50 protein-coding genes and 2 other RNA genes (2 of these 52 cut by a window edge) are annotated in these 57,671 nt (G+C 43.8%); 32 read left to right on the forward strand and 20 right to left on the reverse strand.

All coding sequences use genetic code 11. The annotated features are described in order from the left end of the window. Together KTR07_RS02495 and KTR07_RS02500 are read right to left on the reverse strand one after the other, a co-directional pair. Positions 1 to 1,436: the 5' portion of an alkaline phosphatase family protein gene (locus KTR07_RS02495; protein ID WP_008764529.1), read on the reverse strand. Its footprint begins 139 nt before the window's first position; 1,436 of the gene's 1,575 nt are visible here — the first part of the coding sequence; its start codon is at positions 1,434 to 1,436; the stop codon falls past the left edge of the window. Then, positions 1,436 to 2,623 carry a DUF4105 domain-containing protein gene (locus KTR07_RS02500; RefSeq protein WP_048696828.1) on the reverse strand — a complete coding sequence of 396 codons (1,188 nt, stop codon included), beginning with the start codon at positions 2,621 to 2,623 and terminating at the stop codon, positions 1,436 to 1,438. Before KTR07_RS02500 ends, KTR07_RS02495 begins: the two co-directional genes overlap by 1 nt. 421 nt (positions 2,624 to 3,044) lie before the next feature. On the opposite strand from KTR07_RS02500, the gene KTR07_RS02505 reads away from it, so the two are divergent. The 15 genes from KTR07_RS02505 to KTR07_RS02575 all read left to right on the forward strand — a co-directional run bounded on the left by KTR07_RS02505 (position 3,045) and on the right by KTR07_RS02575 (position 19,096). After that, on the forward strand, positions 3,045 to 3,776 hold the full coding sequence (locus KTR07_RS02505) for a type III pantothenate kinase (RefSeq protein WP_008760036.1): 732 nt from the start codon (positions 3,045 to 3,047) through the stop codon (positions 3,774 to 3,776). Continuing rightward, a complete protein-coding gene (locus tag KTR07_RS02510) occupies positions 3,763 to 5,058 on the forward strand; it encodes an outer membrane protein transport protein (RefSeq protein WP_048696825.1) in 1,296 nt (431 codons plus the stop codon). Before KTR07_RS02505 ends, KTR07_RS02510 begins: the two co-directional genes overlap by 14 nt. Positions 5,059 to 5,115: 57 nt before the next feature. After that, the gene (locus KTR07_RS02515; RefSeq protein WP_008760038.1) at positions 5,116 to 6,441 is read left to right on the forward strand and encodes a hypothetical protein; all 1,326 of its coding nucleotides are present in this window, start codon (positions 5,116 to 5,118) and stop codon (positions 6,439 to 6,441) included. Between the two features lie 5 nt (positions 6,442 to 6,446). Continuing rightward, complete coding sequence (lptC, locus tag KTR07_RS02520; protein ID WP_016268333.1) at positions 6,447 to 7,100, forward strand: LPS export ABC transporter periplasmic protein LptC; 654 nt, start codon at positions 6,447 to 6,449, stop codon at positions 7,098 to 7,100. Positions 7,101 to 7,103: 3 nt separating this feature from the next. Beyond that, positions 7,104 to 8,360, forward strand: a complete 1,257-nt coding sequence (locus KTR07_RS02525; RefSeq protein ID WP_008760040.1) for a hemolysin family protein — start codon at positions 7,104 to 7,106, stop codon at positions 8,358 to 8,360. Positions 8,361 to 8,479: 119 nt separating this feature from the next. After that, positions 8,480 to 10,618, forward strand: coding sequence for a peptidylprolyl isomerase (locus KTR07_RS02530; protein ID WP_008760041.1), 2,139 nt, complete (start codon positions 8,480 to 8,482; stop codon positions 10,616 to 10,618). Between the two features lie 141 nt (positions 10,619 to 10,759). After that, a complete protein-coding gene (gene rlmN / locus KTR07_RS02535) occupies positions 10,760 to 11,794 on the forward strand; it encodes a 23S rRNA (adenine(2503)-C(2))-methyltransferase RlmN (protein ID WP_165938095.1) in 1,035 nt (344 codons plus the stop codon). Positions 11,795 to 11,811: 17 nt separating this feature from the next. Then, positions 11,812 to 12,849, forward strand: coding sequence for a DUF4837 family protein (locus KTR07_RS02540; protein ID WP_048696819.1), 1,038 nt, complete (start codon positions 11,812 to 11,814; stop codon positions 12,847 to 12,849). A 4-nt stretch (positions 12,850 to 12,853) separates the two neighbouring features. Continuing rightward, entirely contained in the window at positions 12,854 to 13,948 is a 1,095-nt protein-coding gene (pdxA, locus tag KTR07_RS02545; protein ID WP_008760044.1) for a 4-hydroxythreonine-4-phosphate dehydrogenase PdxA, read from the forward strand. A 123-nt stretch (positions 13,949 to 14,071) separates the two neighbouring features. Continuing rightward, positions 14,072 to 15,313 carry a sigma-54-dependent Fis family transcriptional regulator gene (locus KTR07_RS02550; protein WP_008760045.1) on the forward strand — a complete coding sequence of 414 codons (1,242 nt, stop codon included), beginning with the start codon at positions 14,072 to 14,074 and terminating at the stop codon, positions 15,311 to 15,313. After that, a complete protein-coding gene (gene lptE / locus KTR07_RS02555) occupies positions 15,300 to 15,827 on the forward strand; it encodes an LptE family protein (RefSeq protein ID WP_008760046.1) in 528 nt (175 codons plus the stop codon). The genes KTR07_RS02550 and lptE overlap by 14 nt, the downstream gene beginning before the upstream one ends. A 4-nt stretch (positions 15,828 to 15,831) precedes the next feature. Continuing rightward, positions 15,832 to 16,626, forward strand: a complete 795-nt coding sequence (locus KTR07_RS02560) for a hypothetical protein (RefSeq protein ID WP_011109226.1) — start codon at positions 15,832 to 15,834, stop codon at positions 16,624 to 16,626. A 6-nt stretch (positions 16,627 to 16,632) separates the two neighbouring features. After that, on the forward strand, positions 16,633 to 17,028 hold the full coding sequence (secG, locus tag KTR07_RS02565; RefSeq protein WP_048696816.1) for a preprotein translocase subunit SecG: 396 nt from the start codon (positions 16,633 to 16,635) through the stop codon (positions 17,026 to 17,028). A 290-nt stretch (positions 17,029 to 17,318) separates the two neighbouring features. Beyond that, positions 17,319 to 18,707 (forward strand): MFS transporter, encoded by a 1,389-nt coding sequence (locus KTR07_RS02570; protein ID WP_011109228.1) that lies wholly within the window; start codon positions 17,319 to 17,321, stop codon positions 18,705 to 18,707. A 44-nt stretch (positions 18,708 to 18,751) separates the two neighbouring features. Continuing rightward, positions 18,752 to 19,096, forward strand: a complete 345-nt coding sequence (locus tag KTR07_RS02575) for a PqqD family protein (RefSeq protein WP_008764539.1) — start codon at positions 18,752 to 18,754, stop codon at positions 19,094 to 19,096. A gap of 93 nt (positions 19,097 to 19,189) precedes the next feature. On the opposite strand, the gene KTR07_RS02580 is transcribed toward KTR07_RS02575, so the two are convergent. The 4 genes from KTR07_RS02580 to KTR07_RS02595 form a co-directional block, all read right to left on the reverse strand. Next, complete coding sequence (locus KTR07_RS02580; protein WP_008764541.1) at positions 19,190 to 19,471, reverse strand: hypothetical protein; 282 nt, start codon at positions 19,469 to 19,471, stop codon at positions 19,190 to 19,192. 21 nt (positions 19,472 to 19,492) lie between these two features. Then, complete coding sequence (locus KTR07_RS02585) at positions 19,493 to 20,557, reverse strand: DUF4831 family protein (RefSeq protein WP_117981139.1); 1,065 nt, start codon at positions 20,555 to 20,557, stop codon at positions 19,493 to 19,495. Positions 20,558 to 20,630: 73 nt separating this feature from the next. After that, positions 20,631 to 22,142 carry an NAD(P)H-hydrate dehydratase gene (locus KTR07_RS02590; RefSeq protein ID WP_117981140.1) on the reverse strand — a complete coding sequence of 504 codons (1,512 nt, stop codon included), beginning with the start codon at positions 22,140 to 22,142 and terminating at the stop codon, positions 20,631 to 20,633. Between the two features lie 530 nt (positions 22,143 to 22,672). Then, positions 22,673 to 23,506: a hypothetical protein gene (locus tag KTR07_RS02595; protein WP_117981141.1), complete on the reverse strand. Its 834-nt coding sequence runs from the start codon at positions 23,504 to 23,506 to the stop codon at positions 22,673 to 22,675. A 272-nt stretch (positions 23,507 to 23,778) separates the two neighbouring features. Here KTR07_RS02595 and KTR07_RS02600 point away from each other — a divergent pair, with 272 nt between their 5' ends. The 8 genes from KTR07_RS02600 (at position 23,779) to KTR07_RS02635 (ending at position 30,309) form a co-directional block, all read left to right on the forward strand. Then, the gene (locus tag KTR07_RS02600; protein ID WP_008760053.1) at positions 23,779 to 24,003 is read left to right on the forward strand and encodes a winged helix-turn-helix domain-containing protein; all 225 of its coding nucleotides are present in this window, start codon (positions 23,779 to 23,781) and stop codon (positions 24,001 to 24,003) included. 193 nt (positions 24,004 to 24,196) lie between these two features. Then, positions 24,197 to 25,741 (forward strand): peptide MFS transporter, encoded by a 1,545-nt coding sequence (locus KTR07_RS02605; protein ID WP_117981142.1) that lies wholly within the window; start codon positions 24,197 to 24,199, stop codon positions 25,739 to 25,741. Between the two features lie 41 nt (positions 25,742 to 25,782). Beyond that, positions 25,783 to 26,319 carry a hypoxanthine phosphoribosyltransferase gene (gene hpt, locus KTR07_RS02610; RefSeq protein ID WP_008760055.1) on the forward strand — a complete coding sequence of 179 codons (537 nt, stop codon included), beginning with the start codon at positions 25,783 to 25,785 and terminating at the stop codon, positions 26,317 to 26,319. A 33-nt stretch (positions 26,320 to 26,352) separates the two neighbouring features. Beyond that, a complete protein-coding gene (locus tag KTR07_RS02615) occupies positions 26,353 to 26,922 on the forward strand; it encodes an adenylate kinase (protein WP_117981143.1) in 570 nt (189 codons plus the stop codon). 12 nt (positions 26,923 to 26,934) lie between these two features. Continuing rightward, on the forward strand, positions 26,935 to 28,101 hold the full coding sequence (gene obgE, locus KTR07_RS02620; protein ID WP_011109231.1) for a GTPase ObgE: 1,167 nt from the start codon (positions 26,935 to 26,937) through the stop codon (positions 28,099 to 28,101). Next, positions 28,098 to 28,910 carry a peptidoglycan editing factor PgeF gene (gene pgeF / locus KTR07_RS02625; RefSeq protein ID WP_117981144.1) on the forward strand — a complete coding sequence of 271 codons (813 nt, stop codon included), beginning with the start codon at positions 28,098 to 28,100 and terminating at the stop codon, positions 28,908 to 28,910. The genes obgE and pgeF overlap by 4 nt, the downstream gene beginning before the upstream one ends. Before the next feature lie 83 nt (positions 28,911 to 28,993). Next, a complete protein-coding gene (locus KTR07_RS02630) occupies positions 28,994 to 29,659 on the forward strand; it encodes a B3/4 domain-containing protein (RefSeq protein ID WP_008760059.1) in 666 nt (221 codons plus the stop codon). Positions 29,660 to 29,670: 11 nt separating this feature from the next. After that, the gene (locus tag KTR07_RS02635; RefSeq protein WP_008760060.1) at positions 29,671 to 30,309 is read left to right on the forward strand and encodes a M23 family metallopeptidase; all 639 of its coding nucleotides are present in this window, start codon (positions 29,671 to 29,673) and stop codon (positions 30,307 to 30,309) included. Positions 30,310 to 30,574: 265 nt separating this feature from the next. Here the strand turns inward: KTR07_RS02635 and KTR07_RS02640 are convergent, their stop codons facing one another. Continuing rightward, complete coding sequence (locus KTR07_RS02640; RefSeq protein WP_011109236.1) at positions 30,575 to 32,215, reverse strand: beta-N-acetylhexosaminidase; 1,641 nt, start codon at positions 32,213 to 32,215, stop codon at positions 30,575 to 30,577. A 205-nt stretch (positions 32,216 to 32,420) separates the two neighbouring features. Here KTR07_RS02640 and KTR07_RS02645 point away from each other — a divergent pair, with 205 nt between their 5' ends. Then, the gene (locus tag KTR07_RS02645) at positions 32,421 to 34,634 is read left to right on the forward strand and encodes a beta-N-acetylglucosaminidase (protein ID WP_011109237.1); all 2,214 of its coding nucleotides are present in this window, start codon (positions 32,421 to 32,423) and stop codon (positions 34,632 to 34,634) included. A 94-nt stretch (positions 34,635 to 34,728) separates the two neighbouring features. On the opposite strand, the gene KTR07_RS02650 is transcribed toward KTR07_RS02645, so the two are convergent. Beyond that, positions 34,729 to 35,616: an AraC family transcriptional regulator gene (locus KTR07_RS02650; protein WP_011109238.1), complete on the reverse strand. Its 888-nt coding sequence runs from the start codon at positions 35,614 to 35,616 to the stop codon at positions 34,729 to 34,731. Between the two features lie 162 nt (positions 35,617 to 35,778). On the opposite strand from KTR07_RS02650, the gene KTR07_RS02655 reads away from it, so the two are divergent. Together KTR07_RS02655 and KTR07_RS02660 are read left to right on the forward strand one after the other, a co-directional pair. After that, positions 35,779 to 37,161, forward strand: a complete 1,383-nt coding sequence (locus KTR07_RS02655; RefSeq protein ID WP_011109239.1) for a sugar porter family MFS transporter — start codon at positions 35,779 to 35,781, stop codon at positions 37,159 to 37,161. Positions 37,162 to 37,182: 21 nt separating this feature from the next. Beyond that, positions 37,183 to 40,464 carry a DUF5107 domain-containing protein gene (locus tag KTR07_RS02660; RefSeq protein WP_011109240.1) on the forward strand — a complete coding sequence of 1,094 codons (3,282 nt, stop codon included), beginning with the start codon at positions 37,183 to 37,185 and terminating at the stop codon, positions 40,462 to 40,464. 72 nt (positions 40,465 to 40,536) lie between these two features. Here the strand turns inward: KTR07_RS02660 and KTR07_RS02665 are convergent, their stop codons facing one another. Both KTR07_RS02665 and KTR07_RS02670 read right to left on the reverse strand, forming a co-directional pair. Next, positions 40,537 to 41,688, reverse strand: coding sequence for a lactonase family protein (locus KTR07_RS02665; RefSeq protein WP_011109241.1), 1,152 nt, complete (start codon positions 41,686 to 41,688; stop codon positions 40,537 to 40,539). 197 nt (positions 41,689 to 41,885) lie between these two features. After that, positions 41,886 to 42,326 carry a DUF6078 family protein gene (locus KTR07_RS02670; RefSeq protein WP_008760067.1) on the reverse strand — a complete coding sequence of 147 codons (441 nt, stop codon included), beginning with the start codon at positions 42,324 to 42,326 and terminating at the stop codon, positions 41,886 to 41,888. A 321-nt stretch (positions 42,327 to 42,647) separates the two neighbouring features. Here KTR07_RS02670 and ssrA (KTR07_RS02675) point away from each other — a divergent pair. Further along, positions 42,648 to 43,044: a transfer-messenger RNA gene (gene ssrA, locus KTR07_RS02675) on the forward strand. A gap of 210 nt (positions 43,045 to 43,254) precedes the next feature. Then, positions 43,255 to 43,652: a transfer-messenger RNA gene (ssrA, locus tag KTR07_RS02680) on the forward strand. Positions 43,653 to 43,755: 103 nt separating this feature from the next. Here ssrA (KTR07_RS02680) and KTR07_RS02685 read toward each other — a convergent pair. The 8 genes from KTR07_RS02685 to KTR07_RS02720 all read right to left on the reverse strand — a co-directional run bounded on the left by KTR07_RS02685 (position 43,756) and on the right by KTR07_RS02720 (position 52,144). Continuing rightward, entirely contained in the window at positions 43,756 to 45,645 is a 1,890-nt protein-coding gene (locus KTR07_RS02685; protein WP_005680235.1) for a WG repeat-containing protein, read from the reverse strand. 18 nt (positions 45,646 to 45,663) lie between these two features. After that, positions 45,664 to 46,278 (reverse strand): hypothetical protein, encoded by a 615-nt coding sequence (locus KTR07_RS02690; protein WP_005680236.1) that lies wholly within the window; start codon positions 46,276 to 46,278, stop codon positions 45,664 to 45,666. 37 nt (positions 46,279 to 46,315) lie between these two features. Beyond that, positions 46,316 to 46,495, reverse strand: a complete 180-nt coding sequence (locus tag KTR07_RS02695; RefSeq protein WP_005680237.1) for a hypothetical protein — start codon at positions 46,493 to 46,495, stop codon at positions 46,316 to 46,318. Positions 46,496 to 46,522: 27 nt separating this feature from the next. Then, the gene (locus KTR07_RS02700; RefSeq protein WP_005680238.1) at positions 46,523 to 47,647 is read right to left on the reverse strand and encodes a GIY-YIG nuclease family protein; all 1,125 of its coding nucleotides are present in this window, start codon (positions 47,645 to 47,647) and stop codon (positions 46,523 to 46,525) included. Between the two features lie 323 nt (positions 47,648 to 47,970). Then, on the reverse strand, positions 47,971 to 49,317 hold the full coding sequence (gene mobV / locus KTR07_RS02705) for a MobV family relaxase (RefSeq protein ID WP_005680240.1): 1,347 nt from the start codon (positions 49,315 to 49,317) through the stop codon (positions 47,971 to 47,973). Between the two features lie 184 nt (positions 49,318 to 49,501). Further along, a complete protein-coding gene (locus KTR07_RS02710) occupies positions 49,502 to 50,470 on the reverse strand; it encodes a toprim domain-containing protein (RefSeq protein WP_005680241.1) in 969 nt (322 codons plus the stop codon). Positions 50,471 to 50,756: 286 nt separating this feature from the next. Then, positions 50,757 to 51,824, reverse strand: a complete 1,068-nt coding sequence (locus tag KTR07_RS02715) for an AAA family ATPase (RefSeq protein WP_005680242.1) — start codon at positions 51,822 to 51,824, stop codon at positions 50,757 to 50,759. Positions 51,825 to 51,835: 11 nt separating this feature from the next. Then, positions 51,836 to 52,144: a DUF3853 family protein gene (locus KTR07_RS02720; protein WP_005680243.1), complete on the reverse strand. Its 309-nt coding sequence runs from the start codon at positions 52,142 to 52,144 to the stop codon at positions 51,836 to 51,838. 6 nt (positions 52,145 to 52,150) lie between these two features. Here KTR07_RS02720 and KTR07_RS02725 point away from each other — a divergent pair, with 6 nt between their 5' ends. Beyond that, complete coding sequence (locus KTR07_RS02725; protein WP_005680244.1) at positions 52,151 to 52,327, forward strand: hypothetical protein; 177 nt, start codon at positions 52,151 to 52,153, stop codon at positions 52,325 to 52,327. Between the two features lie 38 nt (positions 52,328 to 52,365). Here the strand turns inward: KTR07_RS02725 and KTR07_RS02730 are convergent, their stop codons facing one another. Both KTR07_RS02730 and KTR07_RS02735 read right to left on the reverse strand, forming a co-directional pair. Further along, complete coding sequence (locus KTR07_RS02730; RefSeq protein ID WP_005680245.1) at positions 52,366 to 53,391, reverse strand: hypothetical protein; 1,026 nt, start codon at positions 53,389 to 53,391, stop codon at positions 52,366 to 52,368. 2 nt (positions 53,392 to 53,393) lie between these two features. Next, the gene (locus KTR07_RS02735; protein ID WP_005680247.1) at positions 53,394 to 54,686 is read right to left on the reverse strand and encodes a site-specific integrase; all 1,293 of its coding nucleotides are present in this window, start codon (positions 54,684 to 54,686) and stop codon (positions 53,394 to 53,396) included. Between the two features lie 487 nt (positions 54,687 to 55,173). Between KTR07_RS02735 and KTR07_RS02740 the strand changes: the two genes are divergently transcribed. From KTR07_RS02740 to KTR07_RS02750, 3 genes are all read left to right on the forward strand, one after another. Then, positions 55,174 to 55,725, forward strand: coding sequence for an RNA polymerase sigma-70 factor (locus tag KTR07_RS02740; RefSeq protein ID WP_008760068.1), 552 nt, complete (start codon positions 55,174 to 55,176; stop codon positions 55,723 to 55,725). A gap of 46 nt (positions 55,726 to 55,771) precedes the next feature. Next, positions 55,772 to 56,758: a FecR family protein gene (locus KTR07_RS02745; RefSeq protein WP_032813904.1), complete on the forward strand. Its 987-nt coding sequence runs from the start codon at positions 55,772 to 55,774 to the stop codon at positions 56,756 to 56,758. 167 nt (positions 56,759 to 56,925) lie between these two features. After that, on the forward strand, positions 56,926 to 57,671 hold the beginning of the coding sequence (locus KTR07_RS02750; RefSeq protein ID WP_117981145.1) for a TonB-dependent receptor. The gene runs 2,575 nt beyond the window's last position; 746 of the gene's 3,321 nt are visible here — the first part of the coding sequence; the start codon lies at positions 56,926 to 56,928; the stop codon falls past the right edge of the window.

Here is a 57,671-nt window from a genome sequence, read left to right on the forward strand (position 1 = left end):
ATCAGCGGTGCGGGGATATAGGAATGACGTACCACCTTGTTCTCGTTGCCGTTTTCGCTGACGATAGTCCATCCCGGCAACACGTCGATCACGAGGTCGCCGGAACGCTTGCGGTGATAGCCGTTGCGTATTCTGTATATTTCCGGAGTCCATGAACCCAGGAGAAGTCGGTGGGCGGAATATGCCTCATTTACTCCGCTGAACTGCATCAGGAAGTCGGCAGACTTTTCCTGCACTTCTGTCAGGTTCAGTTGCTTTTGTTCCAGTAACTTGTGGTTCAGATAGATTTGCTGGTCGTGATAGGCTTCTACATATTTTCCTTCACCGTAAGTGGCCATCAGAAACATGTTCAGCAAGGCGGTGCAGCGGTTGAGGTGAAACTCTCCGGTCGGTATTTTGTACAGTCCCGAATCCGTCGATTCGCTGTCCGTATATCCGGTGGAAGTGACGAAGATAAGCACATTCTGCAAGCCTACTTTCTTGTCGAGCAGGTCAAGCAGGTTGGCGATGCTGCGGTCGAGGCGTACATAAGTGTCCTGTATTTCCATGGCACACTCTTGTACGGACTTGTGCGCATAGTTGCCTGCATAATAAGTAAGTGCCAATAAGTCAGTAATGTCATCCATGCCGACCGAACCTTTGCCGATTGCTTCTTCTGCGAGGGCATTTACTTCATCGTTGACGAACGGGCTGGTGATGAAACGGCGGAACTTATTGTTGCGGTCGTCGTCAAATTTATATTTGAACACTACGTCCCGCCAATCTGGCAGGAAAGTGTACATACCACGTGGGAAAACCGGTTCCCATGTGACGCTGGAGATGCGGGAGTCGATGGCCTGACGGTCGTTATATTGGCTTGCCCACCAGGGGAATTCGCCATAATAGGTCGTTCCGCTCCATTTTCCGGTCGTGGGATTGATCCAGAACGCTCCGTTTCCTGCATGTCCGGCAGCGAAAATGGCTGCGTCGCAGAAAGGGGCGATGGCGTATACGATACCTTTGCCTTGTGTCGCTATTTTCAGTTCGTCGGCAATGGTAGAGGTTAATAATTTGGTAGGGGCACAGGTCTGATCGGTGTAATAACCCATGAAGGCCGCATCGTCCGTACTGTTGACAGGGCGTAGGGTGGCTACATCCATCCATCGGTTGGAAATGATCCCGTTGACGGAAGGTGTCGATCCGCTGTAGATGGCTGCCATGGCAGAGGCACGGTCTACACCGCTGAATGTATATTCTGCATTGTGGAATACTCTTCCCTCTTTCCAGAGGCGTTTGAAGCCTCTCTCGCCGTAGAGCGACGAAAAAGCTTCCAGATAGTCCGTACGCAACTGGTCAATCGTGAGTCCTACCACAAGTTTAGGGGCAGTAGGCAACGACTGAGCTTGTAGCCCGGTGAAGGTCAGTACGGTAATCAGGGAAGTTAGTAGTCCTTTCATTATTTCTTTTTAGAGGTCAATATCAAATTGCTCGCTGAACGTATCAGCAAACAGAGTGCCAAAGGTACAACAGCTAAGTCAAATCTCTGCGGAATTAGCGGAAAAAGCACCATAAAAAGTGTTAAAACGACCAAATTCAGCGTCAAATACCAGCATTTCTTTCCTTTTCGGACACAATAAATGATGTATGGAAGGAGCAGAAGCTGTCCCGGATGGAATACCAGCAATAAGAAATTGGAACTGACAGCCGGATGTTCGGAGAATAGGGCGAGGAAGGCCAGCACACAGCCCACGATGCCTGCGGCACCGAATAAAATAAGGTCGACACCCCAGAGTCCTGTCCTTTTGCGGATGCTGTAGATAGTAGCAGCAGCGGTAAGTATAAAAAGCAGGAGGGAACATTGGAACGGGGTGGGCATCCAACCGCCTTCTTCTTCCTCGGGAAGGGCGTCTACGATCAGCTCCTTGCCGGATACGAGCGGACGCTGAACCGAATCATGGACGATTTGGGCGCCTGCGAAAGCATCCATCAGGTAAAAGGGGGCAAACATCATTTGGCGTTGCGTGATGGGGCGGTCTGCTTCGCTGCCAATGCAGAGGTCGATGCCGAAGCGGGCCCACGGATGGCCTTTGCAGTATTGATGTACGATATCGCGGAAAGATAGCGAACCGTCTTGCGGCTCTGCGGGATATATTACCTTTCCGTCAATGCTTTCCTCTATTTTATCGCGCGGGCGTGTAGCGCAGTTGTCATAAAAGAAATTATACCGGTAAACTCTGTTTTCGGGAAGATAGTTTTTCTGTAGCAGTCGGATGAGTTCCGCTTTTTCTTCTTTGCTCAGGTTGAGTGTCTGTTGCCAGACGCTGCGCCCGTCGAAGGCATATTCCGCCGCGAAATGGGCGTAGTCGGTAGCTCCCAGCTGGTAGTCTGTCTCACCGAGTGAAAAACGGAGGATGAAGTTGGGAGTATTGAAGCTGAATAGTCCATAGTTGAATACGGCATCTATTCCGTTGACCGGATCTTCGTAGCGGATGGCTGTATGTCCGAACAGGGAGTAGATTTCTTCACCGGGTGCGCAAGTCAGCAGACTGAGGCGGATGGAGTCGTTGTCAGAAGCTATGGCTTGTCCGTTTGAAAAGATAAGCAGATAAAGAGTCAGTAATGGATATAGAATTGTCCGTTTCATCAGAAATGCCCGTTTATTATTTTGGTGGCGAATATACGAAGAATAGTTGGATTGTAGAAACAGAGGCTCCGTTTTATCAGAACAGAGGCTCTATTTCACCCAATCAGAGGCTCTGATTAGGGTAAATAGAGCCTCTGTTTGGAGGAATTTTCATTACAAGAAAGTGAAACGCATAGCGGAACACTCTAAGTTGTTTGTAATTGGTTGATCTATAGTTGTTTATTGTGTTGTGAAAAATGTTCGTGAAACGCAGTGCGGAACCATAATAAAGAATAACTAATAAAACAATATATTTAAAAATATATAGTTCGATTTTTCTTTTTTTGGTGAGTCTTTGAAATGAAAAAAGAAGATAATTCCTTCTGTATGCTTCAACTTTTCTTTTTTTACTTTACCTTTGCGCCGCTAAAGACGAAAAGTATTGAACTTAATTATCGACATAGGAAATACGACAGCGAAAGTTGCCCTCTTCAATGGAAGTGAGATGGTGGAGGTGTTGACCGAATCCAATCAATCATTGGATAGCTTGGAGGCTCTTTGCTCCAAATACCGGATTGAGCGGGGGATTGTAGCTACTGTCGTCGATTTGAACGAACGGATACTTGCCGAACTGGCTGCTTTGCCGTTCCCTCTGTTATGGCTCAATCATGAGACTCCGCTGCCGGTAGGTAATCTGTACGAAACTCCCGAGACATTGGGATACGACCGGATAGCTGCCGTAGTGGGGGCCAACGAGCAGTTTCCTCATAATGACATCTTGGTCATTGATGCGGGCACTTGCATCACTTATGAGTTTATAGACTCGAAAGGACAATATCATGGCGGTAATATTTCTCCCGGCATGCAGATGCGCTATAAAGCGCTTCACCAGTTTACCGGACGCTTGCCGCTGATAGACTCCAACGGGCGCAAACTGCCGATGGGAAGGGATACGGAAACTGCCATCCGTGCAGGGGTGCTGAAAGGAATGGAATATGAAATTTCAGGTTATATTGAGGCTATGAAGCATAAATATCCTGAACTTTTGGTTTTTTTAACGGGCGGAGATGACTTTTCTTTTGATAGCAGCGTAAAAAGTGCCATCTTTGCAGATAGATTTTTAGTGTTGAAAGGATTAAATAGAATTTTAAACTATAATAATGGTAGGATTTAAACACACGATTTGGGCGCTTTTGCTCATGATGGTTACCGGAACGGCAATCGCTCAAAATAATACAAACTCTCCTTACACACGATATGGCTATGGCGACTTGTCCGATCAAAGTTTCGGAAATAGCAAGGCGATGGGTGGAATTGCTTTCGGACTCAGGGATGGAGCACAGATCAATCCAACGAATCCTGCTTCCTATACGGCCATTGATTCGTTGACGTTCCTGTTCGAAGGGGGTGTCAGTTTACAGAATATGAATATTAGTGGTGGTGGCCTGAAGTTGAATGCCAAAAACGCCAGTTTCGATTATCTCGCTATGCAGTTCCGGTTGGCTCCGTGGATGGCGATGAGTGTCGGATTGTTGCCATATTCTAATGTGGGGTATACGGTGTCTGATAGTCAGACTACGGACAATGGTTTGGCATATAGCAGAAGTTTTACCGGCGACGGTGGTTTGCATCAAATGTACGTTGGTGCTGGTGTAAAAGTACTTAAGAATCTCTCTGTCGGTGTGAATGCATCTTATTTTTGGGGAGATATAACCCGTACAAGAGGAATGTTCTATCCGGGAACATCTTCTTATGATTCCTATCAGCGAAAAATGGTAACCTCAATTTCTGATTATAAATTGGATTTCGGTGCACAATATACACAGGCTTTGACTAAAAAGAGTTCTTTGACGATTGGTGCTGTATATTCTCCTAAACATAAGTTGAATAATGATTATACGTCAATTGTGATCATGGGGGCATCTAGTTCAAGTTATGGAACTGAATATAAGGATGTATTGGATGCTACATTTGAATTACCCAATACATTTGGAGTCGGATTTACATATAACTATGACAAGCGTTTGACAGTTGGTGCAGATTATAGCTTACAGCAATGGTCAAAAACTAATTTTGGCGTAGTAACAAGTGACGAGAATGTACGTCAAGATTTTAATGAAACTTTCACTTATTGTGATCGTACAAAAATATCAGTAGGTGCGGAATACATTCCTAATTTGATAGGACGTTCCTATTTCGCCCACATAAAATACCGTTTAGGAGCTTATTATACGACGCCGTATTATAAGATTGATGGGAAAAAGGCTTCACGTGAATATGGTGTAACTGCCGGTTTCGGTCTGCCTGTTCCCCGTTCGCGTTCCATACTTAGTATCAGTGGACAGTTTGTCCGCGTAAAAGGACTGGAGACGAACATGGTGAATGAAAATATCTTCCGCGTGAGTATCGGGCTTACGTTCAACGAACGTTGGTTCTTCAAGCGTAGGGTAGAGTAATAAAAGTGAGAGAGAGAGAATAGACGATATTATATAAACAACTAAAATTTAGATACAATGAAAATTAAAACGCTTGTGGCTATGTTGTTCCTTTCGGCTGGAGCAACCACTGTGGTGGCACAGGATGCGTCTAACTGTAACTCAAACAGTAGTATTTCGCATGAGGCTGTGCGTGCAGGAAATTTTAAAGATGCGTATACTCCCTGGAAAGCTGTGTTGGAAAATTGTCCCACACTCCGTTTTTACACTTTTACTGACGGATATAAAATCCTTAAAGGCTTGATGGCTCAGATTAAGGATAAGAATAATCCTGAATATCAGAAGTATTTTGATGAATTGATGAATACGCATGATTTGCGTATGAAATACACAGAAGAATTCCTTGCAAAAGGAACTAAAGTGTCTTCTGCTGACGAAGCGCTGGGTATCAAGGCTGTAGACTATATTGCTTTGGCTCCGAAAGTAGACGCTAACCAAGCCTATCAATGGTTGAGCCAGTCTGTAAATGCAGTGAAAGGCGAATCGGCAGCTGCTACGCTTTTTTATTTTCTTCAGATGTCATTGGATAAACTGAAAGCTGATCCTAATCATAAAGAACAATTTATTCAGGATTATCTGCTTGCTTCAGAATATGCTGACGCTGCTATTGCTGCAGAAACTAATGAAGCAAAAAAGAAAAACTTTATGGGTATCAAAGATAACCTCGTGGCTTTGTTCGTAAACAGTGGTACTGCTGACTGCGAATCTCTGCAAAGTATCTATGGCCCGAAAGTAGAAGCTAACCAGACAGACTTGGCTTATCTGAAAAAAGTAATCGATATCATGAAAATGATGAGATGTACAGAAAGCGAAGCTTATTTGCAAGCATCTTTCTACGCTTATAAGATAGAGCCAACAGCTGAAGCTGCTACAGGATGTGCTTATCAGGCATTCAAGAAAGGTGATATTGATGGTGCTGTGAAGTTCTTTGACGAAGCAATCCAATTGGAAACTGACAACGTGAAGAAAGCAGAAAAGGCATATGCTGCTGCAGCTGTATTGGCTTCTGCTAAGAAATTGTCTCAAGCCAGATCATACTGTCAGAAAGCAATTAGCTTCAACGAGAACTATGGTGCTCCTTATATCCTGATTGCTAACTTGTATGCAATGAGTCCTAACTGGAGTGATGAGTCTGCATTGAATAAGTGTACTTACTTCGCTGTAATTGATAAACTGCAACGTGCAAAAGCTGTTGACCCAAGTGTGGCTGAAGAAGCAAACAAGTTGATTGGTACATATTCCGGTCATACTCCACAGGCTAAAGACCTATTTATGTTAGGTTACAAACAAGGCGACCGCATCACTATCGGTGGCTGGATCGGAGAGACTACAACGATTAGATAAAATTTATGTTGCGAAAACGAAGTAACCGTTTGTTGCATAAAAGCATAAGCATAACAATTGCCTTCGGGGCAATTGTTATGCTTCTTTCATTTTCTTCCTGCGGCGGTAAGAAGAAGACTGTAGGTGATGCTATTACTGAGCGTGACTCATTACCAATGATGAAAACGTTGGGAGTTACAACCCTTATTTCTGATTCGGGAGTGACACGTTATCGGGTGAAGACGGAAGAATGGTTGATGTTCGATCGTAAGAAGCCTTCTTATTGGGCTTTTGAAAAAGGAGTTTATTTGGAACAGTTCGACTCAATCTTTAATATTGAAGCCAGCATCAAAGCAGATACTGCCTACTTTTATGATAAACAACAACTTTGGAAGCTAATAGGGAATGTTGATATACAGAACCGGAAAGGAGAACGTTTTAATACCGAGTTGCTCTTTTGGAACCAAGCAACCAAGAAAGTTTATTCTGATAAATTTATACGTATCCAACAGCCGGACCGAGTCATTACCGGGCATGGTTTTGAGTCAAATCAAGATATGACCGTTTATGTCATTCAGAATATTGAGGGCATTTTCTATGTTGACGAAAATGGGGGAACTGCTCAACCGGAAGTAAAAGCATTGCCGCCGGATTCGACGAAAAAAGATTCTGTGAAATAAACTATGAATATTTATATCTCTTTACTCATCACTATGGCTTTCTCCGCTTTCTTCTCAGGAATGGAGATCGCGTTTGTCTCAGTAGATAAGTTGCGCTTTGAAATGGAACGTAAGGGAGGAATCACATCCCGTATTCTTTCCATCTTTTTCAAGAACTCGAACGAATTTATCTCTACCATGCTGGTAGGAAACAATATAGCATTGGTTATCTATGGTATATTGATGGCACAGATCATCGGTGATAATCTGTTGGCTGGTTTTATTGATAACCACTTTCTGATGGTGTTGGCGCAGACCGTCATCTCTACTCTGATTATTTTGGTGACTGGAGAGTTTCTTCCTAAAACATTGTTTAAGATCAATCCCAATCTGGTCTTGAATGTTGCCGCTATTCCGCTTTTTATTTGTTATGTCATTTTATATCCTGTCTCGAAGTTATCTTCCGGTTTGTCTTGCCTTTTTCTTCGTATATTCGGTATGAAGGTTAACAAAGATGCTTCGGACAAGGCTTTCGGAAAAGTCGATCTGGACTATTTCGTGCAGAGTAGCATCGATAATGCTGCGAATGAAGAAGAATTGGATACGGAAGTGAAAATCTTTCAAAATGCACTTGATTTCTCAAACATAAAAATACGTGACTGTATCGTTCCACGTACCGAAGTCGTTGCGGTCGACCTTACTACTTCGTTGGATGAACTCAAGAGCCGTTTTATAGAATCCGGGATCTCGAAGATCATTGTGTATGACGGAAATATCGATAATGTGGTCGGTTTTATCCATTCATCGGAAATGTTTCGTGATCCGAAAGACTGGCGCGATAACGTGAAAGACGTGCCGATCGTACCCGAAACGATGTCTGCCCACAAACTGATGAAGCTGTTTATGTTGCAAAAGAGGACGATTGCCGTGGTAGTGGATGAGTTTGGAGGTACATCCGGCATTGTGTCGTTGGAAGACTTGGTAGAAGAAATATTTGGTGATATAGAAGATGAACATGACAATACTTCCTATATCTGCAAGAAGATTGACGAAGATGAATATGTTTTGTCGGCTCGTCTGGAGATAGAAAAAGTCAATGAAATGTTCGGACTTGATCTGCCCGAATCGGACGACTATCTGACAGTAGGCGGATTGATACTGAACCAATATCAGAGCTTCCCGAAACTGCACGAATTGGTACGTGTCGGCCGTTATCAGTTTAAAATAATCAAGGTGACAGCGACAAAAATAGAACTTGTACGCTTAAAAGTCATGGAATAATGGCGATAACCGTGAAATTTTTAGCTAATAAATAGAAGCATATTAGCATTTTTTGTATCTTCGTGCGCTAAAATGACAATAGAAAGAAATAATAATAAACATAAATCGTATTAATCAAAATGGCAACATTACAAAACATTAGGTCGAAAGGACCTCTATTGGTGATTGTTATCGGTTTGGCGCTGTTTGCTTTCATCGCGGGTGACGCGTGGAAGGTGATGCAACCGCACCAGGCACATGACGTAGGTGAGGTGAACGGAGATGCTCTTTCCGCTCAAGAGTATCAGAATCTGGTAGAAGAATATACCGAAGTGATAAAACTCTCCCGTGGAGTGACTGCACTGAACGACGAACAGACCAATCAGGTGCGCGACGAAGTATGGCGTTCCTACGTTAATAACAAACTGGTTGAGAAAGAAGCAAAAGCATTGGGACTGACAGTTTCTGCTGCTGAAATTCAGGATATCCTGAAAGCAGGCGTGCATCCGTTGTTGCAACAGACTCCTTTCCGCAACCCGCAGACCGGTGCTTTCGATAAGGATATGCTCAATAAGTTCCTGGTAGATTACGCTAAAATGAACGAATCTCAGATGCCGGCTCAGTATGCAGAACAGTACAACAACATGTACAAATACTGGTCATTCATCCAGAAGACATTGGTTCAGAGCCGCCTGGCAGAAAAATATCAGGCATTGGTAGCAAAAGCGCTTCTCTCTAATCCGGTAGAAGCACAGGACGCTTTCGACGCAAGAGTGAATCAATATGACTTGTTGATGGCTGCCGTTCCTTATTCTTCTGTAGTAGATTCTACAATCGTTGTGAAAGAATCGGAACTGAAAGACCTTTATAACAAGAAGAAAGAACAGTTCAAGCAATATCAGGAAAGCCGTGATATCAAGTACATTGATGTTCAGGTGACTGCAAGTGCGGAAGACAGAGCTGCTATCCAGCAGGAAGTAGACGAAGCTACTGCACAGTTGGCTACTACAACAGATGACTATACTTCTTTTATCCGCTCTGTAGGCTCGGAAGCTCCTTATGTAGACTTGTTCTATAATAAAACAGCTTTCCCGTCAGATGTAGTTGCCCGTCTGGACTCTGCATCCGTTGGTTCTGTTTATGGTCCGTACTATAATGGTGCCGACAATACTATTAATTCATTCAAAGTGGTTGCAAAAACAGCTGCTGCCGACTCAATCGAGTTCCGTCAGATTCAGGTGTTTGCAGAAGACGCTTTGAAGACAAAAGCCTTGGCGGACAGTATCTATACTGCTATCAAAGGCGGTGCTAACTTCGCAGATCTGGCTAAGAAATACGGTCAGACGGGTGAGACTAACTGGATGAGCTCTGCACAGTATGAAGGCGCACAGATCGATGGTGACAACCTGAAGTTTATCTCTGCTATCAATAATACAGGCGTGAACGAAGTAGTAAACCTGCCGTTGGGACAAGCTAATGTAATCCTGCAGGTGACTAACAAGAAAGCTGTGAAGGATAAATATAAAGTAGCTGTTGTGAAACGTGAAGTTGAATTCAGCAAAGAAACTTATAACCGTGCTTACAATGACTTCAGCCAGTTCATCGCTGCCAATCCTACTGCTGAAAAGATGATCGCTAACGCTGAAGAAGCCGGATACAAACTGCTTGACAGAAGAGACTTGTATAGCTCAGAACACACTATCGGTGGTGTAAGAGGTACTAAAGAAGCATTGAGATGGGCGTTTGCCGCTAAACCGGGTGATGTTTCCGGTTTGTATGAATGTGGCGAAAGCGACCATATGGTTGCAGTAGCTCTGGTTGGTGTTACTCCGGAAGGATATCGTCCGCTGAAAGCTGTACAGGATCAGTTGAGAGCTGAAATCGTTAAAGATAAGAAAGCCGAAAAGATCATGGCTGATATGAAAGCTGCCAATGCAACTTCTCTCGACCAGTACAAGGCTATGCCCGGTGCAGTCAGCGATTCTTTGAAGCTGGTTACATTTGCCGCTCCCGCTTATGTCTCTGAATTGCGCAGCAGCGAACCGCTGGTAGGTGCTTATGCTTCTGTGGCTGAAATGAACAAACTGAGTGCTCCAATCAAAGGTAATGCCGGTGTATTTGTGCTTCAGATGTATGGCAAAGACAAACTGAGCGATACTTTTAACGCTAAAGATGAAGAAGCTACATTGGCTAATATGCACGCACGCTTCGCAAGCCGTCTGATGAACGACCTGTATCTGAAAGGAAAAGTGAAGGATACACGTTACCTGTTCTTCTAAGATTAGTCGTAAAAACGATAACTGCAAAAGGTCGTTCCATGCTTTGGAACGACCTTTTTTGCTAACTTTTACATCCTTGCTATACGGAAATCGACTTTATTTCCTTACATTTGCAAATATAAACCATGAACAGAAAGAATGATGTCTAAATATCCCCTCTTAGGAATGACGCTTATGGAGCTGCAGTCACTGGTGAAACGTCTGGGAATGCCGGGCTTTGCAGCCAAACAGATTGCATCCTGGCTTTATGATAAGAAGGTGACTTCGATTGATGAAATGACTAACTTGTCGTTGAAATACCGGGAGTTACTGAAGCAGAACTATGAGGTAGGAGCTGAAGCTCCGGTGGAGGAAATGCGCTCTGTAGACGGTACGGTGAAATACCTGTACCCTGTGGGCGAGAATCATTTTGTGGAGTCGGTGTATATTCCGGATGATGAACGGGCGACTTTATGCATTTCTTCGCAGGTAGGCTGCAAAATGAACTGCAAGTTCTGTATGACCGGGAAACAAGGCTACTCTGCCAACCTGACCGCCCATCAGATTATCAATCAGATTCACTCCTTGCCGGAACGGGACAAACTGACGAATGTCGTCATGATGGGAATGGGCGAACCGCTCGATAATCTGGAAGAGGTGTTGAAGGCATTGGACATACTGACAGGGTCCTATGGTTATGCATGGAGCCCGAAGCGGATTACCGTTTCAACTGTCGGATTGCGGAAAGGATTGCGGCGCTTTATCGAAGAAAGCGACTGTCACCTTGCCATCAGCCTGCATTCTCCGGTGACCGCCCAGCGTGCGGAACTGATGCCGGCGGAGAAAGCCTTTTCTATCACGGAAATGGTGGAACTGTTAAAAAACTATGATTTTAGCAAACAGCGTCGACTTTCGTTTGAATATATTGTTTTTAAGGGGCTTAATGATTCGCAAGTTTATGCCAAGGAGTTACTCAAACTGCTTCGCGGACTGGATTGCCGGATGAACCTGATTCGTTTCCATTCTATTCCGGGAGTAGCCCTTGAAGGAGCCGATATGGATACGATGACCCGTTTCCGTGACTATCTGACTACGCACGGGCTTTTCACTACCATTCGTGCTTCGCGGGGAGAGGATATTTTTGCGGCATGCGGTATGCTGTCGACTGTGAAACAGGAGGAAAATAATAAAAGTTAATATAAAAATCGAACATCATGAAAAAGTACTTTTTTTATTTAAGCATGGCTCTGGTAGCCTTCGTAGTTGCTTCTTGTGGATTAAAGGGGAATCATACCTCTAGCGGTCGTCCGTATGAACTGTTGGTTGTAGTAGATGCGGGAGTGTGGGACCGTGCCGCCGGAAGGGCCTTGCATGATGTGCTTGATTCTGACATGCCGGGACTGCCCCAGTCGGAACCTTCTTTCCGGATTATGTATACTTCACCGAAGGACTATGATTCTACGCTGAAGTTGATCCGTAATATTGTGATAGTAGATATAAAAGATATTTATACCAAAGGTACTTTCAAGTATGCGAAAGACGTTTATGCTTCTCCACAGATGATACTGACCATTCAGGCTCCGAACGAAGAAGTGTTTGAGAAGTTTGTCGAAGAAAACAAGCAGACGATTATCGACTTCTTCACTCGCGCTGAAATGAACCGTCAGATTACTTTGCTGGAGGAAAAGCACAACAACTTTATCTCAAATAAGGTAGATAGTCTGTTTGACTGCGATATCTGGATACCTTCCGAACTGAATAACTCCAAGACAGGAGAGGACTTCTTTTGGGCATCTACCAATACAGGCAGCGCGGATCGCAATTTCGTGATGTATTCTTATCCTTATACTGACAAGGATACATTCACCAAAGAATACTTTGTTCATAAGCGCGATTCTGTGATGAAAGCCAATATCCCCGGATATAAAGAAGGCGTATATATGTCGACAGACTCGTTACTGACCGATGTTCGTCCGATCAACGTGCACAATGACTACACGATGGAAGCTCGTGGATTGTGGCGCATGAAGGGTGACTTCATGGGTGGCCCGTTCGTTTCCCATACTCGTCTGGATCAGAAGAACCAACGTATTATTACAGCAGAAATATTTGTATATTCACCCGATAAAATGAAACGCAATCTGGTTCGCCAGATGGAAGCATCTCTTTATACGCTGAAACTTCCGCAAGAAGCTCAGCAGAGTCAGATTCCACTGGGGGTAACCAGAGAAGCGGAACCAACTAATAAATAAAAACATGGAAGAAAACAAAATAAGAATCGGCATTACCCAAGGAGATATCAACGGGGTAGGTTATGAAGTGATCTTGAAGACATTCTCAGACCCTACCATGCTTGAGCTATGTACTCCGATTATCTACGGTTCACCTAAAGTAGCGGCTTACCATCGTAAAGCACTGGATGTACAGGCTAATTTCAGCATTGTCAACACAGCTTCCGAAGCCGGATACAACCGTCTGAGTGTAGTGAACTGTACAGATGACGAAGTGAAAGTGGAATTCTCCAAACCCGATCCCGAAGCAGGTAAGGCTGCATTGGGTGCTTTGGAGCGTGCCATAGAAGAGTATCGTGAGGGGCTGATCGACGTCATTGTGACAGCTCCGATCAACAAACATACCATTCAGTCGGAAGAGTTCTCTTTCCCCGGTCATACGGAGTATATTGAAGAACGTCTGGGCAATGGAAACAAGTCACTGATGATCCTGATGAAAAACGATTTTCGTGTGGCTTTAGTAACGACGCATATTCCGGTAAGGGAGATTGCTACAACAATCACCAAGGAACTGATTCAGGAAAAGCTGATGATTTTCCATCGTTGTCTGAAACAGGATTTCGGTATCGGTGCGCCCCGTATTGCAGTGCTTTCACTGAATCCTCATGCAGGAGACGGCGGACTGCTAGGTATGGAAGAACAGGAAATCATTATCCCTGCCATGAAAGAAATGGAAGAGAAAGGGATCATTTGTTACGGCCCTTATGCTGCGGACGGTTTTATGGGTTCGGGCAATTATACTCACTTTGACGGAATCCTTGCTATGTATCATGATCAGGGACTGGCTCCGTTCAAAGCCCTGGCTATGGAAGACGGTGTGAACTATACCGCCGGACTGCCGGTTGTACGTACCTCTCCGGCTCATGGAACAGCCTATGACATCGCCGGTAAAGGACTGGCCAGCGAAGACTCTTTCCGTCAGGCTATTTATGTAGCGATTGATGTATTCCGCAACCGCCAGCGCGAGAAAGCGGCACGGGTAAACCCGTTGCGGAAGCAGTATTACGAGAAACGGGACGATAGTGATAAACTAAAACTGGATACAGTAGACGAAGATTAAGTAATAGGTATTAAGTAATAAGTATTAAGTATTAGCCATGCGGATGGAAGCGAGATGATAATGATGGTAATACTTAATACTTATTACTTAATACTTATTACCTATTACTTAATATTAAGATAGATGACCAAAGCGGAGATACAACAAGTGAAACAGCGTTTCGGTATTATTGGCAATACCGAGGCTTTATCACGTGCCATAGATGTTGCCATTCAGGTAGCGCCTACCGATTTGTCTGTGCTGATTACCGGAGAAAGTGGTGTCGGAAAAGAAAGTTTTCCACAGATCATTCATCAATATAGCCGGAGAAAGCATGGGCAGTATATTGCTGTCAACTGTGGTGCCATACCGGAAGGTACGATCGATTCCGAACTGTTCGGACACGAGAAAGGAGCATTTACCGGTGCTATTGGTGAGCGGAAAGGATATTTTGGAGAAGCTGACGGTGGAACTATCTTCCTTGATGAAGTGGGAGAGTTGCCGTTGCCTACACAGGCGCGTCTGCTCCGTGTACTTGAAAGCGGTGAATTTATCAAGGTAGGTTCATCCAAAGTACAAAAGACGGATGTACGTATTGTGGCAGCTACCAACGTGAACCTGACACAAGCCATTGCCGAAGGACGCTTCCGGGAAGATTTGTATTATCGGTTGAACACGGTGCCTATTCAGATACCACCTTTGCGTGAGCGTGGAGATGATGTGCTGTTGTTGTTCCGTAAGTTTGCCGCAGACTTTGCCGAAAAGTACCGGATGCCGGCTATCCAGCTGACGGAAGATGCCAAGAAGATATTGCTTGCTTATCCGTGGCCGGGAAACGTCCGGCAGTTGAAGAACATCACAGAGCAGATTTCGATTATAGAAACAAACCGTGAGATAACGGCTGCGATTCTGCAGACCTATCTTCCGGCACAGAATACCCAACGCCTTCCGGCACTGTTCGGCACACGCGAGAGCAAGAGCTTTGAGAGCGAACGCGAAATACTATATTCTGTCTTGTTCGATATGCGTCAGGAAGTGGCGGAACTGAAGAAGATGGTGCACAATATGATGGCTGAACGTGCGGGACAAGTCGGACAGATGGGACAGGTAGTAGCTACTCCGGTAGTGACAACGACGCACCAACCTTCCGTGCCGGCCATTATCCATGCTGTGCAGCAACCGTCTGTTTGTCCCAAAGAAGACGATGACGATATTCAGGACACGGAAGAATATGTAGAAGAAACCCTTTCGCTCGATGAAGTGGAAAAAGAAATGATACGTAAAGCGCTTGAGAGGCATCATGGTAAGCGGAAAAGTGCGGCGAAGGATCTGAATATCTCCGAGCGTACCCTTTACAGAAAAATAAAAGAATATGAATTGGATTAAGAAAATAGCACGACCGCTGATATTGGTTGTTTTACCGGCAGTCATCATCGCCTGTAGTGTGTCCTATAAGTTTAATGGCTCCTCTATCAATTACGATAAGGTGAAGACTATTTCGATTGCTGATTTCCCGATTAAGTCGGAGTATGTGTATGCTCCGCTGGCTACCAAGTTCAATGAAGACCTGAAAGATATCTTCATCAGACAGACCCGTCTGCAACTGCTGAAACCGAACCAGAATGCGGATCTGCAGATTGACGGTGAAATTACGGGCTACAACCAGTATAACCAGGCAGTGTCTGCCGATGGTTACTCTTCGGAAACGAAGCTGACCATCACGGTCAATGTACGCTTTGTCAACAACACAAATCACGCCGAAGACTTCGAACAACAATTCTCAGCTTTCCGTACCTATGATTCCAGCCAGCTGCTGACGGCCGTACAGGATGGATTAATAGCGGAAATGAGTAAAGAGATAACCGACCAAATATTTAATGCAACTGTAGCAAACTGGTAATTTAATGACTTCTGTTAACTTGCAACAATGGATTCAGCATCCCGAGACGCTGAATAGGGATACTTTGTACGAACTGCGCAACCAGCTCGCGAGGTATCCGTATTTTCAGTCGCTCCGGTTGTTGTATCTCAAGAACCTGTATATTCTCCACGACATTAATTTCGGTGCGGAACTGCGGAAAGCCGTTCTGTATATTGCCGACCGACGGAAACTGTTTCATCTGATCGAAGGCGAACGCTTCGCTGTCGAATCCCAGAAGAAAGGGTTGCCTCTCTCTGAAGTATTGAAAGATGAGCCTACCGTCGACCGGACACTGGCTCTGATCGATGCTTTCCTTTCGACGGCTCCCGAAGAAGTAACCAGTCAGACAAGCTTTGATTACTCTATGGACTATACGGCATACCTTCTCGAAGAGACACCTGTCGCCGACGAGCCGGCAGAGGCAATGCCCAAGCTGAAAGGACACGAGCTGATTGACAACTTTATCGAAAAAAGCGAGACTGATCCAGTCGTATACCTGAAACCTTTGAGGGAAGAAGAGAAAGCAAAGGCAGCTTCTTCCGCTGAAACAAACGAAACGGGCAGAACAGACGAAACAACTGAAACCAACACCATAGAAGAGGAAGATGACAGCTGTTTCACAGAAACTTTGGCCAAAATCTACGTAAAACAGCAACGATATTCGAAAGCTCTTGAAATAATTAAAAAATTAAGCTTGAAATATCCAAAAAAAAATGCTTACTTTGCAGACCAAATCAGATTTTTGGAGAAATTGATTATTAACGCTAATTCAAAATAACTAAAAATGTACTTATTATTCATTATCTTAATGGTGATTGCAGCCTTGCTGATGTGCTTCATCGTGCTGATTCAGAATTCAAAAGGAGGCGGACTTGCTTCTGGTTTTTCTTCATCAAACGCTATCATGGGCGTGCGCAAGACTACAGATTTTCTGGAAAAAGCAACTTGGGGTCTGGCTATCTTCATGGTTGTGATGAGCGTTGCTACTGCTTACGTTGTTCCTTCTTCTTCTGCGGCTAAAGATGTATTGTTGGAACAAGCACAGAAAGAACAACAAACCAACCCGTATAATATGCCTACCGGTACTGCTGCTCCTCAGACAGATGCTACTGCTCCTGCAGAGTCTGCACCAGCAACGGAAGCTTCGGCTACTGAAACTCCTGCTCCTGCAGCAGAATAATTCAGTGACAGGATATTCGGTTTAAACTTATTGAGTGAACGGGCTTTTTGACCCGTTCTCTTCATTATAGGCGCGAATTACGCGAATTACAAGAGATTCTAATAGAATCGTGTAATACGTGTAGTTCGCGCCTGTCTTTATTATTGGGCCCGGTCTGCTCTTCTTCATACAGGAATATCCGGTCAGATGTCCTTTTTCTTATAAAATGTTCTCCTTTTTTAGTAAAACAAATGATAATTAGTTAACTTTGTTGCCCGTTACGAGATTATTAACTCCTTTTAAATATTACAATGACAGAACAATTGAAACAAAAGCTGAATGACTCCGCAGTGCTGCGTTGGAGTGTTCTAGCATTAGTCGCTTTTACCATGTTGTGCGGCTACTTCCTCACAGACGTTATGTCTCCTCTGAAACCCATGCTTGAAAAAGAACTTCTCTGGGACAGTTTAGATTACGGTTTTTTCACCAGTGCTTATGGCTGGTTTAATGTATTCCTGCTGATGCTCATCTTTGGTGGTATCATTCTGGATAAGATGGGAGTACGCTTCACCGGAATGGGTGCCTGTTTATTGATGGTGTTCGGTTGTGGATTGAAATATTATGCTATTACTACTACTTTCCCGGAAGGTGCGATGCTTTTCGGATTCAAGATGCAAGTCACATTGGCTGCATTGGGTTATGCTATTTTCGGTGTAGGAGTCGAAATTGCGGGTATCACCGTTTCGAAGATTATCGTGAAGTGGTTTAAAGGCAAAGAGATGGCTCTCGCTATGGGACTGGAAATGGCGACCGCGCGTATTGGAACGACTTTGGCCATGGTGCTTACCGTTCCTTTGGCAGACTTCTTCGGGTCTACGGATGAGAGCGGCGTATTCCATACCAATATTCCCGCTCCTATTCTGTTCTGTCTCGTCATGTTGTGCGTAGGTACCATCGCATTCTTCATCTATACTTTCTACGATAAGAAACTGGATGCTTCACTGGATGCGGAAGGACTGGAACCGGAAGAACCTTTCCGCATGAAAGACATTGTCTATATCATTACCAACAAAGGATTCTGGCTGATCGCATTACTGTGCGTATTGTTCTATTCGGCTGTATTCCCCTTCATCAAGTATGCGGCCGATTTGATGGTACAGAAGTACAATGTTGATCCGAAACTTGCGGGAACGATTCCCGGATTGCTGCCGATTGGCGCGATCATCCTGACACCGTTGTTCGGTTCATTATATGACCGTATCGGTAAGGGAGCCACGCTGATGGTGATCGGGTCGGTGATGCTGATTTTCGTACACACGATGTTCGCTCTTCCTATTCTGAATATATGGTGGTTTGCAACGGTGATCATGATTATTCTGGGATTTGCTTTCTCATTGGTTCCTTCGGCAATGTGGCCTTCGGTTCCGAAGATTATTCCGGAGAAACAGTTGGGAACGGCTTATGCGTTGATCTTTTGGGTACAGAACTGGGGATTGATGGGCGTGCCTTTGCTGATCGGATGGGTGTTGAATTCTTATTGCAAAGGTCCGGTTGTAGATGGTGCACAGACTTATGATTATACTTTGCCGATGGCTATTTTTGCTATGTTCGGTGTACTTGCCCTGATTGTTGCCTTGATGCTGAAAGTGGAAAACAAGAAGAAAGGCTACGGACTGGAAGAAGCAAATATTCAGAAATAATCACAGTATATATTCTATCTGAAAAGATATAAAAGAGAAAAGATATGGCTACGAAAGAGAAAATAAACCTCCTGGAGGTGATCCCTTGTCGTAACGAACATATTAAAGCTGAACAGGAAGGGGAGACTATTGTGCTCTCCTTCCCTCGTTTTAAACGTTCGTGGATGAGTCGTTATTTATTGCCGAAAGGAATGTCCAAAGATATTCATGTGCGTCTGGAAGAACACGGTACGGCCGTATGGAACCTGATAGACGGCCAGCGGACGGTTCGTGAGATTATAGAAAAACTCGCAGACCACTTTCAGCATGAAGCAGGCTACGAGTCTCGTGTATCTACCTATCTTTCCCAATTACAGAAAGACGGATTTATTAAATGGATAATTGATTAATGGATAATTGATAATGGAAAATGGATAATGAGGTTGAGCAGCTGGAATATTATCCCATACGTTCATTATCCATTATCAATTTTCCATTATCCATTAAAAAAAGATTGCCCACAGGAGGACAGCACATCCTATCAGTACGCCCATAATGATGAGCGTTCCCCATACGAAATAGCTGTTATCTTTTTCTTTTTTCTTTTCCGAATCCTTGATGATGCGTTCCATCTCTTCCGGAGTCGTATCCGGCAGAAGATAAGGGTCGTTGTTTCTTCTAAGTCGCCCTAACTTGTCATTTCTCCGTTCACGGCGTAAGCGGGAGGCTTCTTTGCCGTCTTTCAGCCGACGTATCATGTCGAGCATATGTCCTTCGCCACCCATCGTTTTGTTTTTTTAGAGGTTTTATTTGCTTTCTTCTCTATCTACTTTCAGTAGTCCACCGGTCACCGGATCAAAGTAAACTTTGATGGTCGAGTTCTTGTTGAATAATACCGGAGCAAGGTATTCTATGATACCGAACTGAGTAACAGGTATTTCTCCTTCATACAATTTCTTTTTGCCGTCCGTCAGCGTCACCATTGCCTGTCCCGGTACGTTATAAGCAATGCCTTCCATCTCTTTCTTCTTTTTTCCGTCCTCTTGCGGAATCTTCACCGTTTTCAGGTCTTTCAGACTGATGTAGAATGGAGTGCCTGCCAAATCGTTGTTGGCAACTATACCCAGCTTCTTTGAAAAGCGGAAAGCTACCTCATTGTCGAACTCTTTATCCGGAGTGAGGCGGACAGTAAATGTCTTTTCTTCTTTATCGCGGACTCCCGAGAACATTTCGGTCATAGCCTCTTCCTGAAGATTCAGGTTGTCGAGCATGATTTTGAGCTGTGCGCCGTCCGATGGCATATTATCTGCTTGTCCGCGTAATAATGCGTTTTTACTTTCGCGGATATTATAGATTTCCTTTGCTACCAGTTCGGCCATCTTGGCGGTAGAACTTGCCATCAGAATTTCTTCTGTGAGGAAGTCGCGGGGATTGGCTTTTCGTTGGGGGACAACGGTATTGTTTGCTGCATTCTTTGCATTGTTACTACTGTAGGGGACGTTGATAGATTTGATAAGACCCTCTTCAGTCAGTTCCATAAGAGGAGCTACGGTTTTGTCTTTCAGTTTGACGAAATAAGTGGCTTCGCTGTTTGGTACACCTACAGGCTTCACCTTGACGCTGTTCAATTCCCAGTATTCTTCGGGTTCGGCAGAGACGTTGGTTAGTCTCAGGTAGCGGTCGGCATATTTGCTGAATTCACCCGGCTTATAGTTGACTTTGTTTGCTTTTATTTCTATTTCTATCTGGGTTTTGGGGAGGGCGTACACTACTCCGTAGTCTTTTCCTCGCGTCACTCCTGTCAACACTTCGGTCTGCGCATAGGCGGAAGTTGCCATTAGTAGTCCTGTTGCTATGATTAACTTTTTCATATTCGGTTCTTTTTAGCTGATTTTGAAAAACAAAGTTAATGAAGTTATTGAATAAACCGTAAGTTCTTAACTTTTATTCGCTTACAAGTCGCCATGCCGTCGGCAGACAGGTCACGATATCACTTGCGATTAATCCGATCATGCCCTGCTTTTTCTGGGCGATGTCTCCGGCCAATCCGTGAATGTAAGTACCGATCTTTGCGGCATCTTCGGCAGGATAGCCTTGCGCAAGGAGTGCAAGGATTACTCCTGTCAGTACATCTCCGCTGCCTCCTGTTGCCATACCGGGATTACCGGTCTGGTTGAAGTAACATTTGCCTTCGGGGGTGATAATGGCGGAATAAGCTCCCTTCAGAATGATATGTACTTTGGCAGTGTGAGCTAGTTCGCAGGCTTTCATGAGTCGTTCGTATGAGTCCTGACATTTGCCGACCAGGCGTTCCAGCTCTTTCGGGTGAGGGGTGAGGATGGAACCTTTCGGCAGATGGGTAAGCGTATGCCGGTGATTGGCCAGAATATTGAGTGCGTCGGCATCCAGTACCGTCGGAGTTTGGCAATGTTCCAGTTGTTCTATCAAGGCAGCTTCCGTTTCTTCGCTGCGACCGAGTCCCGGACCGATGCCGACAGCTTGATAATCATCCGTATCGGTAGGTACGGCAAAGCAAGTTTCGCTGGCATCTGTTTCTACCATGGCTTCGGGGGCGGACGTTTGCAGAATATCGTTGTTGCATAACGGCGCGTGTACGGTCAGCAGACCTACTCCCGAGCGCAGACAGGCACGGGCGGCCAGTACCGATGCACCTGCCATTCCTTTCGAACCGGCTATCAACAGGGCATGTCCGAAGTTTCCTTTATGGGCGAATTGCTGGCGTGGTTTGATCAGCGAACGGATTTCTTCGATTTCCAGCATTTCGTAGTTTGTTTCAGTCTCTTCGATTCCTTCTTCGCTCAGCTGGATGTCCAATAACTCCCATTCGCCAACAAATTCTGTGTTTTCGGCGAAGAGGAAGGCCAGTTTAGGAAGTTGCAGGCTGAAAGTGACGTCCGCACGGATAATATTGCTTTTTACATTGAATGTATTTTCTTCTCCCATCAGTCCGGAAGGAATGTCGATGGAGACTACCATGGCGGGAGAGGCATTGATATATTTCACGACGGCAGCGAATCCTCCGCTCAATGGTTTGTTGAGTCCGGAACCGAATAATCCGTCAATCACGAGATGCTCCGATGTCAGTGTGGGGGGGACGAACTGGGTGCTTATTTCATGGAAAGTTACTTCTTCCATCATCTCTACCAGTTCTTTGTTGGTCTGACAGTCGGGCGAAAGTTCGCCTTTCGTGTTGAAGAGATATACTTCGATCTTGTATCCTTTTTCTGCCATCATACGGGCGACGGCGAGGGCGTCTCCGCCATTATTGCCCGGTCCGGCAAAGATGGTGACAGGTGTTTCCGGATTCCATCTGTTGGTGATGGCTTTAGTCAGCGCCTGTGCGGCACGCTCCATTAAATCTATGGATGCAATCGGTTCATGTTCAATGGTATAGGCATCTAACTTCTTAATGCTGCTGCTTGGAAATATTTTCATTGCGATATTCTTTTAGTTTTCGACGCACAAACTTACACAAAAACTCTGAATTAATCCTTTATTCCGGTTGGTTTTCGGCTTTTTGGGAAGGAACTTCAGGTATTAATACTTGAGTTGTCAGGTATTAATAGTTGATGTGTTAGTTATTAATAGTTGAGAAGTCAGATATTAATGGTTGTTATGGTAGATATCAATGCTTGTTATGATGGCTTTCAATGCTTGTAACGCAGTATAACAAGCATTGTTATCTCATTTACTTTTACTCTCTCCGGAGAACATTCATGGCTGTTTGTTAACCTTCCCATGCGTGTTTCTACTACTGTATATTCCTCCGGTTCACCTCTTTCACCCGCAATCGCCTTATTCATCGAAGGTTCAGGAAAAGGGTGGAAGAGGTGATTGTGATAAATATGCTATGGGCATATTCCAATTAGCTAATAGCTTATTGTTTTTTGCTAAATCTAATGGGGAGTTTGCTCATATAATAAATACTCTATTCACTCTGCTAAAGAAGAAGATTAGTGTAGTTCTCATTCTGCTATTTGAATCAGATATGCATTTTCCAGCGCAAGGTAATCTTGTTTGTACTGTGCGGTTAAATCTCTGACAAAACAGTACTGAATTAACGGATGAGCATTCATTCTTGTATCCAGGAACTGCAGAAAGTTCTTGGTAATATAGAAAGTATCAATAACTTTGCCATTATCTTCCTTAATTGTTATTCGGTAATACTCACGCAATTTGTATTCACCTTTGATGGGAATGGCGTTTTCTTCATTCAGCACTATATGTTCTTTTTCAAAGTTGCCTGTTTTCATGTTATTATCTGAATAATACAAATCTACTGTTCCTTTGCTGTCTTCCGCATTCATAAAAGTAAATACATATTTATTAATCGGATATGAATTGCCCACTTTGTTCATTAATTCAATGTGTTCTTCAGATGTAAGCTCGTCTCCCTTCACAATGACTTTTGCTGTAAACGCCTTATGAGTAAGAGTACGATATTTTACAACGACAGACAGTATATACATATTATTCGAGCTGTCTTCTATCTTGATGGATGCGCGTCCTATTTCCTTTGCCTTCAATGTTAAACTTCCGTTGTGGTAGTTTACTTGTACCACTTTCTCATTCTCATTGGTCACTTTGTAAGTTCCGTCTCCACCCTTGATAAAGAGTGGTGTCGTTTCTTTGCTGAACGGAGTCAGTGTGTAAGAACGGCTCTCGTTGTCGAACTTAATTTGAGGATCTTCATATTCCAGAGTGATTGGAGAAAAGTTGTCATCATTGTCATTACAGCTTACGAGGCAAATAATACAAAGAAATAACGAAAGTATTCCTGTTAGTTTTTTGGTAGTCATGCTAGTTAAAGTTTTAAATGTATGATATTAGTTTAGTTCTCGTCTGCAAACTTATGAAAAAGAATTGAACTGTTTCTTTATTTGTGCTATTTTTTAGCAGAGATCGGCATAAATGATTAGAATGTAACTAATAATAGCAGCTAATGTCTTGATTATTTGCTTTTTTCGAAAAAAATGATATCTTTGTAGTGCAGTAATGTGCTTTACGTTATTCTCCTGTGCTCACAATGTTTAGATTATAAATATAAATTGTTTAATCTTCTAAAGTTTGCATGATGGAAAAGAAAAGAATTGGCTCAAATGCCGGGAAAGTATGGCGCATCTTAAATGAAAAGGGCGAACAGTCTATGTTCACTTTGTGCCATGAGTTAGGTTTGACGTTCGAGGATGTAGCGATTGCTATCGGCTGGTTGGCAAGGGAAAACAAAATCCTGCTTAGAAAAAAAGAAGGAATGCTCTATGCCAGTATTGAGAATGTTGAATTTACTTTTGGATAAATGGCGACTGACCCACATTTAAGGAGAATATCCACTTGATTATTTACACTGTTGAAAACTTAATAAGGTGGGTAACTGAGACTTCTTGCATGCCATCCTGTATTTTTCTATTCCATAAGAATCTTCTTTTTTGAGGCATTTAATCTACTTTTTAGTACCTTTGCACCCCATAAACTACTAAACACATAATTTCATGAGTTCATTGAAAGGGCATCCGAAAGGCCTTTACCTAATTTTCGCAACGAGCACGGCAGAACGTTTCAGTTACTACGGTATGCGTGCCATCTTTATCCTCTTTCTGACGCAGGCATTGCTTTTTGATAAAGAAGCGGCAGCCTCTATCTACGGTAGCTATACCGGACTGGTCTATCTGACTCCGTTGATCGGCGGATACATTGCCGATAAATATTGGGGCATCCGTCGTTCGGTGTTTTGGGGAGCGGTGATGATGGCAGTCGGTCAGTTCCTGATGTTTATGAGTGCCTCTTCACTAAACAATACAAACCTTGCCCACTGGCTGATGTATGGCGGACTCGGATTTATGATTTTAGGTAACGGTTGCTTTAAGCCTACCGTTTCTTCGCTTGTCGGGCAATTATATGAACCGGGGGATAAACGGTTGGATGCTGCATACACCATTTTCTATATGGGTGTTAATGTCGGTTCTTTCGCTGCTCCTTTGATTTGCGGTTTCTTGGGAGACACAGGGAATCCGCAGGACTTTAAATGGGGATTCCTCGCATCTGGAATCATGACGCTGTTCACTGTTGTCCTCTTTGAAACTCAGAAGAATAAATACCTTTTCTCTCCTTCCGGTGAACCGATTGGTATCGTCCCCGACGCCAGACGTGAAAAAAAGGAAGATAAAGCCGAACATATTTCACATCCGAAGATGGACAAACGTACCAAAGTACGTAATATCATCATCATTACTGCTCTTACAGTTGCTTTAATAGCCTTTTTTAGTTATGCCTTTAGCGATGACTGGATTAGTGTGGGCATCTTTACGGCTTGTATTGTCTTTCCAGTGCTCATTCTGCTGGATGGTTCATTGACCAAAGTAGAACGCAGCCGTATTTTCGTAATCTATATCGTAGCTTTCTTCGTCATTTTCTTCTGGGCAGCTTACGAGCAGGCAGGAGCTTCTCTGACATTATTCGCTTCCGAACAGACTGACCGCAGCATTTTTGGTTGGGAGATGCCGGCTTCGTGGTTCCAGTCATTCAATCCGCTTTTCGTGGTGATCCTTGCCTATATTATGCCCGGTATATGGGGCTTTCTGAATAAGCGAAACATGGAACCGGCTTCCCCTACCAAGCAGGCAATCGGTCTGTTGTTGCTTTCTCTTGGTTATCTCTTCATCTGTTTTGGAGTGAAAGATGCTATTCCGGGAGTAAAGGTGAGCATGATCTGGCTGACAGGACTTTACTTTATTCATACAATGGGAGAAATCGCTCTGTCACCTATCGGGCTTTCTATGGTTAATAAGTTGAGTCCGTTACGTTTCGCCTCCTTGATGATGGGGATTTGGTATCTTTCTACTGCCACCGCAAATAAATTTGCAGGTATGTTGAGCGGTCTCTATCCCGAAGACGGAAAAGTGAAATCAATCCTTGGTTATCAGATTGCTACCATGTACGACTTCTTCATGCTGTTCGTCATTATGTCCGGTGTTGCCTCACTGATTCTGTTCCTTCTCTCGAAGAAATTACAGAAGATGATGCACGGGGTAGAATAAAAAATTGTATTTTTGCGACAACTTTTTTAAAATGACCGGTTATGGATACCATACAGATAAAAGACAAGCAATTTACTGTTTCCATTAAGGAACAGGATATTCAAAAAGAAGTGATTCGCGTAGCGAACGAAATCAATCGTGATTTGGCAGGTAAGAATCCGCTCTTCCTCAGTGTGTTGAACGGCTCGTTCATGTTTACCGCCGACTTGCTGAAGCATATCACGATTCCGTGCGAAATTTCATTCGTGAAGTTGGCATCTTATCAGGGGGTGACTTCCACCGGAGTAATTAAAGAAGTGATCGGGCTGAATGAAGACATTGCCGGACGTACGGTAGTGATCGTGGAAGATATTGTAGATACCGGACTGACGATGCAGCGTCTGCTGGATACACTGGGCACACGCAATCCCGAAGCGATTCATATCGCCTCTTTGCTGGTGAAACCGGAAAAGCTGAAGGTCAATCTGAACATAGAATACGTAGCGATGGAAATCCCGAACGATTTTATCGTTGGCTACGGATTGGATTATGATGGTTTCGGACGCAATTATCCCGATATTTATACTGTAGTAGATTAAATTCAAATACAAATTAATTTATAGGTTAAAAAGATGTTGAACATTGTAATTTTCGGTGCTCCGGGTTCAGGAAAAGGAACGCAGAGCGAACGTATTGTAGAAAAGTATGGAATCAACCACATCTCGACAGGAGATGTATTGCGTGCAGAAATCAAGAACGGCACGGAGCTGGGCAAAACTGCTAAAGGTTACATCGACCAGGGTCAGTTGATTCCGGATGAATTGATGATTGATATTCTGGCAAGCGTATTCGATAGCTTCAAAGACAGTAAAGGTGTAATTTTCGACGGTTTCCCAAGAACAATTGCACAGGCGGAAGCATTAAAGAAAATGTTGGCGGAAAGAGGACAGGATGTTTCTGTAATGTTGGATCTCGAAGTTCCGGAAGAAGAACTGATGGTACGTCTGATCAAACGTGGCAAAGACTCCGGTCGTGCTGACGACAACGAAGAAACAATCAAAAAACGTCTGCATGTATATCATTCACAGACATCTCCGCTGATCGACTGGTACAAGAACGAAAAGAAATACCAGCACATCAACGGTCTGGGTACTATGGATGGTATCTTCGCTGATATCTGCGAAGCGGTAGACAAATTATAATAAATAAAAAATATGGCTGAATCGAATTTTGTTGATTACGTAAAGATATACTGTCGCTCAGGCAAGGGCGGAAGAGGCTCTACGCACATGAGGCGCGAGAAATATTGTCCTAACGGAGGTCCCGATGGGGGCGATGGTGGAAGAGGAGGCCATATTATCTTGCGCGGTAACCGTAATTACTGGACATTGCTTCACTTGAAGTATGACCGTCATGCGATGGCAGGTCATGGCGAATCGGGCAGCAAGAACCGTAGTTTTGGAAAAGACGGTGCGGATAAAGTGATCGAAGTACCCTGCGGAACGGTAGTGTATAACGCCGAAACCGGAGAATACCTTTGCGATGTGACGGACGACGGACAGGAAGTGATCTTGCTGAAAGGCGGTCGTGGCGGTCAGGGCAACAGTCATTTCAAGACGGCTACCCGTCAGGCTCCGCGCTTTGCGCAGCCGGGCGAACCGATGCAGGAAATGACGGTGATCATGGAGCTGAAGCTGTTGGCAGATGTAGGACTGGTAGGTTTCCCGAATGCGGGAAAGTCTACGTTACTTTCTGCCATTTCGGCTGCGAAACCGAAGATTGCCGATTACCCGTTTACGACACTCGAACCGAATCTGGGAATTGTTTCCTATCGCGATGGAAAGTCATTCGTGATGGCGGACATACCGGGCATCATCGAGGGAGCCAGTCAGGGAAAAGGATTGGGACTGCGGTTTCTGCGTCATATCGAGCGTAACTCGTTGCTGTTGTTCATGGTTCCGGCGGATAGCGATGATATCCGCAAGGAGTATGAAGTATTGCTGAATGAGTTGCGTACGTTCAATCCCGAAATGCTGGACAAACAACGTGTGCTGGCTATCACGAAGAGCGATATGCTCGATCAGGAGCTGATGGACGAGATTGAACCGACATTGCCCGAGGGTGTTCCGCATATATTCATTTCTTCTGTTTCCGGTTTGGGAATCTCAGTGTTGAAAGACATTCTGTGGGAGGAACTGAACAAGGAAAGTAATAAGATAGAAGACATTGTTCACCGTCCGAAAGACGTGACCCGTTTGCAGCAGGAACTCAAGGACATGGGCGAGGATGAAGAACTCGACTATGAATATGAGGAAGACGCTGACGACGAAGACGATGATCTCGACTATGAATACGAAGAAGAGGATTGGGAGGAAAAATGATTTCAATCACAAGAGATAAAAGAATGTTGGGGTATGAGTCGTTAAGCTCATACTCCAACATTTCTCATTTTGTAACTACCCGGCAGGGAGGGTGCAGCGAAGGAAATTATGCGTCATTCAACTGTACGCCTTACAGTGGAGACGAGGCGGAAAAGGTCCGGCGGAATCAGACGCTTCTGATGGAAGGAATGTCGCAGATACCCGAAGAACTGGTGATTCCTGTGCAGACTCATGAGACGAATTGTCTGCTGATCGGGGATGCTTATTTATCGGCTTCGTCTCAACAACGACAGGAGATGCTGCACGGAGTGGACGCTTTGATTACCCGCGAGCCGGGATATTGCCTTTGCATTTCTACTGCAGATTGTGTGCCTGTGCTGGTATATGATAAGAAACATGGCGCCATAGCCGCCATTCATGCCGGATGGAGAGGGACGGTAGCGTACATCGTACGTGATACTTTGTTGCGGATGGAAAAAGAGTTTGGCACAAGTGGAGAAGATGTGGTGGCCTGTATCGGTCCGAGTATCTCATTGGCTTCTTTTGAAGTGGGTGAGGAAGTGTACGAAGCATTTCAGAAGAATGGTTTTGATATGCCCCGTATTTCTATCAGGAAAGAGGAAACCGGAAAACATCATATCGACTTGTGGGAAGCGAACCGGATGCAAATCCTTGCTTTCGGTGTGCCGTCCGAACAGGTGGAGCTTGCCCGGATATGTACGTATATTCATCACGACGAGTTTTTCTCGGCAAGGCGTTTGGGCATTAAGTCCGGACGGATTCTGTCGGGGATCATGATTCATAAATAATAGCTTTGAACATAGATTGACATAAATAAGCGCATAGGTTGGAATAGACTTGAACGTAAGTTGATATAAACTTGAATAAAAGTATGTTTGAAATAAAAGTATCTCAGGAAATAAAGAATGCCTGTCCGGTTTTTGCCGGAGCAGCCGTATATGCAGCAGTGAAGAATACTGCTTACTGCGATGGACTTTGGAAAGAAATAAATACTTTCACAGAAGACTTGACTACTACCACCCAAATGGCAGACATTAAGTTGCAACCTGTGATTGCTGCTACCCGTGAGGCTTATAAGCGTTGTGGCAAAGATCCGGGGCGTTACCGTCCGTCGGCAGAAGCGCTGCGCCGTCGCCTGATGCGTGGCATCCCTTTGTATCAGATTGATACTTTGGTTGACCTTATCAATCTGGTTTCTCTCCGTACCGGACATTCTATCGGTGGCTTCGATGCGGATAAGATACAGGGTAACCATCTTGAACTTGGCATTGGCAAAGCGGAAGAACCTTTCGAAGGTATCGGCCGGGGCATTTTGAACATTGAAGGATTGCCGGTGTACAGAGATTCTTTTGGAGGAATCGGGACACCGACAAGCGACCACGAACGTACGAAGATGGATGTCGGGACTACTCATATTCTCGCGATAGTCAACGGGTATAACGGAAAAGAGGGATTAAAGGAAGCTGCTGAAATGATTCAATCCTTACTGAGGGATTATGCCGGATCGGATGGCGGCGAGCTTATCTATTTTGAATAATAAAGGAATACATGAAGAACATACTTATTTTATTGACAGTCCTGCTTTTACCAACTCTTGCTTATGCGCAAAGTAAATCCTCTTTTTCTTCTATGGAGGTGAATCATGTACGGGTTGCTACTCCCGGACTTTTTGCGAAAAGCAATCATATATATCTGCATTTGGATTCTTTGCAAGAGCATGAATATGCTTTTCCCTTACCGGGAGCCAAAGTTATTTCCGCTTACGGAACTCGCGGAGGACATTCGGGAGCAGATATAAAGACGTGTGCCAAAGATACGATTCGTGCTGCTTTTGATGGAGTCGTACGTATGTCGAAGCCATATTATGCTTACGGAAATTTGGTTGTAGTCCGTCATGCGAACGGGCTGGAAACGATTTACAGTCATAACTTCAAGAATTTGGTACAGAGCGGAGATACGGTGAAAGCCGGACAACCTATCGGACTGACCGGACGTACCGGCCGTGCTACTACGGAGCATGTGCATTTTGAAACCCGCATTAACGGTCAGCATTTTAATCCGAATCTTATTTTCAATCTGAAGGAGGGCACATTACGAAAGGAATGTATTAAATGTACGAAGAATGGAAATGGGGTAGTGGTGAAGCCACAGGCGAATAATAATCGTGTGGCACAAAATAAAAAGTGAAAGAACTGAGATGGTCTGAAAAAGACGGAAGGGGATTGACTAAAAAGACAATAGTATCTCCCCTTCCCTTCGGGAAGGAGGGGTGGCTGAAAGCCGGGGTGGTAGGTAAAATAGGGTTGTCTATAATTTGCAGTGAATAAGTGGACTGCGTATTCACCTACCACCTCCCCCTGCGGGTACTCCTCCTTCCCGAAGGAGGAGAATTGAGATACTACCGACTTTTTAGTCACTCCCCAGTTATCGGCAGTCAAATGAAAGCGTTTGCTTATTTCATGATATGTTTGCCATAATTCCATCCTTTGAGGTCGTATAGCTCTGCATCCTTACGAATCCTTTCTTTAAAGTCTTCATAATTCCTTTTTTCTTGTGGTGTCCATCCGGCTTCGGCAACGGCGGCAAGACGTGGCAACATCAGGTATTCGAGAACGGAAGGTTCGGTCACCCATTCGGTCCAAAAGTTGGCTTGTACACCTTTATAATAAGGTTGCAAGGCAGCATCCACGTCTTTAAGCGGCTGATAGTTATAAACGGCCTCCACAGTTTCCGTTCCATGTCCCTGCGACATCGGTTCCGTGGGAAGTTTCGACTGTTTTCTGTTGATATAATAAGGTATTTGCGGGCTCAGTATGGTGTTCATTCCTTGCTTGGCAGCCTGTTTTGCGGCGGCATTAGCTCCGATCCATGCCATAATGGTGATGTCATTGCCAAGGATACTGGTATTTCCGTGAAGCACTTCGTTCCAGAATATAAGTTGGCGTTGTTGATCGGCAGGTTTGGTGGCAATGTAATCTTTTAGTTGTTTGTAGAAATAAATCTGCAAGTCTCTGAAGTTGGAAGAACCTATTTCACTCAGCAGCTTCTTGCATTCGTCATTCTTTTGCCATTTCCTTGTGGGGCATTCGTCACCGCCTAAATGAATATAATTGAATGGAAACAATTCAGTGAGTTCATCAATTACCTCTTTGGCAAACTGCATCGCTTTCGGGTTGGCTACGTTGATTACATCAGTAGAAATCCCTTGTTGTAGCCATACTTCATGTTTATCCCTTGGGTCGCACGCCAAGAACTCCGGATAAGCTGCAACGGCTGCCTGTGAATGTCCCGGAATGTCTATTTCGGGAATGATTTCTATAAATTTCTTCTTTGCATACGCTACGATTTCTTTGATATCTTTCTGAGTATAAAAGCCGCCATAACGCTCACCGTCTGGTTTCACGTCACCGTATGCAAGTACTTTGCTGTTTCTCCATGCGCCTGTCTCCGTCAGTTTGGGGTATTTCTTTATTTCGATTCTCCAGCCTTGATCTTCTGTCAGATGCCAGTGGAAACGATTCATTTTGTAGATGGCCATCATGTCGATCACTCGTTTTATCTCATCTTTACCGAAGAAATGTCTGCCTTCGTCCAGCATAAAACCTCTCCATTCGAAACGGGGAGCATCTTCAATCTCGACAGATGGGAGACTCCATTGTGAATGGTCGGACGTTGCTACGCCTGCCATTACGTTGCGGGGCATCAGTTGCTTTAGCGTTTGTAGCGCATAATAGAAACCTGCCGGACGGGAGGCTTCGATCCGGACTTGTTTTTTCGAGACGTTCAGCTTATAAGCTTCAGCGGGAAGTTGTGGATTCAAATCTAAGATAATCCTTGCTTTAGCTTCTTTTTGAGTAGATGAAACCTTGATGCCGGTTGCTTCTTGCAATTCCTTTTTGAATGATTCAAAGACCATACGGATGCTGTCTCCCTGATAAGGAGTGACTTTGGCTTTAAGTTGGTTGCCAAACTCAAAGCGGCCGTCTTTTACGGTAAGGTGAGCCGGTTGTGGGGTGAGAGCGATTTCTTGTGCTGTAAGCATCTCATTGCTACCGAGTAGCAATAGCAGGGGTAGAAAATGTTTGATTTTCATGGTAATTGGGGGTATTTAAATAAAAAGTATAACAGCGGACGAAGATAGAAATAATAAATCAGAAAAGTATGTCTTTATGATTATTTTGTTTGCTCTTTTTGATTTGTTTGATCTAGGTTCCTCATAAATTTGCTTAATTTGATAAATTAGTGTTTCTTTGCACCATGATATAAGTCATGATAACTAACCCCCATTATTACAACTTATGAAAAACAACAAGATTTATCTGTTGGGAGCCTGCCTCCTGTGTGCTGTTACTACCTTTGCGCAGAATGTTAGTCTGCAACCTCCTCCTCAACAACTCATTGTTCAAAACAAGACCATCGATCTGCCTGCTGTCTATCAGCTGAATGGCGGGGAAGAAGCCAATCCGCATGCTGTAAAGGTACTGAAAGAACTGCTTTCCGGTAAGCAAAGCAGCAAGAAAGGGATGCTTATTTCTATTGGTGAGAAAGGTGACAAGAGTGTGCGTAAATATAGCCGCCAGATTCCTGACCACAAAGAAGGCTATTACCTGTCTGTGAATGAGAAGGAAATCGTACTGGCCGGAAACGACGAACGAGGTACTTATTACGCTCTGCAAACTTTTGCGCAATTGCTGAAAGACGGAAAGCTGCCCGAAGTAGAAATCAAAGATTACCCTTCTGTACGGTATCGGGGAGTGGTAGAAGGGTTTTACGGAACTCCCTGGAGCCATCAGGCACGCCTCAGCCAACTGAAGTTTTACGGTAAAAACAAGATGAACACTTATATATACGGTCCGAAAGATGATCCGTATCATAGTGCTCCCAACTGGCGTTTGCCTTATCCCGACAAAGAAGCTGCCCAGTTGCAGGAATTGGTGGCGGTAGCCAACGAAAATGAAGTTGACTTTGTATGGGCGATCCATCCGGGACAGGATATCAAATGGAATAAGGAAGATCGTGATCTTCTGCTCGCTAAATTTGAGAAGATGTATCAGCTCGGTGTCCGTTCGTTCGCCGTATTCTTTGATGATATCTCCGGTGAAGGTACTAATCCGCAGAAACAAGCGGAACTACTGAACTACATTGATGAGAAATTCGCACAGGTAAAACCGGATATAAACCAACTGGTGATGTGCCCTACGGAATATAATAAAAGCTGGTCGAACCCTAATGGCAATTATCTGACTACGCTGGGCGATAAACTCAATCCTTCCATTCAGATCATGTGGACGGGAGACCGTGTCATTTCCGATATTACCCGTGACGGCATTTCATGGATTAACGAACGAATCAAGCGTCCGGCTTATATCTGGTGGAACTTCCCGGTGTCCGATTATGTGCGCGATCATCTGCTTCTCGGTCCTGTGTATGGCAACGATACTACGATTGCCAAAGAGATGTCGGGCTTTGTAACCAATCCGATGGAACATGCCGAATCGTCAAAGATAGCGATTTATAGTGTGGCAAGTTATGCCTGGAATCCTGCCAAGTATGATACATGGCAGACGTGGAAGGATGCGATCCGTACCATTCTGCCAAGTGCAGCGGAAGAACTTGAATGCTTTGCAATGCACAATTCCGACTTGGGACCTAACGGACATGGATACCGCCGCGAAGAATCTATGGATATCCAACCGGCTGCCGAACGTTTCCTGAAAGCGTTCAAAGAAGGCAAAAATTACGATAAGGCAGATTTCGAGACTCTTCAATATACGTTCGAACGTATGAAAGAATCCGCCGATATCCTGTTGATGAATACGGAGAACAAACCGTTGATTGTGGAAATCACTCCTTGGGTGCATCAGTTTAAACTGACGGCTGAAATGGGAGAAGAAGTGCTGAAGATGGTAGAAGGCCGGAATGAATCTTATTTTCTGCGGAAATACAATCATGTGAAGGCTTTGCAGCAACAGATGTTCTATATCGATCAGACGAGTAATCAGAATCCTTATCAACCGGGAGTAAAGACAGCTACGCGAGTGATAAAACCATTAATTGACCGGACTTTTGCCACAGTTGTGAAATTCTTCAATCAAAAGTTTAATGCTCATCTGGATGCCACTACCGATTATATGCCGCATAAGATGATCAGTAATGTGGAGCAGATCAAGAACCTGCCGTTGCAGGTGAAAGCGAACCGTGTACTCATTTCTCCTGCCAATGAAGTTGTGAAATGGGCGGCTGGAAACAGTGTTGAAATAGAACTGGATGCTATCTATCCGGGAGAGAATATTCAGATAAACTTTGGTAAGGATGCTCCTTGTACATGGGGACGCCTTGAAATCTCTACGGACGGCAAGGAATGGAAAACGGTGGATCTGAAGCAGAAAGAAAGCAGATTGTCGGCCGGTTTGCAGAAAGCTCCTGTGAAGTTTGTCCGCTTCACGAATGTGAGTGATGAAGAACAGCAGGTCTATTTGCGCCAGTTTGTTCTGACTATAGAGAAGAAATAAGAATGATTATATAGGCTGACTAAAAAGTCTGAACTACCCACAATTCCCCTCCTTCCCGAAGGAGGAGAGTTGGAAGTTACCACCGACTTTTTAGTCAGCCTTTTTTTGATTTACGATATTCCCGCGGTGACATTCCCATGATCTTACTGAATAGGCGGGAAAAATAATAAGTATCTTCAATACCTATTTTATAGCATATCTGATTTATCTTCATATCGGTGGTATCCAGCAACAGGCAGGCCTGCTGCATCTTTAGCAGATTAAAGTAAGTAAGCGGACTGTGTCCCGTTTGCTTTTTGAACAACATGGAGAAGTGCGACGGAGAATATCCGATTTGTGTTGATATCTCTTCCAGACTCAGATGTTTCTCCATATTCTCTTTCATGTAGTGGATGGCAACGTTCACTATTCCCTCGTCTTCTGCCTCATTGGTGCCTGCATTACGATATTGCTGGACATAGCGTAACGTTCCCAAATAAAAGTGAAACATAGAAAACGCATAACGCAGGTTCTCGTTGCTATAACCATTTTTGAGTGTATTGAATATCTCTTCAAACAGGTTGATCCGCGTACTGATGCGGGAGTGTTGTTCGGACTGAATATCCATCGGACGGTTGGCGTCTTTGGCATAGAACGGAGCAAGAATACCTTTGAAGTGAATCCAGTAAATAGTCCATGGCGTCGATTTGTTGGAAGCATAAGAATGCGGGACTCCTGCCGGAAGAATAAAATACTGATTGGCGGAGACGGTATATTCCTGGTCTCCGATCCGGTAAGATCCGGCACCATCAATACAATAGATGAAGACATATTGATTGATGGGCTCTTTCCGTTCCCGAAAATGATGCTTGGCTTTGGGATAATATCCGATGTCAGTGATATGCAGCATGGAGGTCAGCGGGTCCTCTTCCATCTTATCAACGATGATGCGGGGCAATACTAAGGCTCTTTCCCCGGTAAATCCATCTTTTAGTTTTACCATAGTACATAATTGGTTATTCTGCGCAAATATATAATAATGTATGCGATCTGTCAAATAATACATTAAAAATAAGATTGTCCATCTTTATAAAATGAAATTCTATTTTTTGTGCTTTGGATACGCTCTATCTTTGCAACATCAATTAATCAATCTTCTAGTGGTATGAAAAGTTATAATAAAAAGTTTGTCTATTCCATTTGTTTGGTTTCTGCGATGGGCGGTCTGCTCTTTGGGTATGACTGGGTGGTAATCGGAGGAGCGAAACCTTTCTATGAACTCTATTTCGGTATTGCCGATTCGCCGACGATGCAGGGACTGGCTATGAGTGTAGCCTTGCTTGGCTGTCTGATCGGTGCTATGGTAGCCGGTATGATGGCTGACCGCTATGGCAGGAAACCTCTCTTGCTGATTTCCGCATTTATCTTTTTATCTTCCGCATACGCTACCGGTGCATTTTCCGTATTCAGCTGGTTTTTGGCAGCACGCTTTTTGGGAGGTATCGGCATCGGTATCGCTTCGGGGCTGTCTCCGATGTACATTGCCGAAGTAGCTCCTACTTCCATCCGGGGGAAACTGGTATCCCTCAATCAACTGACTATTGTATTAGGAATCCTTGGCGCACAAATAGCCAACTGGCTGATAGCCGAGCCTATACCTGCCGACTTTACGCCTGCCGATATCTGTGCTTCATGGAACGGGCAGATGGGATGGCGCTGGATGTTTTGGGGAGCAGCATTTCCGGCAGCGGTATTCTTGCTGCTAGCCTGTTTTATTCCCGAAAGTCCCCGTTGGCTGGCAATGAAAGGCAAGAGAGAGAAAGCATGGAGTGTACTTAGCCGGATAGGAGGAAACCGCTATGCGGAGCAGGAACTTCAGATGGTGGAACAAACTTCTGCTTCCAAGTCGGAAGGAGGATTGAAATTATTGTTCAGTCGCCCGTTCCGTAAGGTACTCGTACTGGGTGTTATCGTGGCTGTGTTCCAGCAATGGTGCGGTACGAATGTGATTTTCAATTATGCACAGGAAATATTCCAGTCGGCGGGTTATTCGCTGGGTGATGTACTCTTTAATATTGTGGTGACCGGTGTAGCGAATGTGATCTTTACGTTTGTGGCTATCTATACGGTCGAACGTTTGGGGCGCCGTGCTTTGATGCTTTTGGGGGCTGGAGGACTGGCAGGTATTTATCTGGTTCTCGGCACGTGTTACTTTTTTCAGGTCAGCGGTTTCTTTATGGTAGTGCTGGTAGTGTTGGCGATAGCTTGTTATGCCATGTCTCTGGGGCCTATCACGTGGGTACTGCTTGCTGAGATATTCCCCAACCGCGTGCGTGGTGTGGCTATGGCAACCTGTACTTTCGCTTTGTGGGTCGGTAGTTTCACGCTTACCTACACATTTCCGTTGCTGAATACTGCATTGGGCAGTTACGGCACATTCTGGATTTATTCGGCTATCTGCGTCTTCGGCTTCCTTTTCTTCCTGCGTGCATTGCCTGAGACAAAAGGGAAATCGCTGGAGACATTGGAGAAAGATCTGATAAAATAAAAAGATATAATTAATAATATCATGGTAAAAGCATGGAGAGAAAAGGTTGTAATTCCTACTTATGAAGTAGGTAAACCGGAAAAGAATCCTATTTTCCTGGAGAAACGTGTCTACCAGGGCAGTAGTGGGGTAGTTTATCCTTATCCTGTCATCGAATCGATGTCCGATGAAAAAGTAGATAAGGAATACGAAGCTATCTTTATTGAAAACGAATACATCAAGGTGATGATTCTGCCCGAGTTAGGCGGTCGTGTACAAATGGCTTATGATAAGATCAGGGAACGTCATTTTATTTATTACAATCACGTGATTAAACCTGCATTGGTGGGGCTGGCAGGTCCGTGGATTTCGGGAGGTATTGAGTTTAATTGGCCTCAGCATCATCGTCCCAGTACTTATATGCCTGTAGATACGACGATTGAAGAAAATGCTGACGGCAGCGTCACTGTATGGGTGAACGAAATGGAACGGATGTTTCATCAGAAAGGGATGGCGGGCTTCACGCTTCGTCCGGGACATGCTTTTCTCGAAATAAAAGGGGTGCTCTACAACCGTACCGAAGTGCCGCAAACCTTCCTGTGGTGGGCGAATCCTGCCGTAGCGGTGAACGACTACTATCAGAGTGTATTTCCGCCCGACATCAATGCGGTGTTCGATCATGGAAAGCGTGCCGTATCCAGCTTCCCTATAGCAACGGGTACTTATTATAGGATGGACTATTCTGCCGGAGTAGACATTTCGAACTATAAGAATATCAAAGTTCCTACTTCGTATATGGCTGTCAACTCCCGTTACAACTTTGAGGGTGGCTACGAAAACGACACTTGTGCAGGTATGCTTCATGTGGCAAATCATCATATTTCTCCGGGCAAAAAGCAATGGACATGGGGAAACGGTGATTTCGGCCGTGCATGGGACCGTAATCTGACTGACGAGGACGGACCTTACATCGAACTGATGGCTGGTGTCTATACCGAGAACCAACCGGACTTTACATGGCTGCAACCTTACGAAGAAAAGAGCTTCGTACAGTACTTCCTGCCTTACCGTGAACTGGGAGTGGTGAAGAATGCAAGCAAAGATTTGTTGATGAACATAGAACCGGAAGGTGAAAAGGAGGTACGTTTCAAGATATTCGCAACATCTAAGCAGGTGGTTAATGTAGTGCTGAAAGGTGACGATGGAAAAGTGTATTATAGCAGGCAAGTGACCATTACTCCGGAAGAACTATTGAATGAAACGGTAGACGTAGCAGGGGAGAAGTTGAACAAACTGAATCTTGAAATCACCGCAAACGGCAAGGAACTGCTTTACTGGCATGCCGAACCGGACGAAGTAAAACCGATTCCGGATGCTGCCGAAGCTGCTTTGTTACCGGAAGAAATAAAAACAACCGAGCAACTCTATCTGACAGGTTTACACCTGGAACAATACAGACACGCCACCTATAATCCGGTAGACTATTACGAAGAAGCCTTGCGCCGTGACCCGATCGATGTACGTAGCAATAATGCACTCGGATTATGGTATATCCGTAAAGGCCGTTTCCGTAAAGCTGAACAATACTTGCTTACGGCAGTGAAGACCTTGCAGAAGCGCAACCCGAACCCGTGTGATGGAGAGCCTATCTATAATCTCGGACTTGCCTTGAAATATCAGGGACGCTATAATGAGGCTTACGACCGTTTCTATAAATCATGCTGGAATGCAGCCTGGCAGGATGCCGGTTATTTTGCCTGTGCTCAGATTGCTACGATGCAAGGACGTCTGGAAGACGCTTTGGACGAAGTGGACCGTTCGCTTATCCGCAACTGGCATAATCATAAGGCACGTGCTCTGAAAACGACCATTCTCCGTCAGATGGGGAAAGCGGAAGAAGCCTTGCAAGTGATTGAAGATTCATTGGCTATTGATAAGTTCAACTTCGGTTGCCGTTATGAGAAGTACCTGATAACCAATGCTGCCGAAGACCTGCTTACTTTAAGGGCGATGATGCGTGGCGAAGCTCACAACTATGATGAAATCGCACTTGATTATTGTGCTGCCGGTTGCTGGACAGAAGCCGCTTCTTTGTGGAATGTAGCTATCGCTGAGGGCAGTGTAACGCCAATGACTTATTATTACTTGGGTTGGTGTCTTGTTCAGGGTAAGTTATCCGGGGCGGAACAGGCATTTGCCGATGCTGCCAACGCTTGTCCGGACTATTGTTTCCCTAACCGCCTGGAAGCCATCCTTGCTTTGCAATGTGCTATGGAACAAAACCCGAATGATGCGAAAGCACCTTATTATCTGGGTAATTTGTACTACGATAAACGTCAGTACGATTTAGCACTCGAAGCATGGGAAACTTCCGCCGGACTGGATGACAAGTTCGCTACGATATGGCGTAATCTGGCTTTGGCTAACTTTAACAAAAAGGATGAAGAAGCAACGGCCATCGAATATATGGAACGTGCTTTCCAACTCGATACGACCGATGCACGTGTGTTGATGGAATTGGATCAGCTCTATAAACGTGTCCGTCGTCCGCATTCCGAACGTCTGGCGTTCTTGCAGCAATACCCCGAATTGATAGCGCAACGTGACGACCTCGTACTGGAAGAGATCACTTTGCTGAATCAGACAGGCGAGTATGAAAAGGCTAAAACGTTACTTGATGCGCATATCTTCCATCCGTGGGAAGGCGGCGAAGGAAAAGTACCGGGACAATATCAGTTTGCCCGTGTGGAACTGGCGAAGAAAGCACTTGAAGCCGGGAATTACAGTGAAGCTGTCTCGTTGCTGGCAGAGTGTCTTGAATATCCGCATCACTTGGGTGAAGGTAAGTTGCACGGTGCACAGGAAAATGATTTCTATTATTTCATGGGTTGCGCTTATGAAGGTCTGGGGCAGAATGACAAAGCGGTGGAATGCTGGGAACAAGCGATTGTCGGTCCTACCGAACCGGCTGCTGCCATGTACTACAATGATGCAAAACCGGATAAAATTTTCTATCAGGGACTGGCTTTGTTGAAACTGAACCGCATGGATGAGGCTAACGGACGCTTCCATAAACTGACAACTTACGGAGAGAAATATCTTTTTGACAAGGTTAAAATGGATTATTTTGCAGTGTCACTACCCGATTTGTTAATATGGGAAGATGACCTGACCATACGAAACGTCATTCACTGCAAATATATGATGGCATTGGGTTATTGGGGATTGAACGAAAAAGAGAAATCCGTTCGGTTGCTGAGTGAGGTAGAAAGATTGGATATCAATCATCAGGGTATTCAGGCTTTTCGTAGTCTGATTGGGTAGGAAGTATTGGTTCTTGGTTAGGACCGGCGTACTCTTGTTTCAGTCCGGTGCTAACCAAGTACTTCTTCCTGTTTATGGTACAAACTTAATGCAGACAGGCTTGTCCACCTTTATATCTTTACGTATATCCGTCAGTAATCCTGTATCCGTATCCCTTTCATAAACCTGTATCACATTACTATCCCGACAAGCCACCAGCAAATACTTGCCGTTAGGCGTGATAATGAAATTGCGCGGGTGAATGCCTGTCAGTTGATAACCGACTTTCGTCAGCATACCGTTTTCCGGATGGATACTGAAGATCGCCAGCCCGTCAGCCTTTAGCCGGTTACTTGCATACAGGAATTTGCCGTCCGGGCTGATATGAATATCACCACTTCCTTTGGCTCCCACAGTGTCGGCAGCAATAGTCTGAATTTCTTTTAACTCTCCGTCGTTATATTCAAACGCAATGACTGTTCCCGATAGTTCATTGATGAGATACGCATAGCTTCCATTCGGTGCAAATGTCAGATGGCGGGGACCCGAACCGGCTTCTACTTTATAAGAGGCGGGACTTCCTTCTTTCAGAAAAACATCTTCATTGTCTGCCTTTGCATTCGGATTAACAATAAATTTGTGTATCTGGTCCGTGCCCAGATCGTCTGCAAATAAGTATTTGCCATCCGGCGTGATGCGGACACAATGCAGATGCGGTTTCTCCTGACGTTCCTTGTCGGCTCCCGAACCTTTGAACTTCACCACCTCAGAAGCGGGGAGAAGTGAACCGTCCTTATCGATCGGGAAGACAGAAATGCTTCCTCCACTGTAATTGGCAGTAACCACATTACTTCCGTTGGTAATGATGTAGCAAGGATCTTCGCCTCCGGTTTTCTGCGTATTCAGCAGTCGGAAAGTTCCTTCCTCCTTATTGAAAGCAAATGCGTTGGCAGCAGCTTGTTCGTTGCTGAATTCGCTGACTGCATAGATGAATTTGCCGTCGGCAGAAGGTACGAGATAAGATGGGTTTTCCACTTCCGCTTCACTGAGTGCGGTTGCGGTTCCGTTTTCTTCATTGAATCGGAAACTATAGAGACCTTTACTGTCTCCCGAAGTGTAAGTACCGACAATCATTGTCAGGTCCTGTTCTGCTTCATGGGAGCCTTCGGTCCGGGAAGCCTTTTTTGATGTACAACTAGATGTGAACATACCGATAATACAGATGGTTGCAAAAGTTTTTAGCATATATAGGTTCTTTTTATTAGATAGCAACTTCCTTAGTCTATACTAATGTCTTGTATAATAGATGATTGCAGTTTCCTTGTCGTTCCCTTACGAGGACACGATGGTTTCCCGACGAGGAAACGGTCGTTTCTCTACGGGGATACTTGCGTTTCTCTACGAGGAAACTGTCGTTTCTTTACTTGAAACGGAAATCTCCCTTACCTGTCCCAGTTATACTCTACTATATAACTGTCGAAATACTCACTTTGAATGACTCCCAGTTCTTTGGCGGTATTTATAATCCATTGCTGCTCGGCGGGAGTGAGCGCCAGTTTGCCACTGCGTTTCAAGTAGTAGTTTTTACGTCCCAGATATCCGATCATCCGGTAGCGGAACGTGTTTGCCACGCGCACTGTGAGTGCATTTATTGTGCACATGAATCCTTTGGCGTAGCGCACCTTTTCGTTCGAACAGAAATAGTCACATTTTTCTTTTATGCCCTTTATATGGTTTGGATTCATAATTGGCAGAAAAACTTTGTTTGCAGGGGCGTGTTTTAAAGCTATCTGTCGCAGGCAAGTCGAGGCTTGCGGGCAATTTTCGGCAGCGCACATTCCGAATGTGAAAGGTACTTGAGAATAATCAAATGGTTCTTCCATTGCTTTTTGGGGTTGATAGTATTTATTATATTCCACAAATGTACGGATAATGTTGGTAAGTTGGAAATAACCGGACCTACAAATGTTGTATGTCTGGGAACCAAGTCTGCCTCCGCTCATGATATATCTCTGTATACCGGATAGCATATCATCGGCTAATATTTGCAAATATATGATGGTTAGTAACAAAAGAATATGTATCTTTGTGCCAAAGAAAACAGGATTATTGAAAGGATATGATGTATTATTTATCCCTTATTTGTTTCTCAAATATAAAATAACGATTGTTCTCTTTTGATTTTCAGACCGTTATAAAGTCATGGGGTTGACTGGATTTGACAGCGGGCAGAAATGGTAGGTAAGCATGCAGTGGGTCGGTAATTTCCACTTAAATCTCAGTTATCAAAACTTTATCTGGCGAAACTAATTACGCTCTTGCTGCTTAATCGAATCACAGTAGATTAGCTTAATCCAGGCACTAGGTGCCAGGACGAGACATCACTCGGAAGCTGTTGCTCCGAAGCATTCCGGTTCAGTGGTGCAGTAACATCGGGGATAGTCAGAAGCGGCCTCGCGTTTTTGATGAAACTTTAGAGGATAAGGCAGGAATTGATGGCTTTGGTTCTGCTCCTGCACGAAAATTTAGGCAAAGATAAGCATGTAGAAAGCTTATGATTTCCTCGTTTGGACGAGGGTTCGATTCCCTCCAGCTCCACAAATGATATTGATAATTAGGTGCTTATATTGTTTGCACCCCAAAATGCACCCTGAAATAAAAAATGATAGTCTGATTATCATTCTTTATATCAAAAGCTATCTGCCTTTCTTAAATAAATTAACTATTGTGATGATTTGTGATATTCTATTTTAATTTTTATCATTTTGTTTGTTCTTATCAAGGCGATTTCCTATCTTTGAAACATCATTAGGGCTTGACTGGAATTGACAGCGAGTTGGAATGGTATGTAAGCATGCAGTGGGTCGGTAATTTCCACTTAAATATCAGTTATCAAAATTTTATCTGGCAACGAAAATTATGCTCTCGCTGCTTAATCGAAGTATAGTAGATTAGCTTTATTTCCGCCAAAGTGGTAGAAACGAGATGTCACTCAAAAGCTCTTGTTCCGAAGCGTTTGATAAAGTGGCACAGTAAAATCGGGAATAGTTTGAGTTTTTCCTCGTAACTCTTACGAAATTTTAGAGGATAAGGCATAAGTTGGTGGCTTTGGTCTTGCTTATGTTCGAAAATTTTAGGCAAAGATAAGCATGTAGAAAGCATATGGTTTCCTCGTTTGGACGGGAGTTCGATTCTCCCCAGGTCCACGATACTTAGATAATTATTTTTTATGTATAAAAGTATTCCCGTACAGAATTTGATGTTCTGTACGGGAATATTTTTAAGTGTTCGATTTATATGAATGTTTCTTAACTATTTCTCTGTTATCGCTTTAGACATTAAAAAGAATGAATCCTCTCCTTCATAATAAACAATATCATAACAAGCATCTTCAGATCGATAAAGGGTTTCATCTTCCCTTTTTAATCCCAAAGTTTCTGTAAGATATTGTGGTATAGCATCAAACAATTTCTTTGGATTATCACCTATCGGAGAAGCACTCACATTAATCTTTACTTTAATCACAATTGCACACTTACATTCATGAAGAATACCAACGGAATATGTCGCAAAGACTTGATTTATACCCCAATCTCTATTATGTAAGTCAACCATTCCTTTTGTTGGCATTTGCTTTATATTATATAAATCCATAATTCTTGAAATAGTTTGACCAATTTTTAAGCTGTCAATGCCGTCGGATGTTAGCTTATCGAATATTGATGCCAATGTTTTCTTTTCATCTATATAATCGGTAGCAACTCCCCAAGCATCATAATCAGACATGGAATGAGGTGCTATTAAAGAAGACCAAAAGGGTGAATAACTGGGAGCATCTGTAAATGGGGGAACTGAAATTTTGTAATAAGAGTTGTTGTCTATCGGATTCCCTTTTTTGTCAGCAAAGTAATATTTCTCATTTTCTGCCATTATAGCATATTGGGATAATGGATAAAAACATGAAACGTTTTCTATTTTATTTTTAATTTCACCTTTAGAGTTTATTGCATATACATTCATATATTGATTGTCCCATTCATCTCTTAAATTGGCAATTGTATCAGCAACATATATCCAATCGTCTATAATGCCTAAAGCTCGCGAATATTTAGGTTCTCCGATACTTTCTCCTTCTATGTTAAGTTGTCCCCATAATCCAGTTTTACTGTCTTGAAATAAGGCAACATTGTCAATGAAAGGTGAAATACTGTAAATGTTAGAAGGGAATCTCTGTGCTTTTTCGCCTTTTTCATTGAGTAAGAAGTTTTCTATTAAACAATATCCGTTTTCAAAAAAGGTGTATGAATATTGTTGGTACCCATTGGAACTGGCTTCAAATAACTCTTTTCCATTGGGGTCGATAACTAACCATTTGTCAGCTTCTTTGTTATATACAATAGCTTTTCCTTCATGGAAAGGGAAAGCGTTATCATAAATAGGTTCTATCACAACATTGCCTTGTGGATCTATATATCCGCATTTACGATTTTCTAACCGAAACCAAGCACGTTGCTCCGTAAAGAACGGAGATACACATAAGAATTCTTTCCCCTGATACGGAAGCAAATAAAAAGCAGTTTCTCCCGTTTCTGTTAGATAGTGAATACGTTCATCTGCAGAAACAACAGGAATTATTCCTTCGCTACATATGCCTCCTTGCTTATAACCTTTTGGAGTTCCTATCAATTTAGGAGTTGGAGTTGCGGAATAGTAAAGATATTGATTTGTATCATAATCCTGAATTCTAAACACTCCATTTACTGCATAAGACGGTCTTTTATCAAATTTGTTTTCAAACAAGATGTTTCCATTAACTCCAACCATGCCCCATTTCCCATGTTTTTCTTTTTGGAAAGCTACATGGGTCACTTCAGGGAAATCGGTATTTGACTTAAATGAACAACTCGAAAGCATACCCATAAATATCACAAGCGATAAAAGCAAAGGACGAAAATACCAATTGGTTATTTTAGATTTCCTTTCGGCATGAACATAGGGGATTTTGTCCAATGAATTTTCAGTATCCAAAGCTCTCAGAACTTTTCGAATGGGCAAACCTTCCCTATAATCTTTATTGAAAATGCCATTCTCTATGAAAAGAGGCATAAACTCTTTTGCAAGAACCATTCCGCTTTGAGGATGTTTTATAAAATGATTTTGCAAAACACTGTTGATTCTTAAAATACGTTCATTTGTCTTCATAATACGTAATATTATAAATTATTCGGAATATGTCTTTCCATTAATCGTTATACTTGTTACATTGCTTGTATCTTTACCAGCCATAGCTGCACCTTCCTTTACCGTCTGAATCAGAATAGGACCCATCTGTTCCAAAGCTCTGTTAAAATTTTCTTCTATTTGTTTTCTCTTTTGAGAAGGGCTGAGGTAATCGCTACAATCCAACACTTTACCACTTTTATCGAGGGTAAAAACTTTTTCTAAGAATGAACTATTCCCATTCTTTTCATCTATTGTATATGCAACAGCGAAGGCTACAAATGCGCTATCACCATTTCCTATAAATGCGAGTTCATCGAAAATACCTCGTGTATCTAATAGCTTGACGCATCCTGATATTGAATCTTTTTTATATGTATTATCCATTTGCCATACCTCAACGGGAATACTTGTCTTTTTTTCTGCCAAAATCCATTCCATTATTTTGTAACTTTCTCCTTCTTTTAAACTATCCTCAATGGAATGGACTACGTATTGTTTACCCCATTCTATGATTTGTTCATCGGAAGCGTTTGCAAACAGTACATCCTTCTGTGATGGTGAACAACCAAGATAAAACATCAAAATGAAAATAGAAGTAATAATTTTTTTCATAATGCCATATTATTTAAGTTAGAATTAAATTTTTTGATTAATCCATAAAAGGAGAAGCAATTAGACCTATTAAAATTACTATACAAAGTAGAATGATAATGATGATTGGGATCATCAGGCAACCGCCACATCCTTGTAGAAACTCCGCTTTACCTTTTGCAAACTCTATTTGGGCTTTCTCATATTCAGAAAGTCTTTCAGCATTTTGCTCCTTCATAACTTCATTGTTTGTTCATTGTTTATATCAATAACCATTAATGACTTCATTCATGTCATCTACAACTTTTATAACATTCCCGTCAGAATCCAATACAAAAAGTTTCTCTTCCACCACGTAACCGCCATAACTGTTTTTAGCCCTATATTTATGAAGAGCAAAATAAGTATTATTGTCTTTATTATATATACCAAAGGCTTCCCAACTTATTCCTTCATAACTATCAGGGTCTTTAAGATAATGCCGTTTAAGATAGACCCTTACTCCTGCCATAGCTTTTGTTTGAGATGGTCCTTTGTTGCTCCCGTAGTTTTCGATTCTATTGTTACCCTTTGAAGAAGTGCTGTATTCTCTACTTGAAATATTGAAAATTATAACCACAACAAGAAAAATCAATACCGCTATCCATTGTCGGCGTTCTTTATTTTTTTTATTTTGTATGTAGATGGGATTTTGAATAATACAACCACAAGAAAGGCATTTAATGTACTTCTCATTTTTTAACCCTTCATCAATTGTTAGATTTATACCACAATTGCTGCATTGCAATTGTTGTGGATAGGTATTTAGTTTTAATTGGTTATTTGGTATTGGGGCTTGTTTCGCCGAAGTGCATGAACGAAGCGCAGAAAGCTCCTTACGGAAATCAAGATTAGTTTTATTGAAATTTCCTTGCAAGTTAAGCGGGGGATTATATATGCGAATCAATTCTTTTTCAACATTTGCATAATCATTATTTGCATAATAAAAAAGTAGCAGGTTGTCTTTCATCCATTCGGTCAGTGTACGCTCGTCAAATTCACCAAATGTAGTTTTTCCGTTTTGGGGAGAGTTTATGTCTCTTGGAATCAGTTTGAATCCCAATAAACATCCTAATGATTTGCGAATTGTGGAATTTCCGGCAGTGCCAGTGAAATGTTGTTTGTAGTCACGAATACGCAGACTTTTACTGCTTTTGCCTACATACACGACATTGTATTTCTCTTTTTTGTAATCAAAAGAGGTTAGTATAGGAGTGGTGGAAATTTGTACTTTTATGGGCAATGAGGACGTACTACGTAATACTATGATATAGTTACCGGGCTTGTCAGGTAAGACTGAAGCTCTCATTTTTTGAGGGTCAAATAAAGAAAATTCATCTTGTGAAATCATGTTGTTGGTTTCATATATAGCCGCCTGAGACCCCACTAAGCAGAGTTATACAAAAAGAAGCGTGGGTCTGCATGCCACGTCTTAGATGAAGGTCGTAGGAAAATACCTTGAGTACAGATATGGATATAGCAGCCCACGCTATAGCGTGAGAACCACTATGCTATCCTTGTACTCTTTGAAAATTTCCTACGTTTTCATCTACAAGATAAGCATAACGCTTCTAAAAATTCTAATATGTCTTGGAAAGAGCATACTCAATCCAATACAAAAATACAAAAAACAGCTAAAAAAATGAAACCAAAGCCCCTATTTTTTATTACGTTTTACAATCTCAACCCTCTTTTCGGTTTGTTCTCTTCTTTTTGGGTGTGGCTTACACCCAGCTTTTCTTTGAGTTCCTGAAACTTCATTTTGAACCATTCGAGTATGGGCATGCCGTCAATGCACAGCCGGAATTTCCCTTTCTCCTGCGGGTTCCTCTCCACGGTTGCCGTCGAGTGCTCCGTCCTGAACTTCTCCTTGTGTTCCTTCGAATAGAGCCTTCCCTTGAACTCCACGGGTTGCAGGCTGACAACCCGCCTTGTCAGTTCCTCGGTAAACCCCACTTCCCGGCATTGTTCGGCTATGGGCAACAATTCCTTCACGATAGGGAAATAGGTGTCTATCTGTTCCAGTCTGTTGTCGTATTCCCTGATTTTTTGCTGGTAGCTCCGGTCTATCTTGTTTATCTCGCTGTTGTGGCGGTTCTCCATTTTTGTCTGCTCCCTCTGTTCGGCTTGTACCTGCTTTTGCAGAGCCACAATGTCCTGCCTCAAATTTTCGTTCTCCGCTTCCAGCCTCTTGACCTTGCTGCCGCCCAAAAGAGAACTCACCCCGTCCGCTATGGCTGTGGTTGCGTTCACCGCCGCACCCTTCATCTTCTGCACGTTGATTTCCCCCTTGACCTTTTTCAGCTTCTTCTGCGCTTCCTCTTCCAGCCCCAGCAGGTTTTCGATGTTCTCCTGCAGGCTGTCCTGCCGTTCCACCAGTTCCTTGTAATATTGCGAGGTCGGTATGTGCTTTGCCAGCGAACCGTCCACGCCTCTCTGCAAGCCGTACTTGCTCATGGCTTGTGCGTAGGTGTCCTGATAGTGTTTCAGCTTGTGCCTTGCCATGACGTCATCGGCGCACAGCCGCACATCCTGCGTGTTCTTCTTTCTGTACTTCTTCTTCCCGTTCTGTTCGTCTTGTCTGGCTTTCCTGCGCTCCCCGGTCACTATCGGTACAATGGTGGCGTGTATGTGCGGCGTCTTCTCGTCCATGTGCAGGACTGCCGACACGAGGTTCCGCTCGCCGTATGTTTCCCGGAGCCATTTCAGGTTGTCGCTGCACCAGCCGTCAAGCCTCCCGTCCTCTTCCATACGCTTCATGTCCTCGTTGCTTCCGGTGAGCAGCACCCGGATTGCCCTTACCTGGTTGGTACCTATCTTGCGTTTGATGCCTGCCGTCTCTATCCGGTGCGCTATCGCCTGCGTACGGTTCCTTACCCCTTCGGGGAACTGTACCAGTTCCCGGTTCAGGTGCGTTCGCGTTCTGTCCGCATTCTTCGGGTGTACGGTGCGCTCTATGTGCGTGGACATTGCGCCGTCCGCACCTTTTGCCTTTTCCAAATGCAAAACTGCATATCCCATAACTGTAATACATTTTTCGGTTAATACTTCCCCTGCCTTGCTTCCATGCCGCATGGCTCACGGGGTTTCAAAAGGGGCGGCGTCCCTTTTGCTCATTGGGGCTTTTTTAGCGATGCGTGCATTGCGTGAAGAAAAAGCCCTAATGAGCTATGGCTTTTTTAAAGCCTTCCGTTGGCATGTGCGGTTACATCCCGATGCCTTTGCCTTTCCTCTCCGGTTGCCTTGCCTGCCGTTGCCTTTTCTCTGGTTCCGGCTTCTCCTGCCACCGTTCCGCTTGTCCTGACCGTTTACTACAAAGGAAGTCGTTCAGGTCGTTGTAGCCTCCGTATATGTGCGATGCGTCCCGTATGCGCATCCCGTATTCCTCCCGCAGTTCCTGAACGGCTTCCATTCCCGCCTTGTCGTTGTCAAGGAAACAATGGATGCGTTCGTAATCGCCCAGTGGGTGGATTGCTTTGGAAAGGTTGGAAGTAGAGTTCAGCACGATGTAGTCCTGCCCGTCAAGTTCGGGGCGGTCGGGACACCTTTCCAGCCGCAGGGTGAGGAAGGAGAGGTAGTCCATGAAGCCCTCGAAGAGATAGCAGGTCTCCTTCGTCTGTTCCTGCCGTATGTGGGTGATGTCCTTCGGTGCTATGCACCCCTTGAAGAATTTGTTGCGTATCTCGTAGCCTCCCGAACGGTTGGGAAAACCGACGGCAAAGTAGGGCTTGCCGTCGGTTTGATAGCGCACCTCGTAACATTCTCTTTTTGCCAGTTCAGTATTTATCCCCCTCTGCCGCAGATAGGAGAATAGGGCGGGGGAAGAAAGCGGCGCCACCTCCAACTGTCGGAAGCTCGGTTTGGAGAAAGGTTGCCCGCCAAAAGAGAAGGAGACCGGGCGCACGTTTGGTGCCTGCTCCGCTATCCTTTCCAAGAGGTAGGGCAGGCTGTCTGATGCGTAGAGCTCCTGCGCCAGTGCGATGATGTTCCCGCCCCTGCCCGCGCCAAAGTCATACCATAGGTTGCGTTCGGTATTCACCTTGAAGGACGGTTCGCACTCGTCCCTGAAAGGTGACTTGTACCATAGGCTGCCGCCCTGCTGTCTTGCCGGGCTGTAGCCAAGACTGTGCAGATATTCCTCAATGCGTATCCGCTTCGCTTCATTCGTATTCATGTGGGTTTCTGTTTAAGTGGATATTGTTTTTTTGTTTTCGCCCGTGCCTTTTGCATGTTGCGGGCTGCATCCGCTTTACTTTATTTCGCTATATATATGCACCCTGACTAAAGTAAAGCGGTTTCCGGGCTGTCATGCCCGTGCTGTTTTTCCTGTCAGGCGGTGTGAACATCTTTTTTTTGTTTTCGCCCGTACCTCTCTATATGTTACGGGCTATATCCACTTTACTTTATTTCCGTATATATATGGTACGGGACTAAAGTAAAGTGGTTCCCATGCCATACCGCTAATAGTGGAAATCGGGCTTGAAGGTGTATTTCCTGCCGTTCTCCTGCACTATCATCCGTTTGTTCTTCAATAGGGTAATGAGGTCTGTCACCCTGTTTCCGCCAAGTATGACGTCCACAGTGGCGTAGGTTTCCCTCAATACTCCCGCAAGTTCCTTGTAGCCGTATTCGTTTTTCAGGGTGAATGCGGCTTCCAGTGCGATGCGGTGCTGCTGCTCGGTGATGTCCTTGTAGGGGTCGAATTTCCTCCTCCCTTTGCCCGGCTCCTTCTCCTTGAACCGGTAGCCGTCCAGCAGTTCGGGCAGTGCCTCCTCATTGATACGGAATGCGAACGGCTCGAAGTCCACCGCCCTGATGTGTGCGGTTTTGACCGTGCTTATGTCGGGGTTATTCTCGTCCTTCTCCACTTGCAGCACGGTTTCCGCCTTGTTGCTTAGCTCGGTTCCGATGTGCCCCCTTGCGTTCTCGTCCCCCTTGTTCTGGTGCAGGACAGTATGGATGTGGATGTCCCTTTCCCCCGTCCATGTCATCAGATAGGAGATTACCGTTGTGGACTCACCGGGGTTGTTGATATCGTGCACCATGTCCCGTATTCCGTCAATGACTACCAGCCCGATATTCTCGGTGCGGTAGATTGCCTCCCTCACGATTGCTATGCGCTCTTCGGGCGTGTACTTCCTTAGGACGAGGAATTCAAGGTCTTCATGGTTTCTGTCTGCGGGCAGTCCCGCCATGCGCAATATCCGCTTTGCCACCTTTGCGCAGTGGTAGGTGCTTTGCTCGGTGTCCACATAGAGTATTTTCCGCTTGTTTTCGGGCAGTTCAGCCGTGTAGCTTAGTACCGTCCCGTTTTTCAGCGCAGCCGCCACGATTGCGGAGACGTTGAACGTCTTCTTGCTCTTGGCTTTCCCGATTGACGCGCTGAAATTCCCCAGCGTGCCGATGACGGAACCCCGCACTTTCAGGATTTCGGGTGCCTTCTCGTAGTCTTCCGAAAGGTCGAGCCGTGAGGCTTGCCATAGGATTACCGCCTCTTCGGGCGTGATGTTTCTTTCCTTGTTGTCCATACCGCACCTCCCTATCTGCGTCCCCCGCTTTTGCGTCCTGCCAGTTCAAGCGCCATGTCCGCATCGACGATGATTTTGCGTCCTATCTGCGTAATGGCTCTGTCTATCCTCCCGCTTTTTTTGATGCGGTTTGCTGTGGGTATGCTGCACCCGAACAGCCGGGCTATGCCGCCTATCCCGTACACGTACTTCTTTTCCTTGTCGGCTGCGGGTTGGGTTGGCTTCGTTTCGCTTCCCTGTAAGGCGTGCCGGTTCAGGAATATGAACTCTTCACCCGTCATCTGCCATACGGGCTTTGATAAAAGGTCTCTAATTTCCATATCAGAATGAAATTAACGTTTGTACTGCAAGCCCTGCGCATGGGCTTTTTACCTCGTTCGAACAGTGCAAAGTTAGTTCCGGGTACGGGTGGTAAGGATGTGGATAGCGTGATTGTGGTGTCACGCTATCTCACTAAATATCAGAAGATAATAAAGGGTGGTGGAAATTATTTTGAGTGGTAAAAGTGGTCGTGTCGTGGAATGTCGTTGCATATCACCGACTATCGGAATATTGACCGCATTTCCCTTGCGAATTCCTGATTGCTGTCACTGGCTAAATCGGTACGGGGAACGGGTGCCTTGTATTTGGACTTGTAGTATGCATCGTCTATTCCCAGCAGGTTCATGATATCCTCTTTCCATTTCTCTCTGTCCGGCTTGGGCAGCGTTTCACCCATAAGGAAAATGAGATAGCATACACGGGCTTTCTCCCTCGGTCTTATTTTCAGTCTGCCTTCGCACGGTTGCAGGTTCATGCTGGCGTAGAAGTCCAGTTCTGAAACGGCTTCGAACTGCTCGCCGTTGCATCTTTCGTAAACGGCTGACAAGAGTTTCATGGGGAAGTAGGCGGGTTGGCTTGTCGGTGTGGTGGCGGCTTCCTTTTCCTCTCCCTCCTTTTTCTTTTGGTCGGTCAGGTATTTTTCAAGGATTGCCAATAGTGAGCCGCCCAGTCTGCAAATGTCCCCGCAACGGTTTTTCAGGCATTGCAGGGCTTCCCGCCTTGCCTGCTCCTTCTGTTTGTACAGTTCATCCAGTTTGGCTTTTTCCTTGTCGTATTCCCGCTTGCACCGTTCGTACCTTCTTTCCAGCAGTTCCTCTTCCTGACGGTCATGCTCCCTGAAGCCTACCGCTTCCAAAGAGCCGTTGGCTTCCATGAGTTCCCGGTAATATCCGTTTGTGACTTTCATCTGTCTGTCGATGTCCCAGTCAAAACGGCTTTCATGCCGTCGGCAGACGTATTCGGTATCGAGACGGTCGAAAAACTCCCTGCAGGCGTTGTAAGTCGAGATGTTGCTTTCAATCTCACGTTTCAGGCTGTTCAGCAATATGGAGAAGTGTGCGGCGTCCATTTCAAGCATGAGGCTGATGAGTGCGGTTTCAAATGTCTGCGTGTCCCCGTACTCTCCGTAAAAGCCGGAAATGAATTGCTGCTTCTCAAAAGAGAAACTGCCGCCGGACATTATTTCGGTATATATCTTGTTGAGTTTCCCGTAGTGGGGTATCATTGATGTTATTCTTTCGTCCATAGTTATATCAGATTAAATTTAGTCATAGCGTTGATTTTGATTTCATCCGCTATATCAATATAGGGCTTCATCGCTTTGTAATCGCTGTGTCCCGTCCATTTCATTACTACTTGTACTGGAATGCCAAGTGCCAAAGCATTACAGATAAATGTTCGTCTTCCGGTGTGAGTACTTAATAATGCGTATTTAGGTGTAACTTCGTCTATTCGTTCATTTCCTCTATAATATGTTTCTCGTATTGGTTCATCTATTTCTGCCAGTTGTCCCAGTTCTTTTAAAAATTCGTTCATCCTTTGATTGCTTACAACTGGCAATGCCCTGTCATTAGGGAACGGCACACCTTTGTACTTTTCGAGTATTGCCTTGCTGTGGTCATTTAATTCAATAATAAGACTGTCTGCCGTCTTTATGGTAATAACTTCGATATGACCGTTTTTAACATCACTACGTTTCAAATTATACACATCGGAGTGACGTAATCCGGTGAAACAGCAAAATAGCAATACATCCCTTACTCTTTCAAGGTATTTCTTTGTTGGTGGTATTGGGCAGGTTCTTAGTTTATTTATTTCATTTTGGGTGAGGAATATCACTTTTTTGGGTGCACTCTTCATTTTAGGCGTGAATTTATCATAAGCCATGTTTTGGTGATACCCTTTTCGATTACTCCAACGTAAGAACCATTTTACGAATTTGATTTGTTTGGCAATGGAAGTGTTGCGCATGTTTTTTTCTGTACGCAAGAATTCTATATAGTCATTGAAATGTTTTTCCGTCCAACTGTCAAACGTAGTATTAGGGTCAAATGTATAAATGTGTTTTTTGACTGTTGCAAACTTTTTGAGGGTTGAGGAAGACCAGTCATTTTGTTTGCTACATTCTGCTACAAATTCATTGAAAACTTTCATGAAGTCTAATTCAACCTTTTGCTTTTCCTCATGGTTTTCTTTCTTTTCCCCTTTTGTCTTTAGGTTGAACGCTTCCTTAATTTGTGCAGGGGTGGGTATTACATCTTGCACCTCGAATTCTTTGAACACATTCTGTATTTCGGTGTATTGCCGTAATAGTTCGGCGTTGATTTCGGATGCACTTTGCTTTAGCTTGTTGGTACAACCGTTTCTAACCCGTTGCTTGTCTGTGTCCCATTTTTCTACATCGATTCTATATCCCGTAGTAAATTCGATACGCTGACTGGCAAAGATAACACGCATACGGATTGGCACATTCTTTGTGACTGGAATACCGTCTTTTTTGCGGCTTTCCGGTGCGAAAATGATATTTCTTTTAATATTCATAATTGGGTGTGTTTGAAAATGACACCCAAAAATACACCCGAAAAATGAGATATACAATGATATTAAGAGATATTTAGATTAATGAAAGAAAGAGATAAATAGCTGATTACATGATATTTGATATCCTGTGAAATTTTATAAAAAGGTTCGAGAGACACCCTCCAGCTCCACCTGAAAACAAATGAAAGCTCTGATTATCAGAGCTTTTTCTTTTTATGGGTTTTCTCCCTTATTCCCCTTTTTATTGTTGATTTGTTATTTTTCCTTTTTTTAGATACAAAGTCAATTTCTTATACATACTTTTATTCTCTTCTCTTTTGGTATGACGATATCGCTATTTGGTATTGTCAATATTTATGTGTTTTTGTTTTATATACGGAATAATTATAAATATATGCAAACAAGTATTAATAATATATCTTTATTATGTTCTAATCTTTGAGAATGTCTATTTTTATACTTGTAATCGATAATAATCTTAGCGGATATGGAAAATAATGTTAACCAAATTGAGCTGAAGTTTCAGCGTTTTTTTATTTCTAATTTTCCGAAAGTAAAGAATTATGCCCAGCTGTTGCTTAAGTCGGAAGTTGATGCTGAAGATGTTGCTCAAGATATTTTCTGTAAGCTTTGGTTACAACCGGAAATATGGCTTGACAATGAAAATGAATTAGATAACTACCTCTTTATAATGACCAGAAACATTATTCTGAATATCTTCAAGCATCAGCAAATCGAACGGGAATATCAGGAAGGATACCTTGAGAAAACAGTACTTCATGAATTGATAGAAGGGGAAGATGCCCTTAATAATATATATTATGAAGAAATGTTGCTGGTTGTTCGCCTGACTTTGGAAAAAATGCCTGAACGGCGAAGGTTAATATTCGAGCTGAGTCGTTTTAAGGGATTAAGTTATAAAGAAATCGCAGAAAAGCTTAATGTTTCCATCCGTACGGTAGAGCACCAGGTGTATTTAGCACTGATAGAACTAAAAAAAGTGCTTCTATTTTTATTTTTTCTATTTTCCTTTAAGTAGTGTTTTTCTTTTAGTTGTATTTAGTGTATAAAGGAAGAAATTAATGATGAAAAACTATATTCAACAGATCATAGAGTTATTCGGGCATAATGAGTATTCATTGGCTACGCGTAGAAAAGTGCAGCGATGGTTGGCTGACGACAATCATGCGGAAGAAAAAAAAGAAGCACTTCACACGTTGTGGCAACAAGCGGGAGAACAGAAAGTACCTCGCGGAATGCAACAGTCCATATTACGGATGCAACAAAATCTGGGAATGCAGTCTGTCGGTTCCGGTAAAAAGTATCAGTTACTTATATGGAGAGCAGCAGCTATTTTCCTGTTGGCAGTATCATCTGTTTCTATCTATCTGATGTTGGAGAAAGACAAACCGCAAAAAGACTTGGTAGAATGTTTCATACCAACGGCGGAAATACGAGAACTTACATTGCCCGATGGTACCCGGGTGATGCTAAATTCGAGAAGCACCTTACTGTACCCGGAGCAGTTTGCCGGTAAGACCAGAAGCGTATATTTGATTGGCGAAGCAAATTTTCAGGTAAAGCCGGATGAAAAACATCCTTTTATAGTGAAAGCCAATGATTTTCAAATAACAGCTTTAGGTACAGAGTTTAACGTGAATGCCTATCCGGAGAACAATGAACTGATTGCAACTCTGCTGGAAGGTAGTGTGAAGGTAGAATTTAATAATCTGATATCTAATGTAATACTTAAACCCAATGAGCAGATAACGTATAATAAACAGACCCGGAAACGTAGCCTCCAATCGCCTCGGATAGAGGATGTGACTGCCTGGCAGCGTGGAGAGCTGGTTTTCAGTGATATGCATCTCGATGAGATTTTTACGAGTCTCGAACGCAAATTTCCCTATACCTTTGTTTATAGCCTTCACAGCCTGAACAATAAATCGTATAGTTTCCGTTTCCAACAGCAAGCCACTTTGGAAGAGGTGATGAAGATAATAACACAGGTGGCAGGGGATGTGAAATATATAATTAAGGGGAATAAATGCTATATAACTGATAAAATATAGAAAAACGATTGTTGAACCTTTTTTAACTTAATGTACTATGCAAAAAAGTATCCGGAAGAAATGGCCGTTTCTCCCGGATGTGAAATCATTGTCCTTCTAATATTAGCGTATCTCGACGCTATTTCAATTGATCATAGAATAATAACCAATTAACTAATACTAAAAAGATGCTACAAATTTACGAAAAAAGAGCAGATAATGTTGTTCAAAAGCGAGTCTTTCTCATTTTTTTAGGTCTATTATTGATGCAGACCCTTGCTTTTGCTCAAAGTGATAGTAAAATTACTATCCAGCAGAAAGATATCACTGTAGTAGATGCATTGAAAACTGTGGAAAGACAGTCGAAGATGTCTATAAATTATAGTGATTCCGAATTGAAAGGAAAGAAAATTGCCGATCTTAACTTGGAAGACGTATCGGTGACTACTGCGCTCGACGCAATCTTGAAAGGAACAGGTTTCTCTTATCAGATTCAAGGTAATTATATTATAGTTACGGAGAAGAAACCGGCAACTGCACAATCTGTCAAAGATATCAAAGGGAAAGTAACCGATGAGAATGGTGAACCCCTGATCGGAGTAAATATCTCTGTGGACGGCAGTTCTACAGGGACGATTACAGACTTTGACGGAAACTTTTCGATTAAAAGTCCCGGTAATGCCCGTTTGAAAATATCTTATATAGGATATGCAACTCAACTGATTGCTGTTTCCAATAAGGACTTTTACCCGATTACAATGAAACAAGATACGGAAGTGCTGGACGAAGTAGTCGTGACGGCATTGGGTATCAAGCGGGCAGAAAAGGCACTGTCTTACAATGTGCAGCAGATAAAAAGCGAGGATATAACCGGCATTAAAGATGCCAACTTCATCAATTCACTGAATGGTAAGATAGCCGGTGTAAGTATCAA

It is taken from the genome of Bacteroides sp. MSK.20.82 (assembly GCF_019052485.1).
In the GTDB taxonomy this organism is placed as follows: domain Bacteria; phylum Bacteroidota; class Bacteroidia; order Bacteroidales; family Bacteroidaceae; genus Bacteroides; species Bacteroides thetaiotaomicron.

Excerpts from the sequence above, each read along its gene's own strand:
- KTR07_RS02655 (WP_011109239.1), top strand. The coding sequence starts at position 35,779 with ATGAAAAGTTATAATAAAAAGTTTGTCTATTCCATTTGTTTGGTTTCT.
- KTR07_RS02740 (WP_008760068.1), top strand. The coding sequence starts at position 55,174 with ATGGAAAATAATGTTAACCAAATTGAGCTGAAGTTTCAGCGTTTTTTT.
- lptE (WP_008760046.1), top strand. The coding sequence starts at position 15,300 with ATGAATTGGATTAAGAAAATAGCACGACCGCTGATATTGGTTGTTTTA.
- KTR07_RS02600 (WP_008760053.1), top strand. The coding sequence starts at position 23,779 with ATGATGGAAAAGAAAAGAATTGGCTCAAATGCCGGGAAAGTATGGCGC.
- KTR07_RS02630 (WP_008760059.1), top strand. The coding sequence starts at position 28,994 with ATGTTTGAAATAAAAGTATCTCAGGAAATAAAGAATGCCTGTCCGGTT.
- KTR07_RS02730 (WP_005680245.1), bottom strand. The coding sequence starts at position 53,391 with ATGGACGAAAGAATAACATCAATGATACCCCACTACGGGAAACTCAAC.
- KTR07_RS02720 (WP_005680243.1), bottom strand. The coding sequence starts at position 52,144 with ATGGAAATTAGAGACCTTTTATCAAAGCCCGTATGGCAGATGACGGGT.
- lptC (WP_016268333.1), top strand. The coding sequence starts at position 6,447 with ATGTTGCGAAAACGAAGTAACCGTTTGTTGCATAAAAGCATAAGCATA.
- KTR07_RS02615 (WP_117981143.1), top strand. The coding sequence starts at position 26,353 with ATGTTGAACATTGTAATTTTCGGTGCTCCGGGTTCAGGAAAAGGAACG.
- KTR07_RS02670 (WP_008760067.1), bottom strand. The coding sequence starts at position 42,326 with ATGGAAGAACCATTTGATTATTCTCAAGTACCTTTCACATTCGGAATG.
- KTR07_RS02645 (WP_011109237.1), top strand. The coding sequence starts at position 32,421 with ATGAAAAACAACAAGATTTATCTGTTGGGAGCCTGCCTCCTGTGTGCT.
- KTR07_RS02745 (WP_032813904.1), top strand. The coding sequence starts at position 55,772 with ATGAAAAACTATATTCAACAGATCATAGAGTTATTCGGGCATAATGAG.
- KTR07_RS02650 (WP_011109238.1), bottom strand. The coding sequence starts at position 35,616 with ATGGTAAAACTAAAAGATGGATTTACCGGGGAAAGAGCCTTAGTATTG.
- KTR07_RS02685 (WP_005680235.1), bottom strand. The coding sequence starts at position 45,645 with ATGAAGACAAATGAACGTATTTTAAGAATCAACAGTGTTTTGCAAAAT.
- KTR07_RS02690 (WP_005680236.1), bottom strand. The coding sequence starts at position 46,278 with ATGAAAAAAATTATTACTTCTATTTTCATTTTGATGTTTTATCTTGGT.
- KTR07_RS02570 (WP_011109228.1), top strand. The coding sequence starts at position 17,319 with ATGACAGAACAATTGAAACAAAAGCTGAATGACTCCGCAGTGCTGCGT.
- pgeF (WP_117981144.1), top strand. The coding sequence starts at position 28,098 with ATGATTTCAATCACAAGAGATAAAAGAATGTTGGGGTATGAGTCGTTA.
- rlmN (WP_165938095.1), top strand. The coding sequence starts at position 10,760 with ATGTCTAAATATCCCCTCTTAGGAATGACGCTTATGGAGCTGCAGTCA.
- hpt (WP_008760055.1), top strand. The coding sequence starts at position 25,783 with ATGGATACCATACAGATAAAAGACAAGCAATTTACTGTTTCCATTAAG.
- KTR07_RS02560 (WP_011109226.1), top strand. The coding sequence starts at position 15,832 with ATGACTTCTGTTAACTTGCAACAATGGATTCAGCATCCCGAGACGCTG.
- KTR07_RS02530 (WP_008760041.1), top strand. The coding sequence starts at position 8,480 with ATGGCAACATTACAAAACATTAGGTCGAAAGGACCTCTATTGGTGATT.
- KTR07_RS02525 (WP_008760040.1), top strand. The coding sequence starts at position 7,104 with ATGAATATTTATATCTCTTTACTCATCACTATGGCTTTCTCCGCTTTC.
- secG (WP_048696816.1), top strand. The coding sequence starts at position 16,633 with ATGTACTTATTATTCATTATCTTAATGGTGATTGCAGCCTTGCTGATG.
- KTR07_RS02710 (WP_005680241.1), bottom strand. The coding sequence starts at position 50,470 with ATGAATACGAATGAAGCGAAGCGGATACGCATTGAGGAATATCTGCAC.
- KTR07_RS02605 (WP_117981142.1), top strand. The coding sequence starts at position 24,197 with ATGAGTTCATTGAAAGGGCATCCGAAAGGCCTTTACCTAATTTTCGCA.
- pdxA (WP_008760044.1), top strand. The coding sequence starts at position 12,854 with ATGGAAGAAAACAAAATAAGAATCGGCATTACCCAAGGAGATATCAAC.
- KTR07_RS02700 (WP_005680238.1), bottom strand. The coding sequence starts at position 47,647 with ATGATTTCACAAGATGAATTTTCTTTATTTGACCCTCAAAAAATGAGA.
- KTR07_RS02510 (WP_048696825.1), top strand. The coding sequence starts at position 3,763 with ATGGTAGGATTTAAACACACGATTTGGGCGCTTTTGCTCATGATGGTT.
- KTR07_RS02640 (WP_011109236.1), bottom strand. The coding sequence starts at position 32,215 with ATGAAAATCAAACATTTTCTACCCCTGCTATTGCTACTCGGTAGCAAT.
- KTR07_RS02725 (WP_005680244.1), top strand. The coding sequence starts at position 52,151 with ATGAAATTAACGTTTGTACTGCAAGCCCTGCGCATGGGCTTTTTACCT.
- KTR07_RS02500 (WP_048696828.1), bottom strand. The coding sequence starts at position 2,623 with ATGAAACGGACAATTCTATATCCATTACTGACTCTTTATCTGCTTATC.
- KTR07_RS02590 (WP_117981140.1), bottom strand. The coding sequence starts at position 22,142 with ATGAAAATATTTCCAAGCAGCAGCATTAAGAAGTTAGATGCCTATACC.
- KTR07_RS02575 (WP_008764539.1), top strand. The coding sequence starts at position 18,752 with ATGGCTACGAAAGAGAAAATAAACCTCCTGGAGGTGATCCCTTGTCGT.
- KTR07_RS02515 (WP_008760038.1), top strand. The coding sequence starts at position 5,116 with ATGAAAATTAAAACGCTTGTGGCTATGTTGTTCCTTTCGGCTGGAGCA.
- obgE (WP_011109231.1), top strand. The coding sequence starts at position 26,935 with ATGGCTGAATCGAATTTTGTTGATTACGTAAAGATATACTGTCGCTCA.
- KTR07_RS02595 (WP_117981141.1), bottom strand. The coding sequence starts at position 23,506 with ATGACTACCAAAAAACTAACAGGAATACTTTCGTTATTTCTTTGTATT.
- KTR07_RS02695 (WP_005680237.1), bottom strand. The coding sequence starts at position 46,495 with ATGAAGGAGCAAAATGCTGAAAGACTTTCTGAATATGAGAAAGCCCAA.
- KTR07_RS02665 (WP_011109241.1), bottom strand. The coding sequence starts at position 41,688 with ATGCTAAAAACTTTTGCAACCATCTGTATTATCGGTATGTTCACATCT.
- mobV (WP_005680240.1), bottom strand. The coding sequence starts at position 49,317 with ATGGGATATGCAGTTTTGCATTTGGAAAAGGCAAAAGGTGCGGACGGC.
- KTR07_RS02635 (WP_008760060.1), top strand. The coding sequence starts at position 29,671 with ATGAAGAACATACTTATTTTATTGACAGTCCTGCTTTTACCAACTCTT.
- KTR07_RS02735 (WP_005680247.1), bottom strand. The coding sequence starts at position 54,686 with ATGAATATTAAAAGAAATATCATTTTCGCACCGGAAAGCCGCAAAAAA.
- KTR07_RS02585 (WP_117981139.1), bottom strand. The coding sequence starts at position 20,557 with ATGAAAAAGTTAATCATAGCAACAGGACTACTAATGGCAACTTCCGCC.
- KTR07_RS02580 (WP_008764541.1), bottom strand. The coding sequence starts at position 19,471 with ATGGGTGGCGAAGGACATATGCTCGACATGATACGTCGGCTGAAAGAC.
- KTR07_RS02715 (WP_005680242.1), bottom strand. The coding sequence starts at position 51,824 with ATGGACAACAAGGAAAGAAACATCACGCCCGAAGAGGCGGTAATCCTA.
- KTR07_RS02540 (WP_048696819.1), top strand. The coding sequence starts at position 11,812 with ATGAAAAAGTACTTTTTTTATTTAAGCATGGCTCTGGTAGCCTTCGTA.
- KTR07_RS02550 (WP_008760045.1), top strand. The coding sequence starts at position 14,072 with ATGACCAAAGCGGAGATACAACAAGTGAAACAGCGTTTCGGTATTATT.
- KTR07_RS02660 (WP_011109240.1), top strand. The coding sequence starts at position 37,183 with ATGGTAAAAGCATGGAGAGAAAAGGTTGTAATTCCTACTTATGAAGTA.